The organism is Mesorhizobium sp. WSM4807 (genome assembly GCF_055811615.1).
In genome coordinates this window covers 55863-111831 of sequence record NZ_JBVVQY010000005.1, presented here as the reverse complement: position 1 = coordinate 111831, position 55969 = coordinate 55863, and the positions used below count along the sequence as shown (strand labels likewise).

Annotated in this window: 56 protein-coding genes, 1 tRNA gene, 2 pseudogenes and 1 riboswitch (2 of these 60 only partly in view); of the genes and pseudogenes, 33 read left to right on the top strand and 26 right to left on the bottom strand. The window is 61.2% G+C overall.

Features of this window, described 5'->3' with window-relative positions:
• From AC0L3N_RS08335 to AC0L3N_RS08305, 7 genes are all read right to left on the bottom strand, one after another.
• Positions 1-122 carry the 5' end (the start) of a TadE/TadG family type IV pilus assembly protein gene (locus tag AC0L3N_RS08335; RefSeq protein WP_473546971.1) on the bottom strand. It extends 514 nt beyond the left edge of the window, so the window shows 122 of its 636 coding nt (coding positions 1-122); its start codon is at positions 120-122; the stop codon falls past the left edge of the window.
• A gap of 2 nt (positions 123-124) precedes the next feature.
• Positions 125-649 carry a TadE/TadG family type IV pilus assembly protein gene (locus AC0L3N_RS08330; RefSeq protein ID WP_473546969.1) on the bottom strand — a complete coding sequence of 175 codons (525 nt, stop codon included), beginning with the start codon at positions 647-649 and terminating at the stop codon, positions 125-127.
• 5 nt (positions 650-654) lie between these two features.
• Positions 655-2187, bottom strand: coding sequence for a TadE/TadG family type IV pilus assembly protein (locus AC0L3N_RS08325; protein ID WP_473546967.1), 1533 nt, complete (start codon positions 2185-2187; stop codon positions 655-657).
• A 54-nt stretch (positions 2188-2241) separates the two neighbouring features.
• A complete protein-coding gene (locus tag AC0L3N_RS08320; RefSeq protein WP_246805075.1) occupies positions 2242-2511 on the bottom strand; it encodes a hypothetical protein in 270 nt (89 codons plus the stop codon).
• Positions 2512-2515: 4 nt separating this feature from the next.
• Entirely contained in the window at positions 2516-3961 is a 1446-nt protein-coding gene (locus AC0L3N_RS08315) for a type II and III secretion system protein family protein (RefSeq protein ID WP_473546965.1), read from the bottom strand.
• 44 nt (positions 3962-4005) lie between these two features.
• Positions 4006-5046, bottom strand: coding sequence for a Flp pilus assembly protein CpaB (cpaB, locus tag AC0L3N_RS08310; RefSeq protein ID WP_473546963.1), 1041 nt, complete (start codon positions 5044-5046; stop codon positions 4006-4008).
• Positions 5047-5138: 92 nt separating this feature from the next.
• Positions 5139-5351, bottom strand: a complete 213-nt coding sequence (locus AC0L3N_RS08305; RefSeq protein ID WP_473546961.1) for a Flp family type IVb pilin — start codon at positions 5349-5351, stop codon at positions 5139-5141.
• 525 nt (positions 5352-5876) lie between these two features.
• Between AC0L3N_RS08305 and AC0L3N_RS08300 the strand changes: the two genes are divergently transcribed.
• From AC0L3N_RS08300 to AC0L3N_RS08275, 6 genes and pseudogenes are all read left to right on the top strand, one after another.
• A complete protein-coding gene (locus AC0L3N_RS08300; RefSeq protein ID WP_473546959.1) occupies positions 5877-7268 on the top strand; it encodes a CpaF family protein in 1392 nt (463 codons plus the stop codon).
• Positions 7268-8239 carry a type II secretion system F family protein gene (locus AC0L3N_RS08295; protein WP_473546957.1) on the top strand — a complete coding sequence of 324 codons (972 nt, stop codon included), beginning with the start codon at positions 7268-7270 and terminating at the stop codon, positions 8237-8239. The genes AC0L3N_RS08300 and AC0L3N_RS08295 overlap by 1 nt, the downstream gene beginning before the upstream one ends.
• 78 nt (positions 8240-8317) lie before the next feature.
• A complete protein-coding gene (locus tag AC0L3N_RS08290; protein ID WP_473546955.1) occupies positions 8318-9208 on the top strand; it encodes a type II secretion system F family protein in 891 nt (296 codons plus the stop codon).
• 58 nt (positions 9209-9266) lie between these two features.
• Positions 9267-9809 (top strand): tetratricopeptide repeat protein, encoded by a 543-nt coding sequence (locus AC0L3N_RS08285; RefSeq protein WP_473546953.1) that lies wholly within the window; start codon positions 9267-9269, stop codon positions 9807-9809.
• 9 nt (positions 9810-9818) lie between these two features.
• The gene (locus AC0L3N_RS08280; protein WP_473546951.1) at positions 9819-10343 is read left to right on the top strand and encodes a prepilin peptidase; all 525 of its coding nucleotides are present in this window, start codon (positions 9819-9821) and stop codon (positions 10341-10343) included.
• Positions 10344-10944: 601 nt separating this feature from the next.
• A pseudogene (locus tag AC0L3N_RS08275) lies at positions 10945-11265 on the top strand (ATP-dependent DNA ligase); the annotation flags it as partial.
• 581 nt (positions 11266-11846) lie between these two features.
• On the opposite strand, the pseudogene AC0L3N_RS08270 reads toward AC0L3N_RS08275, so the two are convergent.
• Positions 11847-12719, bottom strand: a pseudogene (locus tag AC0L3N_RS08270) (ISAs1 family transposase); the annotation flags it as partial.
• A gap of 297 nt (positions 12720-13016) precedes the next feature.
• On the opposite strand from AC0L3N_RS08270, the gene AC0L3N_RS08265 reads away from it, so the two are divergent.
• From AC0L3N_RS08265 to AC0L3N_RS08245, 5 genes are all read left to right on the top strand, one after another.
• On the top strand, positions 13017-14003 hold the full coding sequence (locus AC0L3N_RS08265; protein WP_473546949.1) for a phosphatase PAP2 family protein: 987 nt from the start codon (positions 13017-13019) through the stop codon (positions 14001-14003).
• 432 nt (positions 14004-14435) lie between these two features.
• Positions 14436-15395: a glycosyltransferase family 2 protein gene (locus tag AC0L3N_RS08260; RefSeq protein WP_473546947.1), complete on the top strand. Its 960-nt coding sequence runs from the start codon at positions 14436-14438 to the stop codon at positions 15393-15395.
• Positions 15395-17083 (top strand): ArnT family glycosyltransferase, encoded by a 1689-nt coding sequence (locus tag AC0L3N_RS08255; RefSeq protein WP_473546945.1) that lies wholly within the window; start codon positions 15395-15397, stop codon positions 17081-17083. The genes AC0L3N_RS08260 and AC0L3N_RS08255 overlap by 1 nt, the downstream gene beginning before the upstream one ends.
• A gap of 17 nt (positions 17084-17100) precedes the next feature.
• Positions 17101-18318 (top strand): glycosyltransferase, encoded by a 1218-nt coding sequence (locus AC0L3N_RS08250; RefSeq protein ID WP_473546943.1) that lies wholly within the window; start codon positions 17101-17103, stop codon positions 18316-18318.
• Between the two features lie 8 nt (positions 18319-18326).
• The gene (locus AC0L3N_RS08245) at positions 18327-19058 is read left to right on the top strand and encodes a class I SAM-dependent methyltransferase (RefSeq protein WP_473546941.1); all 732 of its coding nucleotides are present in this window, start codon (positions 18327-18329) and stop codon (positions 19056-19058) included.
• On the opposite strand, the gene AC0L3N_RS08240 is transcribed toward AC0L3N_RS08245, so the two are convergent.
• Positions 19055-19972, bottom strand: coding sequence for a hypothetical protein (locus AC0L3N_RS08240; RefSeq protein ID WP_473546939.1), 918 nt, complete (start codon positions 19970-19972; stop codon positions 19055-19057). The two genes, AC0L3N_RS08245 and AC0L3N_RS08240, sit on opposite strands and share 4 nt — an antisense overlap.
• Positions 19969-20814 carry an FkbM family methyltransferase gene (locus AC0L3N_RS08235; protein WP_473546937.1) on the bottom strand — a complete coding sequence of 282 codons (846 nt, stop codon included), beginning with the start codon at positions 20812-20814 and terminating at the stop codon, positions 19969-19971. The genes AC0L3N_RS08240 and AC0L3N_RS08235 overlap by 4 nt, the downstream gene beginning before the upstream one ends.
• Positions 20815-21293: 479 nt before the next feature.
• Here AC0L3N_RS08235 and AC0L3N_RS08230 point away from each other — a divergent pair, with 479 nt between their 5' ends.
• Complete coding sequence (locus AC0L3N_RS08230; RefSeq protein WP_473547269.1) at positions 21294-22277, top strand: SMI1/KNR4 family protein; 984 nt, start codon at positions 21294-21296, stop codon at positions 22275-22277.
• 150 nt (positions 22278-22427) lie between these two features.
• Here the strand turns inward: AC0L3N_RS08230 and AC0L3N_RS08225 are convergent, their stop codons facing one another.
• Positions 22428-22658 carry a hypothetical protein gene (locus tag AC0L3N_RS08225; protein ID WP_473546935.1) on the bottom strand — a complete coding sequence of 77 codons (231 nt, stop codon included), beginning with the start codon at positions 22656-22658 and terminating at the stop codon, positions 22428-22430.
• 124 nt (positions 22659-22782) lie between these two features.
• Here AC0L3N_RS08225 and AC0L3N_RS08220 point away from each other — a divergent pair, with 124 nt between their 5' ends.
• On the top strand, positions 22783-23541 hold the full coding sequence (locus AC0L3N_RS08220; protein ID WP_473546933.1) for an outer membrane protein: 759 nt from the start codon (positions 22783-22785) through the stop codon (positions 23539-23541).
• A gap of 504 nt (positions 23542-24045) precedes the next feature.
• On the top strand, positions 24046-24435 hold the full coding sequence (locus tag AC0L3N_RS08215; RefSeq protein WP_473546931.1) for a hypothetical protein: 390 nt from the start codon (positions 24046-24048) through the stop codon (positions 24433-24435).
• Positions 24436-24642: 207 nt separating this feature from the next.
• On the opposite strand, the gene AC0L3N_RS08210 is transcribed toward AC0L3N_RS08215, so the two are convergent.
• Positions 24643-24719 (bottom strand) — tRNA-Arg (locus AC0L3N_RS08210).
• Between the two features lie 149 nt (positions 24720-24868).
• Here AC0L3N_RS08210 and AC0L3N_RS08205 point away from each other — a divergent pair.
• Positions 24869-25162 (top strand): hypothetical protein, encoded by a 294-nt coding sequence (locus tag AC0L3N_RS08205; RefSeq protein ID WP_473546929.1) that lies wholly within the window; start codon positions 24869-24871, stop codon positions 25160-25162.
• A 336-nt stretch (positions 25163-25498) separates the two neighbouring features.
• Here the strand turns inward: AC0L3N_RS08205 and AC0L3N_RS08200 are convergent, their stop codons facing one another.
• Positions 25499-26662, bottom strand: coding sequence for a M20 aminoacylase family protein (locus tag AC0L3N_RS08200; RefSeq protein WP_473546927.1), 1164 nt, complete (start codon positions 26660-26662; stop codon positions 25499-25501).
• 230 nt (positions 26663-26892) lie between these two features.
• Between AC0L3N_RS08200 and AC0L3N_RS08195 the strand changes: the two genes are divergently transcribed.
• Both AC0L3N_RS08195 and AC0L3N_RS08190 read left to right on the top strand, forming a co-directional pair.
• On the top strand, positions 26893-28056 hold the full coding sequence (locus AC0L3N_RS08195) for a D-alanyl-D-alanine carboxypeptidase family protein (RefSeq protein WP_473546926.1): 1164 nt from the start codon (positions 26893-26895) through the stop codon (positions 28054-28056).
• 4 nt (positions 28057-28060) lie between these two features.
• Complete coding sequence (locus AC0L3N_RS08190; protein ID WP_473546924.1) at positions 28061-29167, top strand: CobW family GTP-binding protein; 1107 nt, start codon at positions 28061-28063, stop codon at positions 29165-29167.
• 155 nt (positions 29168-29322) lie between these two features.
• On the opposite strand, the gene AC0L3N_RS08185 is transcribed toward AC0L3N_RS08190, so the two are convergent.
• From AC0L3N_RS08185 to AC0L3N_RS08165, 5 genes are all read right to left on the bottom strand, one after another.
• Positions 29323-29598, bottom strand: a complete 276-nt coding sequence (locus AC0L3N_RS08185; RefSeq protein ID WP_473546922.1) for a sulfurtransferase TusA family protein — start codon at positions 29596-29598, stop codon at positions 29323-29325.
• Positions 29599-29603: 5 nt separating this feature from the next.
• Positions 29604-30899, bottom strand: a complete 1296-nt coding sequence (locus tag AC0L3N_RS08180; protein ID WP_473546920.1) for a L,D-transpeptidase family protein — start codon at positions 30897-30899, stop codon at positions 29604-29606.
• A gap of 293 nt (positions 30900-31192) precedes the next feature.
• Positions 31193-32143, bottom strand: coding sequence for an acetyl-CoA carboxylase carboxyltransferase subunit alpha (locus AC0L3N_RS08175; protein WP_473546918.1), 951 nt, complete (start codon positions 32141-32143; stop codon positions 31193-31195).
• A 98-nt stretch (positions 32144-32241) separates the two neighbouring features.
• On the bottom strand, positions 32242-33159 hold the full coding sequence (locus AC0L3N_RS08170; protein ID WP_473546916.1) for a site-specific tyrosine recombinase XerD: 918 nt from the start codon (positions 33157-33159) through the stop codon (positions 32242-32244).
• Between the two features lie 38 nt (positions 33160-33197).
• Positions 33198-33350 carry a histidine kinase gene (locus AC0L3N_RS08165; RefSeq protein ID WP_473546914.1) on the bottom strand — a complete coding sequence of 51 codons (153 nt, stop codon included), beginning with the start codon at positions 33348-33350 and terminating at the stop codon, positions 33198-33200.
• A 275-nt stretch (positions 33351-33625) separates the two neighbouring features.
• Here AC0L3N_RS08165 and AC0L3N_RS08160 point away from each other — a divergent pair, with 275 nt between their 5' ends.
• The 4 genes from AC0L3N_RS08160 to AC0L3N_RS08145 all read left to right on the top strand — a co-directional run bounded on the left by AC0L3N_RS08160 (position 33626) and on the right by AC0L3N_RS08145 (position 37279).
• On the top strand, positions 33626-34231 hold the full coding sequence (locus AC0L3N_RS08160) for a shikimate kinase (protein ID WP_123148606.1): 606 nt from the start codon (positions 33626-33628) through the stop codon (positions 34229-34231).
• Positions 34228-35391: a 3-dehydroquinate synthase gene (gene aroB / locus AC0L3N_RS08155; protein ID WP_473546913.1), complete on the top strand. Its 1164-nt coding sequence runs from the start codon at positions 34228-34230 to the stop codon at positions 35389-35391. Before AC0L3N_RS08160 ends, aroB begins: the two co-directional genes overlap by 4 nt.
• On the top strand, positions 35388-36281 hold the full coding sequence (locus AC0L3N_RS08150; RefSeq protein ID WP_473546911.1) for an HlyC/CorC family transporter: 894 nt from the start codon (positions 35388-35390) through the stop codon (positions 36279-36281). Before aroB ends, AC0L3N_RS08150 begins: the two co-directional genes overlap by 4 nt.
• Positions 36282-36475: 194 nt before the next feature.
• On the top strand, positions 36476-37279 hold the full coding sequence (locus tag AC0L3N_RS08145; protein ID WP_473546909.1) for an alpha/beta hydrolase: 804 nt from the start codon (positions 36476-36478) through the stop codon (positions 37277-37279).
• Between the two features lie 129 nt (positions 37280-37408).
• Here the strand turns inward: AC0L3N_RS08145 and AC0L3N_RS08140 are convergent, their stop codons facing one another.
• Positions 37409-37711: a BolA family protein gene (locus tag AC0L3N_RS08140; RefSeq protein ID WP_473546907.1), complete on the bottom strand. Its 303-nt coding sequence runs from the start codon at positions 37709-37711 to the stop codon at positions 37409-37411.
• A gap of 192 nt (positions 37712-37903) precedes the next feature.
• Between AC0L3N_RS08140 and AC0L3N_RS08135 the strand changes: the two genes are divergently transcribed.
• The 4 genes from AC0L3N_RS08135 to AC0L3N_RS08120 all read left to right on the top strand — a co-directional run bounded on the left by AC0L3N_RS08135 (position 37904) and on the right by AC0L3N_RS08120 (position 42617).
• Entirely contained in the window at positions 37904-38533 is a 630-nt protein-coding gene (locus tag AC0L3N_RS08135; protein ID WP_473546905.1) for a J domain-containing protein, read from the top strand.
• Between the two features lie 123 nt (positions 38534-38656).
• Positions 38657-39643, top strand: coding sequence for a cobaltochelatase subunit CobS (cobS, locus tag AC0L3N_RS08130; protein WP_258121816.1), 987 nt, complete (start codon positions 38657-38659; stop codon positions 39641-39643).
• 47 nt (positions 39644-39690) lie between these two features.
• The gene (gene cobT / locus AC0L3N_RS08125) at positions 39691-41589 is read left to right on the top strand and encodes a cobaltochelatase subunit CobT (protein WP_123148610.1); all 1899 of its coding nucleotides are present in this window, start codon (positions 39691-39693) and stop codon (positions 41587-41589) included.
• A complete protein-coding gene (locus AC0L3N_RS08120) occupies positions 41586-42617 on the top strand; it encodes an esterase-like activity of phytase family protein (RefSeq protein WP_123148611.1) in 1032 nt (343 codons plus the stop codon). Before cobT ends, AC0L3N_RS08120 begins: the two co-directional genes overlap by 4 nt.
• Before the next feature lie 33 nt (positions 42618-42650).
• Here the strand turns inward: AC0L3N_RS08120 and AC0L3N_RS08115 are convergent, their stop codons facing one another.
• From AC0L3N_RS08115 to rpmB, 3 genes are all read right to left on the bottom strand, one after another.
• The gene (locus AC0L3N_RS08115; protein ID WP_473546903.1) at positions 42651-43352 is read right to left on the bottom strand and encodes a polyamine aminopropyltransferase; all 702 of its coding nucleotides are present in this window, start codon (positions 43350-43352) and stop codon (positions 42651-42653) included.
• 83 nt (positions 43353-43435) lie between these two features.
• The gene (locus AC0L3N_RS08110; protein WP_473546901.1) at positions 43436-44116 is read right to left on the bottom strand and encodes a queuosine precursor transporter; all 681 of its coding nucleotides are present in this window, start codon (positions 44114-44116) and stop codon (positions 43436-43438) included.
• A gap of 81 nt (positions 44117-44197) precedes the next feature.
• The gene (gene rpmB / locus AC0L3N_RS08105; protein ID WP_023797188.1) at positions 44198-44494 is read right to left on the bottom strand and encodes a 50S ribosomal protein L28; all 297 of its coding nucleotides are present in this window, start codon (positions 44492-44494) and stop codon (positions 44198-44200) included.
• A 257-nt stretch (positions 44495-44751) separates the two neighbouring features.
• Here rpmB and AC0L3N_RS08100 point away from each other — a divergent pair, with 257 nt between their 5' ends.
• Genes AC0L3N_RS08100 through AC0L3N_RS08090 form a run of 3 tightly spaced genes read left to right on the top strand, consistent with a single transcriptional unit; the run spans position 44752 to position 47124 of the window.
• Entirely contained in the window at positions 44752-45540 is a 789-nt protein-coding gene (locus AC0L3N_RS08100; RefSeq protein WP_123148615.1) for a DUF3108 domain-containing protein, read from the top strand.
• A 28-nt stretch (positions 45541-45568) separates the two neighbouring features.
• On the top strand, positions 45569-46456 hold the full coding sequence (gene yddG / locus AC0L3N_RS08095) for an aromatic amino acid exporter YddG (RefSeq protein ID WP_123148616.1): 888 nt from the start codon (positions 45569-45571) through the stop codon (positions 46454-46456).
• Positions 46453-47124, top strand: coding sequence for a lysoplasmalogenase family protein (locus AC0L3N_RS08090; RefSeq protein WP_123148617.1), 672 nt, complete (start codon positions 46453-46455; stop codon positions 47122-47124). The genes yddG and AC0L3N_RS08090 overlap by 4 nt, the downstream gene beginning before the upstream one ends.
• Here AC0L3N_RS08090 and AC0L3N_RS08085 read toward each other — a convergent pair.
• Both AC0L3N_RS08085 and gloB read right to left on the bottom strand, forming a co-directional pair.
• The gene (locus tag AC0L3N_RS08085) at positions 47099-47539 is read right to left on the bottom strand and encodes a cupin domain-containing protein (RefSeq protein WP_473546899.1); all 441 of its coding nucleotides are present in this window, start codon (positions 47537-47539) and stop codon (positions 47099-47101) included. The genes AC0L3N_RS08090 and AC0L3N_RS08085 overlap by 26 nt on opposite strands.
• 22 nt (positions 47540-47561) lie before the next feature.
• A complete protein-coding gene (gloB, locus tag AC0L3N_RS08080; protein WP_473546897.1) occupies positions 47562-48329 on the bottom strand; it encodes a hydroxyacylglutathione hydrolase in 768 nt (255 codons plus the stop codon).
• Between the two features lie 218 nt (positions 48330-48547).
• On the opposite strand from gloB, the gene AC0L3N_RS08075 reads away from it, so the two are divergent.
• The 3 genes from AC0L3N_RS08075 to AC0L3N_RS08065 all read left to right on the top strand — a co-directional run bounded on the left by AC0L3N_RS08075 (position 48548) and on the right by AC0L3N_RS08065 (position 52276).
• Positions 48548-49324 (top strand): class I SAM-dependent methyltransferase, encoded by a 777-nt coding sequence (locus AC0L3N_RS08075; RefSeq protein ID WP_473547267.1) that lies wholly within the window; start codon positions 48548-48550, stop codon positions 49322-49324.
• Positions 49325-49438: 114 nt separating this feature from the next.
• On the top strand, positions 49439-51265 hold the full coding sequence (locus tag AC0L3N_RS08070) for an ABC transporter ATP-binding protein/permease (RefSeq protein WP_473546895.1): 1827 nt from the start codon (positions 49439-49441) through the stop codon (positions 51263-51265).
• A gap of 210 nt (positions 51266-51475) precedes the next feature.
• Entirely contained in the window at positions 51476-52276 is an 801-nt protein-coding gene (locus tag AC0L3N_RS08065; protein ID WP_425294106.1) for a DUF1194 domain-containing protein, read from the top strand.
• Between the two features lie 79 nt (positions 52277-52355).
• On the opposite strand, the gene metW is transcribed toward AC0L3N_RS08065, so the two are convergent.
• Both metW and metX read right to left on the bottom strand, forming a co-directional pair.
• The gene (gene metW / locus AC0L3N_RS08060; RefSeq protein ID WP_023797197.1) at positions 52356-52970 is read right to left on the bottom strand and encodes a methionine biosynthesis protein MetW; all 615 of its coding nucleotides are present in this window, start codon (positions 52968-52970) and stop codon (positions 52356-52358) included.
• A gap of 169 nt (positions 52971-53139) precedes the next feature.
• Positions 53140-54309 (bottom strand): homoserine O-acetyltransferase MetX, encoded by a 1170-nt coding sequence (gene metX, locus AC0L3N_RS08055; protein ID WP_095493438.1) that lies wholly within the window; start codon positions 54307-54309, stop codon positions 53140-53142.
• Positions 54310-54429: 120 nt separating this feature from the next.
• A riboswitch (SAM riboswitch) is annotated at positions 54430-54507 on the bottom strand.
• A 156-nt stretch (positions 54508-54663) separates the two neighbouring features.
• On the opposite strand from metX, the gene hisC reads away from it, so the two are divergent.
• Together hisC and AC0L3N_RS08045 are read left to right on the top strand one after the other, a co-directional pair.
• Positions 54664-55773, top strand: a complete 1110-nt coding sequence (gene hisC / locus AC0L3N_RS08050; protein WP_473546893.1) for a histidinol-phosphate transaminase — start codon at positions 54664-54666, stop codon at positions 55771-55773.
• 6 nt (positions 55774-55779) lie between these two features.
• Positions 55780-55969, top strand: partial view of a prephenate/arogenate dehydrogenase family protein gene (locus AC0L3N_RS08045; RefSeq protein WP_473488113.1) — the 5' end (the start) only. Its footprint extends 746 nt past the window's final position; only the first 190 of its 936 coding nucleotides appear in the window; the start codon lies at positions 55780-55782; its stop codon lies off the right edge, out of view.

Here is a 55969-nt window from a genome sequence, read left to right as displayed (position 1 = left end):
CACTGATAGAGGGCGTAACCGAAATCGACGAAGCCGAGAGTGAGCGCAAACATAAGCGTCATTACGATGGCCATCTCCACCATCGCCGCGCCGTCTTCCGATCTTGCGAAACGCCTGATCATGATCAGAACCGGATCAACCGCTCCTCGTGAAAGCCGCTGAGCGTGATCGGGCCGATGCCGAGCAGCGACAGCATTCCGATGTCGTTGTAGTCCAACGTGCCTGCGGCCCGGACGATGCAGACCTGCGAGGTGGTGGAGCGATATAGGGTGACACCTGCGACCACGGCGTCATGGCACGACCCTGAGGCGGCAATGGTCACGGTAACGTTTGCCTTCGGCCAGCCGGCGATGCGCGCATTCCCAGTCCCCGCAGCATTGCCGAACACCGCGATGTTTATGGCAGTATCGGCGCAATTGATCGTCAGCCCGGCCTTGGTGTACAATTGACTGTTGCAGCGAGCGGCAAAGCGCGCGCCGTCCGAAAGCCCGGCCTCCATCAGCAGCTTTTTGTGGATCAGATTGCCGAATTCGAACACGCCCGCCGTGAGGGGTACCATGAGCGGTAGTATCAGCGCCGTCTCGACAAGCGCTGTGCCGCGATGGTCGCGTCGAAATCTGTCGAGGTAACGGAACAGGGTTCTGATCATCGCCATCACCGATAAAGCTGAGCTTCGTCGCGAAGGAAATTGTCGAGCGTACCCTGGCCGGCACCGCCGGTTACGTCGACCAGTTCGACCATCACCGACGCATCTTCCGATGCTGACGGTACGGGTTCAGTGAGGAAGAAACTGCCGAAGGCTTCGACCGGCAGATTGGTGCTGTGGCCCGACAGGCCGTTGCCCGCAGCTTCGAGAGCATTGCAGTTCAGGATAGCACCATAAATCAACCGACGATCGACTGTCGTGACAGGCGGTTGGCAAGCTGCCGGCGGCGTTCCGGTCTCTCCACCGGTCGACGCGGTGCCCACCAACCCTGCCGATATCTCGTAACGGTAGACCTCATAGCGTGTCGGCTTGGTCGTGTCCCACGACGCTGGATAGGCAGCGGACCCGAAATTGGTGCTCCAATAGCCGGAGAAATCCCAATTTCCGTCGCCCATCCTGCCGCCCAGATACGGGGTAGTCGCGTCGCGCGGAAGGCCCATCGTTCCAGCTTCGGTGAAGGAAAGTTTGTTCATGGAAGGGCATTGATTAGTGCTGCCGGTGGTCTGTATCGCCCCTTTTCGGACATTGTCGGCGGGACCGTACTCTGGGCTGTTGAAGTGGTTGCCGCTGGCTCCAATCCCGAAACGAACGTTGAAGGCGTCTTGCACCGGGCCGGCATTCTGACCGGTCTTCGTCGTTACGTTCGCGGAATTGTAGCAGCCGATTGGCGTCGATGTTGCGATCGTCTGAGCCAGTGCTTGGGCACCATTTCCCACGTTTGGCGGAGGCTCGAGGAAGCCGAAGTTGCCCGGGCCGGCCGCAGCGCCATTTCCAACCTTCCTCAGTTCGATCAGCCGGCGACGCACGGCCGGATCGGAAATGGCCTGCTCAAGCGTATAACCCCCGGCATTGTTTGTCCCGTTCACCATCTCATAGGGGTTGCACATGAAGACCGGTGTAAAATCGCACACGCCGGAGGTGAACCCCGCGACAGCGACGGCACCTATGGTCCAAGAGTTGCTGGTGCCGGATGATAGAATCGAGGCGGGAAAGATCGCGGCGAACCCTTGGGGAACGACCGTCACCTGGATGAACCGCGTTTCCGCCTCTCCGACAGCCTGGTTGGCATCTGCACGATAGGTGGCCAGATTGGCGTTTGTAATCCTGGTCCCGTCGCTGGCGGGGATCGCTTTGAGGAAGCACCAGGAAATGTTCCCAGCATTGTTGCAGGGTTGTGAGCCTCCTGGCTGGTCGGAGGTCAGGATGAACCTGCCTGCCGTGGAGAAATTGCTTTCGTTGTCTATGAGCATCGCCATGGCGCGTTCGGCTCGTGCCCAGGAACCGCTGCTTCCGTCCAGTTCCGCCGCCGCGGCTAGCGCAAAGCTGTCGGCCCCCTTCTGCAAATCATTGTGTAAGTTGTTGACCCGGCTCATGTCGATCGCCAGCAGGGAAAAGCCGATGATTGCCGGCAGCATGATGCTGACCAGTATCAGCGCTACTCCCCTTTGATCGTGCCAGAACGCGCGAACAATCCGCAGCATGGCCCTTGCTCCCCTGACGCCAGTCGCTTTGCCTGACGCTGAACCCGCACCCTTCTATTCAACCCCGGTGTTGCCGACGTTGACCGTGATGGCCGGCGGAGGCGGTGGCGGTGGTGGAAATTTGTAACTCTGGGCAACAGCGGCAGCGCGCGCGCCGTCGCCTTCGATCGCCGTGTTCCTCGACGCCGGATTGAGCGGATCGACCGTCTGCAGCAGCGAATTGTATTTCTGCGTGTCGCCGGCAGCCAGTGTCACCGTTTCGTAATTGTTCAGGTAGTCGGCGGCGCAGCCCGTCAGCCCGCCGGCGCACAAAAGAAGAATCAAGGCGCTATTTCTTGACATAAATCATTTTGTCCTTGGATTTCAGGTCGAGCATGTGGCCATAGGGGCCGACCACGCCTTCGCCCAGTTCATATTTGCGAACCATATCCTTGGTCACTTCGAGTTGACCGAGAATGAAGAGCTCCGGGTCGTTGGCCGGCCGTGTCTTGTCGAACGGCGTCGCCAGCTGCTCGCCCGGCTTTACCGGCCGCACGATACGCGGCGTGACGATCACGACCAGTTCGGTCTCTTCCTTCTGGTTGCTCGAATTCCGGAACAGCGTCCCGACGATCGGCACCTGGCCGAGCCACGGCACCTGCCGCTGGATCTTGGTGTTCTTGCTGGACAAAAGCCCGCCGACCGCGAAGCTCTGGCCGTCGCGCAACTCGACGACGGTAGACAGCTTGCGGTTGGTGAAGATCGGGTCGCCGGCGGTGGTAAAACCGGTGAGGTCGCTGACCTCCGGCGCCAGCCTGATGTTGATCTTGTCGTTGTTGAGCACGACCGGCGTGAACAGCAGATTGACACCGAACTGCTTGTATTCGACCGAGATCTCGCCATCACCCTCGTCGGTGCGGATAGGCACTTCGCCGCCGGCATTGAAGCTGGCGACCTCACCGGAAAGAGTGGTGAGATTGGGTTCGGCAAGCGTGCGCACCACCCCCTTGGCCTCGAGAGCCTCGATGATCAGGTCGACCTTGATGTTGCTGTCGATGACGCGGGTGATCAGCGCCGCGAATGGGTTGGTGTTCGAAAGAAGGCCGGTAAGCAGATTGCCCGGCCCCAGCACCACACCGTCCTCGTCGACGGCGGCTATGCCCGTTGCGGTGCGGGTCGTGCCGCTGCCGTTGGTGCTCCTGATTGAGACGCCAAGATCGCGGCCGGCGTTGCGCTTGGCCTCCAGCACCCGCACTTCGAGGTTAACCTGCTGGCTGTCGTCGACGGTCACGGCGTTTATGATCGCATCGGGGCCATATTGCTGGGCAACCTCCATGATCGCCGCCAGCGTGGCGCCGTCCTTGACATGGCCGCCAAGCCTGACCTTGCCGTTGATCGAACCGATATCGATGCGCGAATTGGGCGCCACTTGCCGGATCGCCTGCGCCATGTCGCTCACGTCGACGCCGACTTCGATCTGGATCACGCCAAGCGAGCGCTTGTCTTCGGAAAAGAGGTTGACGGTGGTGGTGCCGGCGCTCTTGCCGATGACATAGAGCGTCCGGTCGGTCATTGGCTGGGCGTCGGCGATCTTCTCGTCGCCGACGACGATGTCGCCCAGCGTGGCGTTCACCTGGATCGTTACCGACTGCGACATGGGCAGGAAAATACGGTGGACGCTGGGGTTCGATACATCGATCCTGCGGTCGGCTGCATGAGCAGCAAGGTCGATCGGCAGCAGCATGACCGAACAGGCCAGCGCGGCAGCCGCCAGTGGTCCCCGTAACATACGCATCTAGACTACCCCCTCTTGCCGAATCGTTCGGCAATACCCTAGCGTTATTTTTGTCGCGGCACGTCGTAAGATTCGAGTTTCACACCCCTGAACACGCCGATTGTCGCACGCGCCGGCGGTTCCGGCTGCACATATTTGATCACTTCCTTAACCACTTCTTGCACCTGGGGTGCTGCGGCCACTGCCGGAACAGGTTTTGCGCTGCTCAACAGGTCGAGCCTGCTTCCCACCCGCTCCACTGCCTGAGCCAATCCATTGATTTTTTCGTCCGCGCGCTTGCGCTCGGCCGCGGCCTCAGCCTCGGCTATTGCCTGCTTGGCGAGTTCGGCCTGCCTGGCGGCGACATCGGCGGGCGTGTCGCCCGTAAGGTCTGACAGCGTCACGCGTTCGGTCGTCTCGCCGCTGCTGGCGGCGGCCTGGCGAAGCGCCAGTGAGAGCTGGCCGGCGCCGGCGGCAAGTGTAAGCTTCTGGGCGTCCCTGGTGCTGGCTTCAAGTGTGACGGACTTCACCACCGTCGGGCTTTCCTTGCTTTCGTCGGCGACCTGGTCGACGGCGAGCACCTTCATGCTCTGCAGCAGCACGTCGACAAAACTCTTGTCCGGGCCTTCATTGCTGCGCACTGTGCGCGTCAGCAGCACGTCGACGCGGTCGCCGGGGAAGACGAACCCGGCTACTCCAAGCACGTCGTTGACGCGAATAGAAACGGCCTTCATGCCTTCGCCGAGCACTGCAGAAAGCGTGGCGCGCTGGCCGGGGCCGGTGATCTTGGTCGCTAAAAGAGGCTCGTTCGTGCCGATCGCTTGCAGCGCCTGTCTTGTGCCGTCGCCGGCCAGCGCTTCTTTGGTCGTCTTGAAGGCGCCGGCTGGTACCGCGCCCGCCGGCCATGCGATCTCGCGCAATTTGTCGGCGGTCAAAGTATCGCCGAACTTCAGCGCCACCGCCGCCACCACGACCGTGTCGCGCGGAATATCCTTCGCCTGTGCCATGTTGCTGCGCTGGCTGGCCAGCCAGATATTGACGAGAACCACCGCTAGCACGCCGAACACACCGGCGAGTACGATCATGATAAGTGTATTGGCGCGCATAGACCCAAGCCCCAAACCCCAAGAGCGGGAATTCGCCCGCCGCGATGGATTCAGGCCCGGATCGAATAAATCCGGGCCTGAAGATCAAGCGATTAGCTTCCGGTGCCGCTTCCGCAGCTACCAAGGCCGCTGGACTGCAGATCGGCGCAGAGATCGGTAAATCGGCCGTTCACCCACAGTCCGATGCCGACGATGATGAGAATCGCGGCGCCGGCGATAATGCCGACCAGGATGGAATATTCGACCATGGCAGCGCCGTTTTCGTCGTCGCGGAACTGCCGGGCCATCGTCATGAGCTTCTTCATGATAATTTCTCCCTTTGGAGGTTTGAACCCGACGAGACAGAGCCAAGGATGAACCCCATACCCAAGCATCCCCCGTCATCTCGATCTAAGTCCCGACGAAAACCAGAGTCAAACGGGATTAAGGATTGCTTAACTTTCCTATACATGATTTGGCAAGAATATTGCCGATCTGAGGCAGACCAAAACATTGATTCGGCTCATTTTTCAACCCTCTTAACCATTCGTTCACAATTTGGCCGCGGGTATGGCGGAAGTGGGGCAGCATTAGCGGTAGTGCATATTCCTTTATATCTTAAGGGCTTGCGTGGGTTCCATGGCGCCTTTGTGACGAAAAAGCTTCTGGCATTGAAAGGCGGGTGCTCGTGTTCCATTAGGACAGCGCCGCTGACCAACTAGACGTCGCGTTTTCTTATCCTTGATTTTAACTATGTCTGAAGTATTAAGTTGCATGGTGCGGCTGGCGCTTGTGCCAAGCGTGGTTAACGCTTAGTTTCGCGGTGGGGCATTTACACGGGGAGAAGCGTCATGCTGGGGCGATTCATCAAGGGATCAAGCGAGCCGCGGGTCGAGCCAACGCTCCATCCAATAGCGGCGGTGTCGCCTGTCGTCCCTACGCTTTCCGCAGCCTCCGATCTAGCGCCGCATGGCGACGATTTCCTGACACTCAAAGTCGATCTCCATCGTCACCTGATCGACCGCTTCAACCTCGCCGTCCTCGAAACAGCGTCCAAGGGCGAGATCCTCAACGAGATCCGACCGATCGTGCGCGAATTCGTCCGTAGTCGAAACGTGCCGTTGAACGCCCGCGAACTCGATCAACTGACCAGCGACACGGCCGACGAGATGCTTGGGCTCGGGCCGATCGAACCGCTGCTCAAGGATGACTCGATTGCTGACATCCTGATCAACACCCACAACCGTGTTTTCATCGAGCGGCGCGGCGTGATCGAGGAGACATCGATCCGTTTCCGCGACGAGGCGCATCTGCTGCGTGTCATCAACAAGATCGTCTCGGCGATCGGCCGCCGCGTCGATGAATCCGCGCCGATGGTCGACGCGCGGCTGGAAGATGGGTCGCGCGTCAACATCGCGGTACGGCCGATCTCGGTGGATGGCCCGCTGGTGTCTATCCGCAAATTCTCCAAAAACCCCTATTCGCTCGAACGCCTGATGGCGTTCAATTCGATTCGCCAGCCGATGATCGACCTGATGCGCATTGCCGTGCAGGCACGCAAGTCGATCCTGGTTTCAGGCGGCACCGGCAGCGGCAAGACGACCTTGCTCAACGCCTTGTCGAGCTACATCCCGGCCAAGGAGCGCCTGATCACCATCGAGGACGCGGCGGAACTGCAGTTGCAGCAGCCACATGTCGGCCGGCTGGAGACGCGTCCGCCCAATGTCGAGGGCAAGGGCGAGATTCGTCAGCGCGAACTGCTCAAGAATGCGTTGCGCATGCGGCCGGACCGCATCATCGTCGGCGAGGTGCGCGGCGAGGAGGCCTTCGATATGCTGCAAGCCATGAACACCGGCCACGAAGGCTCGATGACCACCATCCATGCCAACACGCCGCGCGATGCGATATCACGGCTCGAGCAAATGGTCGGCATGGCCGGCATGCCGATGACCCATGAGTCCATTCGGGCGCAGATCGCGTCGGCCATCGACATCATCGTGCAGACACAGCGCCTTTCAGACGGTGGGAGGCGGGTTGTTTCCATCTCGGAGCTCACCGGTATGGAAGGCAATGTCGTCCAACTCCAGGAAATTTATCATTTCGTTCGCCGGGATTCGACTGCCGAAGGTAAGATCATCGGAGAATTTCGCGCCACCGGCGTCCGTCCGCGCTTTGCTCAGGAGGCGGCGACGCTCGGCCACCACTTCGCCAAGGATGCCTTCAATCCGCAGGTGCCGCTCTGATGCCGACCGGCCAGACGTTGCTTTACTTTATCTATGTACTTGCAGCCGCGTCGATGATCCTTGCCGCCGAATCCCTCTATGTGTCGTACGCGGCGCGGCGCGTTCGAGCCGGTACGATCAACCGTCGTCTCGCGCGCCTGGCGGAGGAGGCACCTGCAGAAAAGACCCTTCAAGGCTTGCTCCGCGAACGCGGGCTGACGGATTCGGGCGATTACATCTTTGGCATGGTCGCTTTGAACCGGCTTTACACACAATCCGGCATTACCGGCAATCCGCTGGCTTTCGCGGCAATGTTCCTTCTTGGCGGGCTGGTGCTCGGACTGGTGCTGCCGTTGCTTTTTGGCTTCTCCACTGTCGTGGCGCTGATCGCTTTCCTGCTGGTGGGATTTGCGCTGCCGCTTCTCGTCCTTCGGCGCGCACGCAATAAGCGTATCCTGAAATTCGCTGCTCAGCTTCCCGATGCGCTCGACATGATCGTGCGTTCGCTGCGTGCCGGTCACCCGACTACGGTCGCTATCGCCCTTGTCGCCCGTGAAATGCCTGACCCGCTCGGCACCGAATTCGGCATTGTTTCCGACGAAATCACCTTTGGTCTCAGCATTGAACAGGCAGTGCGGAAACTGTCGCAACGTGTAGGGTTTGAAGGTCTCCATCTGCTTTCGGTATCGCTCTCGATCCAGGCCAAGACAGGCGGAAATCTCACTGAGATCCTGTCGAACCTCTCATCGGTGCTGCGCGAGAGGGAGAAATTGCGAATGAAAATCCGGGCGCTCTCGGCCGAAGGCCGGATGTCGGCATGGATCATTTCCTTGTTTCCGCTCGTCATGTTCGGTCTGCTTATGGTCATTGCACCGAGCTATTACGGCGACATATGGAACAGCCCACTCGTCATGCCCGTATTCCTGATCTTCGGACTGTGGGCGTTGCTGGGTGATTTCATCATGTACCGTATGGTCAACTTCGATTTCTGACGGGAGCGTGACATAGACCTTTTTTCGAACACTCAAGATTTGGGCCTTTTGGTCTCAATTGCCGTTTTCCTGGCGGCGATGGCGCTATTCCTGTTCGGAGCCCTTGTCTTCAGGCCTGCCCTTCAGACCCGCAAACTGGTGGCGCAAAGCTTGCGTTCCGAGGGGATTGCCGACCGCCGGTCCCTTGCTGGGCAGGAACAGCTTGCCCAGATTGCGGCACAGCGCCCGGTCGACGCCTATTTCCGATCGGTCGAAAAGGAGCGAAGCGAGCCGAATGCCCTTGAGGCAAAGCTCTTTCGCGCAGGATTCTATCAAGCAAGCGCGCCTCTGATGTATACGTTGTCGCGATTCGGCGCTGTCGCTGTCGGCTTTCTCGGATCATACACGGGGTTGGTTGCAGTGGTGCCGCCGCAAATCCCAGGGTTCCTGACCTTCGCAGCTGCTGCTTTGTTTGGTCTTGCTTGCCTCGTCATTCCGAGCGTCGCCCTCGATCGATTCGAGAATGCGCAGAAGGAAACTTATCGTCGCGGCTTTCCCGATTTCATGGACATGATGATCACCTGCGCCGACGCCGGCATGAGCCTGGAGGCCGCAGTTGAGCGTGTCACTCAGGAACTGGCCGGTACCCACAAATGGCTCGGCATCCAGCTAGCGATCATGAATCTGCAACTGCGCGCCGGCAAGCCGCTGCGCGAGGGTCTTCGAGATCTCTCCGATCGTCTTGGCCTGGAGGAGGCGCGAGCGCTGTCGATATTGTTTCGGCAGTCGGAAGAACTCGGCACCAGCCTGACGGATGCGTTACGCGTTTACAGCGATGAAATGCGCGGCAAGAGAATTCTTCGCGCTGAAGAGCGCGGCAACGCATTGCCGGTCAAAATGATGATCCCGTTGGGGGTCTGCGTCTTTCCGGTTGTCCTGATGATTGTGCTGTTACCGATTATTGTTCGCATGAGGGGTGTTTTCTTCTAAGCAGGTATATGCTTTGGTCGAAAATACAGAGTCGGAGAGAACTCTTTTGGGGGACGAAATGACAGGGCCAATGCGCCTCGCGGCCGTAGCCGGTTTGCTGCTTATCGTGCTTTCCGGCTGTCAGACGGCTGATAGCGGCGTCGTCCGCACCAACGAGCCCTCGAAAGGTGATGTGACAGCCTTTGGCGATGCCTTCGACGGGCTGAAGACGGTCAGCGACGTCGAGTACTATGCCTCGGACCAGGCTGTTGCCGAAGCCAAGAACCAGTTCCGTGCGGAAAACTACGGCAATGCCGGCGCCCTGTTCTACAAGGCGACGCGACTGGCGCCCAACGACGGTGGTGCCTGGATGGGCCTGGCCGCCTCTAGCGATCGCATCCGCCGTTTCGACCTCTCCGACCTGGCCTATCGCCAGGCCTTCCGGCTGGTCGGCGGGACGCCCGAATATTACAACAATGTCGGTTATTCCTATCTGCTGCGCGGCAAGCTGCAGGACGCGCGCAGCAATTTCCTCAAGGCTTACGAGCTGGCGCCCAACGATCCGACCGTGGCCAACAATCTGCGGCTCCTGTCGTCCAGCGTGAAGAATCTCGAGCGGTAAGGCGATAGCATGTTGCTCGCCGCATCGCTGCTGCTGAAGGGACTAGCCATTCCTTTGCTGGCAAGGATCGCCTGGCTCGACTTCACCACCCAGAAGATATCCAACCAGAATGTGCTGCTGCTGCTTTGCCTGGGGTTGGGCTCGCTGCAGCTCCTGTCGGTGCAATCCGGGTCGTGGTGGGACATGGGCCTGAGCGGGCTTGCCGGTCTTTTGCTGCTCGTTGCGCTCTTCCCGTTCTGGGCCCTGCGCAAGATCGGGGCCGGCGATGTCAAGCTGATGGCGGTCACGCCGTTGCTGATCGGCGGCAGCGGCCTCGTCGTATTTTCAGTGCTGCTGCTGGTTTTCGCGCTCGCCACAGCGATGGTCGTCAAAAATCCGCTCATGCTGCCGCAAGGCGTCTTTCGCCTGTATGTTCAGCACCTGGACCGCAAAGGCGTTGTGCCGTTCGGCGTGCCGATCTCGCTCGCAGCGATCTGCACGATAGCGTTTCAGATCTACGTCACCTTGATGCCCCATCCCGGTCCGGCGATCTGACCAGACAGGAATAGCCGCAACTGCTTGGACAACCTAAACGCCCCGGATGGCGATGGCGATGTTCGGCCCGGCCTAGCCGGCGAGCGACCGACGGTTATTCCGAACCGATTGGCGAGGCTAACGGCGCTTACCGCCATCCGGCCGCCTGAGCATCGGCCTCAGAACAAAACCAGCGCTCGCCCTTTCCAGCGGAGAGGTGACTTGCGCGGGGATTTTACGCGGTCTGAAGCTGGTCGGCAGAACTCGCGCCTGACATCGCTATCAACCGTCCAGCGGCGACCGCGGCCAAAACTATGAAGGCAGCAGTGACGGTAAGGAAGATCGAGGACGCGAGAACAGTCCCGTCCTGCACATAACAACTTGCGAATTCCATAACGCTCTTCCCCTTAAACCCACCTAATCCCGATCCAGCGGCCCAACACCCGCTCTGCCAATTAAGCATGATCTTGATTCAAGAGAAATACAAGTGATCGCTAATGTCCGGCACTTTCGGACCAGCGGAGTGCACTTGGCGCCGGTTGCGGGGTTGTTGGTTCGATCTCGTCTCACGTGGTTGCTACCGCGCGTTGATAGGGTCGACCCGACAGCCGCTGCGGAGTAGGATCTGCTGCACCTCAACGGCCACGATCTGCGCGACATGGCACTGGAGGATCGGCGGGAAATCCTGGCTGGCCTTATAGGGTCTGACAGCCGCATCCAGTTCAGTGAGACAATGCCGGGCGAGGCTAATGCGATCTATCATCTGATCGACGCGGCCGGCCTGGAAGGGATGATATCGAAGCGCCGAGACAGCAAATATCGCAGCGGCCCGACTACCAATTGGCTGAAAACAAAATCCTTCACCGAAAACGAGTTTGAACTTCTCGGCGTCGAACGCGAGAGAGGCAAGCCGGCTTTCGCCCTCATGGCCGAGCCCGGCACCCGCAAGCTGGAGCGGGTGAAGCGATTCGAACGCTCGACCCCAACCTTGGCAAGGTTGAGTACTGACATTCCTACTGGTTCCGGGAACACTCCCAAGCTTGCTAGCCCATTGAATTTACAAGCAATAAGCCATATCGAAATTCCTGCACCTTTCTTCCCGGTGGCGACATGGTGGCGACATGGCTTCCATAATTTGGCCCAAGGCGATTAAACTTGCCGAGCTACCCGGCGTAACACCCCACACGCTGCGACATACGCTTGGTTCCGCAGCGGTATCCACTGGTGAGACACTGGCGATGACGGGCGCAATCCTCGGACATAGCAACCATCGCTCTACTGCAATCTCTGCACATATTCAGCGCGATCCTGCGACCAAATCGGCCGACAGGGCTGTCGGTCCGATAGCGGCCGCGCTTTCGGGAAAGCCGTCTGCAAAGGTCGTCAAACTCCGTAGCCGACAGCAGGTCTCTGCCTGAGCCCTCCATAGCTCCGCAGTCGTTTCGCCACCCTCCATCAAGGTTTGGTTGCCAAAGTTGAACCACAAGTCGTCCTTGGTTTCGAGCAGAACCGCTTTGGATAGAAGCGGCTTTTGTCCTTCAGTCCCGTGCGCGAGCTGACGCGCACGATGGTTGTGGCGTCTGGCAGGCGCAGTTCACCGGGAAAGCGGCGCTGGCCTTCGAGCCAGCCAGTCTCGCGCGAGACGGTGACGGTGCGCTGCTCGATGCGGCCATGGCCCTTGTCGAGATCGACGAAGCTGTCGAGGCAATCGGCTGGAGCGTCGTCGAAATAGCGCTCGATCTCGGCTCTGAGCGTCGGCTGGTTGGCCTTGACGGCGAGCAGGTAGTCGGCGCCGGCATCCCTGATGGTGGTAGCAATGGCGGCATTGGTGGCGATGGCGTCGATCGAGACGAGCGTGCCCTTGAGGCCGTCATTTGCCGCCAGGCGCTCGACAAGCACCGGGATCGCGGTCGTCTCGTTGCTCTTGTCAGCGACGGCCTCCTGTCCGAGCACGAGACGGGCAGTGGTGGCGAAGGCCGAGACCAGATGCAGCGGCGCCTTGCCAGCGCCGCGATCGTGGCTGCGCCGTGACGTCTTGCCGTCGATGGCGACGAAGCCCGGCTTGTCGGGCCATGTCTGGCGCACCCATGAGGTGAAGGCGGCCGAGAACAGGCCGGGATCGACGCGGTTCATCAGCATGGTCAGCCAGCGCCCGCCTGGCACGCCGTGATGATAGGGCAAGTAGCGGCGCAGGAAGTCGAGACGCGCCGCGCCCCAGTCGGCAATCAGATCATAGTCGTCGCAGTCGCAGATCGTGCCGCAGACAACCAGAAGCAGGACTTCCGGCAGCGGATGCGCCACCCGCCACGGCTCGCGCGGGTCTTCGATTGAGGCGAAATGCTCCAGAAGCGCCTTCAGGCGCGGCTTGTCAAATCCTTCGAGGGTGGCAAGGGTCATGGCACGGCTCCGAATCATCGAAGCCCCATGGAATCAGATCAACCGCAATCCTAAAGTGCGTTAACCCGAGTTCGAAGCTACAGTTGCGTTTTGCGGTGACCGGTCGCATTATCCCGCCGGGGCGGGATTCCATTTGGATTTACTGAAGAAGCTCTTGATCATTGTGCTTGCTGGCGCCGGCGCCGCCGGAGCCGTAGCGCTCATTGAACGATTGGTTCTTGAGCCCCCAAGGCCCGCCGTGATGGGCGATCCGCCACCACTCCCAATCATCAAGGAAAAGCCGGTTCGAAAATGGAGATGGCGCCTGACATAGCCGCTAAACCGGCTCGAATGACTGCGTCGGTGAAGCTCGGGATATTCTGCCTGATCTATGCCGGCACCGCGGCGCTGCTGTTCCCGGAATCATTCCTGGCGGCTTTTGGTGAAACCCGTTTGCGGCTCTACTACCTGCTGATGCCACTGATGGTGTTTCTCGGCCTGGCCATCGCCGGCGTCATCAACCGGCCGCGATCGCCGCTCGGTTTCGTTCGAGACAAGTTGGCGGCGCGCGGCATCGGCGCTACGTCGACCATCCTGATCTTCATGGCCTGCGTCGCGGCGTACACCGCCTACAAGCACGACTTTTCCGGCCTGGTGACCTTCTTCGCCGATCCGCTATTCGCCCGCGTTGACGCTGCCATCCATTTCGGCGATCCTTGGCGCTGGGCCCGTTCGGTGCCGGTCCCGCCGGCGCTTGACCGGCTGCTCTACGTCCTCTATTCGCAGCTCTGGCTCGTACTCCTTGCCGGCATCGTGGTGTTCGCGGCGTGGCTGGAGAACGCCGCCGCCCGCCAACGCTATTTCCTGGCATTGACCACAACCGGGATCCTGCTGGGCGTCGCCGTCCGCCTGCTTGGCTCGTCGGCCGGGCCGATCTTCTACGACCGCATGTTCGGCGGCGATCGCTTCGCGGACCTCATCACAGCGTTGAAAGCAAGCAATGCCGGGCCCGATACGCTCCGGATTACCGACTACCTGTACTCTTCTTATACCGACAACGTGACCGTCGTCGGCAGCGGCATCTCGGCCATGCCGAGTTTCCACGTCGCCATCGTCACCTTGAACGCGCTGTTCCTATGGAGCCTCAACCGTTGGGTAGGCGCCATCGCATGGCTCTATGCCGCGGTAATCCTGTTCGGATCTGTCTATTCGGGCTGGCACTATGCCATTGACGGCTATGTATCGATCGCCGCGGTGCTGCTGATCTGGAGATGGGCAAGCCGCAGAACATATAACTGGCTATAATCCGCACAAATCCGCCCGGTCTAGAGCCTACAATTGTGCGAAATGGTTAAGGACGGGGATTCTACTTACGGTTTCATTGGCTTATGATGTGGGTGAACGGTCGCTTCACCGATCTCTGCGCGGACTTGGCTTCGGCGGTTGGCTCCTGCGGAAGCGGCGCCGGCAGCTGATACGGAACAAGCGCGCTCTTGTCACTTGAACCCGACGTCAACCCCACCGAACAGGGGGTGCTGGGTGTTCCCATCAGTGTCCGGGACCGTTGATCGGCGGGGCCAGTCTGAAGCGATTCGGGCGCCAATGGCAGGTCAAAGGTCAGCCTCAACGGATGCCTTTGTCGCCACCGGTTTTGTGGTTGGTTAACCAGAAGTATCCCCGCCGTGTTGTAAAATAAAGTACTTGGCTTATGATGGGATAGGGCGTGGGGAGACAATCTTGGCGTTGAAACTGGTTATCCAGATTCCCTGCTACAATGAGGCAGCGAGTCTTGGAGCAACTGTTACGGCGATACCGCGCGAGATCGACGGAATAGATAGCGTCGATATCCTCGTGATCGACGACGGCAGCACCGATGGGACTGCCGAAGTTGCGAGAAGCCTTAACGTGAATCATGTGGTTAGCCACCGGCGCAATCGGGGACTGGCGGCTGCGTTCCAGACAGGAATAGATGCCAGCCTTCGCGCGGGAGCTGGCATTATTGTCAATACTGACGCTGACAACCAGTATGACGCGTCGGACATAGAGCTGCTTATAGGGCCGATTCTACGCGGCGAGGCCGACATCGTCATTGGCGACCGCCAAGTCGGCACAAATCACCATTTCTCATCAGGCAAGCAGGCCCTGCAGCGCATTGGCACTGGCTTGGTCCGCCATTTGGCGGGGATCGACATTCCCGATGCAGTCAGCGGGTTTCGGGCCATGAGCCGCGAGGCGGCGATGCAGATCAATATCGTTTCGCGCTTTTCCTACACGACGGAAATGCTGATCCTGGCTGGCCAGAGGCGGATGGCAGTGGTGTCGGTGCCTGTCCGGACCAACGCGCCGATGCGCGAATCGCGGCTGTTCAAAAGCATACCTAACTTTATTTTCAATACCAGCATCACGATCGCGCGAGCCTATGCGCTTTACAATCCGCTGAATACATTTCTGCTCATCGGCAGCTTGATCTCTTTGATCGGAGCATTGCCAGTACTACGTTTTCTGTGGCTGTTTCTGGCCGGGAACAGTAGCGGCCACATCCAGTCGCTGGTGCTTGGGGGAGTGCTGATCATTATCGGCTTCATCACTTTGCTTTTCGGGATTGTCGCCGATCTCATCGGGCGCAACCGGCAAATGCTCGAAATGGCTCTTTTCAAGCTACGGAAAATCGAAGAGCGACTGGATCGAGTCGAGTGATGACGAGTCTGGCCGGCTTTCTTGACGCGAAGCCTGAAAGTCCTGTCGGGGTTGGCCGACGGACAATTCTTTTCCTTTTCGGCACAATCGCCGCGCTTCAACTGGCGACGGCACTCTTTCGCGAAGTGAACTGGGATGAATTCCATTTCCTGTCGCTGGTGTTCGAGTACAGGCGGGCTTCGCTTAGCCTTGCCCTGCAGACATTTCACGTCCATCTATTTTCATGGCTGGTGCTGCTGCCGACCGACGAGATAGGTATGGTCGTTGTGGCGCGTTGCCTGATGTGGCTTCTCCACCTGGCGACGCTCTGGTTCCTTTTGAAAACAACTGAGAGCCTCCTTTCCGCCCGCGGGGCTTTGTGGGCGACGTTACTTTACGCCACACTGGTCTTCGTAATGCGGCACGGGACGAGCTTCCGCGCCGACCCCATCATCACCGCACTTCTCATGGGTGCACTCTTCGGACTGACTCGCGACCGCCTCCCCCTCGGAGTGCTGACCCTTTCTGCGCTGGCAGTGACGCTTGCGGGATTGATCTCGATAAAATCGGTCTTCTATGTTCCTATCATCATAATGGTCGCAGTGCTGCGGCTGGTACGCACCCCCGACAAGATGTTGCTCCGCAACATGGTCATCGCGCTCTCCATAGCTGTCGTGGCATTCGCAGGTTTGTTTCTTTGGCACGCAGCGAGCTTGGCGCAGAGCGGGCCTCCGGCCAGAAACACCCTAACCGACGCCTACAACAAGCAACTCGTTGACAACGATCTTTTCCACGGGGCCCGATTTCTGCTGTACTCGCTGGTTTGGAGCGCGCCGCAATGGTCTGTGATCGGCGCTGGAATAGGCTTGGCTATAGCGCGTGTGGTCAAGACTCGAAGTGTGGAAAGGCTCCACGCGTTGACTATACTGAGCTTCATTTCGCCGCTGTTGCTCATTGCCTTCTATCGAAACAGCTTCCCCTATTTCTATGTGTTCATGATGGCACCAGTAGCGTTGGTCGGGGCGTTGACCGCAGACGCGCTACGCCCACTGTCGAAAATTGCAGGGACGCTTCCCGCGATATTCGTTGCCTTGGCGGCAGTCCAGGCGGCTCCAGAATTTCAGCGAGACCAATCGGCCCAGCAGTCGCTGATTTCTGCAGTGCATCAGATCTTTCCGGAACCAGTGCCATATATTGCTCAAGCAGGCGTTATCGTGCGTTATCCCAATGTGGGATTTCTGATGAGTACCTGGGGAATTGGACAGTATCGCAATCGTGGAGAACCGGTGCTCCTACATGCGATTAATGAAAAAAAACCGCTCTTCGTCATCGTCTCCGGCCCGGCGCTCTCAGCCGCCCTGGAGCCCGACACCAACGCTGCAAGGCCGGGCGAGGAATTGCTACCAGCGGACATAGAGGCGTTGAGGGAGAACTATGTCCGGCATTGGGGTCCAATTTGGATCGCGGGAAAGCAACTGCCTGCGACGAGCGGCATGGAAGCTGCATTCGCACTTACCATTCCGGGACCATATACAATCACGGCGGATGCTCCGGTCCAGATTGACCAGCAGCTAGTCCATCCGGGCGATGTTGTCGAACTCGCTGTCGGCATGCACACCTATCGAGGAGGAATGGCCGCGTTACGCCATGGACGAAACCCGCCAGTTCCCGCGCGTGGGCCGCCAACGTTGGTCTTCACCGGATTCTGAACGGAGGATCTCCTAGCTTGCGCGTCCTGATCTCTACGTCAACTTTCCCCCGCTTTCATGGCGATAACGTCACTCCCTTCATGGCCGATCTGGTTTTCGCACTCGCCTCCAGAGGAATAGAATTGGACGTGTTGGCCCCGCATTCTCCTGGCAGCAAGAAGATCGAGGGCTTCGGCAACGGCGTTACCGTTCATCGCTTTCGCTATGCCTGGCCTGAAAAGGCGGAGAACATCTTCTATGGCGCGGGAGCCCTCGAAAACCTCAAGTCAAAGCCGTTAAAGGCGATGAAGCTACCATTCGTCGCGGTCGCGCAAGCCGCTGCTACCTATTGTCTCGCCAGATCGCGTCGTTATGATCTGATCCATGCACATTGGGTGATCCCGCAAGGTATCACGGCATTACCTTCCTGCCTCGGTCGAACGGCCCTCGTCGTCACTGCGCATGGCAGCGATGTCCTCGGTTTGCAGGGACGCCTGCCGATGTGGGCGAAACAGCTTGTCGTGCGACACGCCTCATTCCTGACAGCTAATTCTGTCGCGACGGCGAATGCCCTTCACGCGCTGAGCGCTGACCCAGGTCGCGTCGAGATCGTTCCGATCGGAGCGTCTCTACGGCCTGCCGAGACGACGATCCCTGCCGGGAGAGATGGATTCGCCGATGAAGCAAGCCCACTCCTGCTTTTCGTCGGAAGATTGATCGACTGCAAAGGAGCAGACGATGCGGTCGCGGCTCTCGCGTTGCTGCAAAACCGTCTACCGCGCGCAAGACTCGTTGTCGTGGGCGACGGTCCGGAACGGCAAGCGCTGGAGGCAAAGGCGGCGTCTCTCGGGATCAGCGACTGCATACTGTTTACCGGCTGGCTGCAGCCGGCGAACGTTATCTATTGGATGCGCAGGGGCGATGTGCTGATCATTCCTTCCCGCCGTGCGGTGGATGGAACAATGGAAGCACAGGGCGTCGTGCCGCTCGAAGCAATGCTTCACAATCTGCCTGTGATTGCTTCGCGATGCGGTGGTCTTGTCGATATCATACGACATGAGGAGACGGGGCTTCTGGTTGCCGAGCGATCGCCAGGAGAAATCTCGGACGCGGTGGAGACGATCGTCACAAACAAGGATTTCGCGACACGCCTCTCTGCCCGTGCCAAGGAATGGGTTTTATCGGAGGGTACGATGGCCAGGACGGCCGAACGGTTCCACGAGATTTATCAGCGGGTTTTATCGGTCGGAGGGTGAAACCATCAATGCCCTCGCCAAAAAATGACTTTGGGCAAACGAATGGAAAAACGCCGGAGCTGATTATGACATTGCGGGCATGGGCAAGAAGGAGTTGGCTAGCGGGGCCGCTGATTCGGCGCGCATATTTTGCGCTGGCCACGCTGAAATTTCGGAATTCTGCTGATTACTGGGAAAGGCGCTATGATGGCGGCGGCACATCAGGTGCCGGTTCAGTCAACCATCTGGCGCGGTTCAAAGCCGATTTTCTCAACCGCTTTGTAGCAAATCACGAAATTCGCTCGGTGGTCGAGTTCGGCTGTGGCGATGGAACGCAACTGACCCTGGCGGAATATCCCAACTATCTAGGGCTCGATACTGCACCTTCAGCTGTCGCATTATGTCGGAAGCGGTTTGCAGGTGATCCAACGAAACAATTCGAACTTGTCGATCACGATCCCGGTCGGCGCGATCTGGCACTGTCACTGGATGTAGTATATCATTTAGTGGAGGATGAAGTGTTCGAGACCTACATGCACCACCTGTTCTCTGCCTCCGATCGGTTTGTTATTTTGTATTCCAGCAATTCAGCCGAATCGACCCCGGAACCGCACATCAGGCATCGCGTATTTACCGACTGGATCGAGGCCAATCGACCGGAATGGAAACTTTATTCGGTGATGCCGAACGCTTATCAGCTCAATCCGCGCGATCCCGACAATACATCCTTTGCCGATTTCTACGTATACAGCCGATCCTAGCCAGACGGCCGCCTCAATCGCCTCGTTCCTACAATGAAAATTGCGAGCAAAAGTAAGCCGAGCACTACGGCGATCCGGTTAGTCCCAGCAATCACGAAGCCTGCGGCGGAATCGATATTGGCAAGAGGCGACAGCAACGCAGTTATCGCCTCAGTGACGCCCAAGCCTGCCGGAATGAAAGATGTGACTGTTCCGATGATCGAGGCGATTGAAAAGGTTGAAGCCTGATCAAAGCCGAGGCCGATCCCGAGCGCCTTTGCCGCCAGACAGAGCCGGATGGCTTCGAGGACCAGTCCGGCAAATTTGACCATCAACGCCGAAGCAATCAGTCTCCAGCCGGTGCGGAGGCGCGCAAAGAAGACGATGCTGCCCCCAATGAACAGCGACCCGCATGTGACAAAGCCCGCGCCAATTTTGACATGGCCGAGCGCAAGAAGGAAAAAACCCGAATAGCCGAACGCAGATCCAAACCACAAGGCCATGAAGATGACAATCAGGCTGCCTCCGAGTTTCAGCCCGATCCCGTAGACTCGCAGCGCCGTAGCACGCGACAGCAGGCCGGCCGGCAAAAAAAGCATGTTGGCGGCACTCGAAAAAACGCCTATTTCGAACGCGCTTGCCCAGGCAATGTTCTTCCCCCCCATTGCCGCCATGATCTGGAGTTCGACCGCGTTGAGTCCCGCTGTAGCAGGGACTGCGATCAAGACGAGGAAGACGAATGGAGTTGCGTTGAGCCGTTCGATCAGGCCGGGCATGCTGTGCAGGGCCAACAGCAGCCCTCCCGCAAAGATCGATATCGCCACTATGAGTCCGAGATTTCGAATGAACGCACGGTGGGAGGAACCCCAGTTGAAAATCCGGGCGCCTAGCATGGTGAGCCCGGACCCCACCAACCTTGCTTTGACCGAATTCAAGAGCAGTCGCCCCGCACCGCCACGACATGATGACTGCGCGCATGTTCGGATGGGGACCGGTCCGTGAGTCGGGTCAGCCGATAACCGGCTTCCATCAGTGCCTTCGTGGCGCGCCTCACCCCCTCCGGCGCGAAATCATGCATCTCGCAAATCACAACTGGATATGTTTCCAGCGTCTTTGCGGCACCCTGCAGAGCATCGGCCTCGCCTCCTTCAATATCTATTTTTATCACATCGGGGCGTGGATAACCTTCGGCTACGAGGCTGTCGATCGATCTGACCTGTACGCTTACGGGATCAACGGCTTTCTCCCCGGATTCGATCAACCTCCCCGACATCGCACCGCCCCTAACGTCGAAAATCCTTGTTTCGTCCGTAGCGCCTATCGCGAATTCGTGGAGCGATACATTCGGGACGCCGTTTTCCAAGGTCCGGCGGAAATACTTTAGGTTGATTTCACCGGGCTCGAACGCAAGCACCCGGCCCGCTGGCCCCACAATCTTAGATGCTATCAGCGAATGCAGACCGATATTGGCGCCAATATCGTAGAAAACCGCCCCGGATTCCAGATAGTGATGGAGCAGGGCAGTGACTTCTGGCTCGTGATTTTTCGGGTTGGTTGAGTTCCAGTGCAGCATCGGGTTGAAGAAGAGGTCATACCCGTTTGGCAGCTTGACCTGATCGATGCTTCCCTTGGACGCCCGCTGCAGAACCCTGCCGAAGCCGAGCCTATCCAGCAAAAAGCGCCTGCCAGCGTGGGGAACTATATTGCCGAGAACGTTTATCAGATGAAATGCATGCTTGATAGTATTCATTGATGCCCTCTGGAAAAACATGCTCATGCCTTGGCGTTATCAAATTAGGCAACGTTATCTTCATTTTAGTGGAAGCTGAGACAAAAGTCACCTTTATAGGTGGCCAGGACATCAAGACCTGTGTCGGGCGTTTATCGCGGCGACGACGGCAATTGTTAGCTGATCGCACGTTGTCCGGGTCGCTATCGCCGGCCAATGAGGGAAGGAGCATTTTTCAACACGGGCCAAATAGGGCTATCTGGCCGCTGATTGTACCGGCCGTCTGCCTCGCAATGGTGGTGACTGAAAATGTATGTGCGTGACCTCATCGGCAGGAAGTCAGAAAAATCTGCTGCGATCTAGAAGCAAGGTAACGTGGGAAGGATACCTCTCCCGTGCCGCAAATCCGGACCGCCCCCCCGATGCGTCTGTCGCGATCATCGCTCGGTCGGCGCAATATCTCCTCGCGCGCCGGGTTGCGCTAACTGCTTATACCAAATCAGAGAAGGGGCTATGAGTCGCTATTGGTGATCTCTGGTATAAGTGTCTGCTATGAAGGTAATCATGGACAACCGTTATCCGCCAGACTCGGACTTCGTCTGAATGGCGGCAAACGAATTCGGGCCGAGACCTGCGATGCCTTCAGGGCTTGTGTGGCGGCGCCGATCAATCGCGCCGGAATGTCCGTGATGGATCGGAGCAGGCGCAATGTGCTGATCGGTGCGGCTATCTTCGGAGCCCTGAGCCTTGCGGGGCTGCTTCCTACCATGTGCGCCAGGCGGCAAATCAGGACAAAATCCCCCATGGCCGAAACCAGCCGTCCCAAACGGCCGCCGGGACAGGCGAAGCCGTTGCTGGAGGAAGATATCGCGCCGGTGCTTGCGCGCCTCGATGCCTGGTATGCTGCCCATCTGCCGCCAGACAAATATGTGTTCAATCCGCCGGCCACGGACGCGCAACTGGATGCGTTCGAGCGCCTGATCGGCCTCAAGATGCCGCGCGCCTATCGCGACCTATACCGATGGCACGACGGCGAAAACGACGACCGTCGGGGCCATATCTACGGGCATCCGCTGCTGCCGCTGCATCAGGCAGGGGCGCAATGGAAAGCCTGGGTCGATGTGCTCGCCGATTTCGGCGGCAATCGCTATGAAATTCCCGGAGGGGCGTGGCCTGAACACGCGGTTGACCCGGCCTATATCAATCCGCGCTGGATACCGCTGACCCATGATGGCTCAGGCAATCATATCGGTCTCGATTTCGATCCCTGGCCCAGCGGTCGCGTCGGCCAGGTCATCCTCTTTGGGCGCGACGAAGACGTGAAGGCGGTGCTTGCGGAATCCCTTGGCAAGTTCCTCGAGTGGATCGCCGGCCTGCTGGAAAGCGGCAATTTCAGATTGGAAGCGGCGGAAGAGCCAGTGCTGCGCCGGTTCCGATTGAAAGCCCCCCCATCAAACGACTTCCACGAAGGCGCACGAAGCCTTCTGGGCGCACCTGGCCCCTTCCTATGACGGCACGTATTTCGGTGACGCACTGCGAAGCGGGATAGGCATGGCATCGTGGCTCTGCAGGGTTGCAACTTGGTATTAGCCCTTGCCAGTGAGATCGAGACGAGGAATATAATCCTTCGTTGCGGCGACCACGAACCGAGATCGCAATTCTCACAGGGCGATGTGGCGCTCCAAAAACTTAAAATCGGTGGCTTCGGCTCTAGGCGTGCCGTTGGCGTTCATCGGGTTAAGCCGGTTGACCGTCTCAATAATGGCCTTCGCAAGCGCTTCGCCCTCCTGGACCGGCTCAGGACCGGCCTTCCCATGTAGCCAGTGGCTACGTTTTCGGTGCGGAGCTTCATTGACCTGCAACGTTGACGATGCCGGTTTTGTTGCCCGCACCGTGTATTTCTGGAACCTAATATAACCGGAAAGATTGAATCGCGGTCTGTGTATTCATCAAAGGCGCGCGCAGGCTGTTGTCTTTTTGCCACTGAATAGACCTATTGCGGTCTGGTCTGTTTCGATGACTGGACCGAAAACTCAAAATAGCATACCGAGCGAGTATCTCTTTATTCCTCTTCTTATCAAGGATGGTTTTATGTACCGACTGCTTCTCGCTTCAACCGTCCTGCTCTCCATGGGAAGTGTCGCACTTGCTGCTGACGCTGTGTATTCCGATCCGGTCGTGGAAACGCCGGTTTCGGCCTACAACTGGTCGGGCTTCTACGTCGGCGCGCATGCAGGATACGCTTGGGGCGATTATACGCTGTTCAGCGATTTTGGCGGCGGCCCAAATGTAGATGTCGACGGTTTCGTGGGCGGTGCAACTATTGGCTACAACTGGCAGTGGGACTATTTGGTCCTTGGCATTGAAGCTGACATCTCGAATGGCCCCGATGGAACCACTTCCCAAGGTACTGCAGGACCATTTTGGAGTTGTAATTCAGGCGATTGCAACGCCGAGATTGAGTACTTCGGCACGGTTCGCGGACGTCTCGGTGTCGCATTCGACCGCTGGCTTGTCTACGGCACGGCAGGCTACGCTTACGGAGAAGTCGAAGGGGGCATCGAGAACTCCGACCAACAGGGCGGCGGATCGGCCGACGGATGGGCCGCTGGCCTCGGGACGGAAATCGGCTGGACGGAACACTGGTCGACGAAGGCTGAATATCTGCATGTTGATCTGGGCGATATCCCATTCGGCACAGGGGTTGGGACCGAGAATTTCGAAGGAGATGGCGACTTCGACGTATTTCGTTTGGGCGTCAATTACAGGTTCTGAGCGCAACCAGCTTCAGGGGCCCGGCCTAGCGCCGGGCTATTCGTTCTCGAAGTTTAATAACTGAACAGCTGGGCCCGTATCCTCCTGGGCCTCGACCTTGGCGTTTTCCTTTTGCGTCATGTTGTCGGCCAATGCTCCGATCAGCCCGCGTCCTCCTCCGGGGACGGAGGCGCGGGCAATCGGAGGCTATCGGTTCCCCGCGCCGTCGGCAGTGCCTTCGTCAGCGTCAATCGCGAGATGCGCGAGCGGCTTGGAAACATGTCCAGGAACATGCCGGGCCACCGCCCAAGGACATGGCAAAGCGGCCGGCAACGCAGTGGGTCAAGCCGGGCATCAAAGCCCGCGTAAAGCATTTAAGGGGCGAGGAAGACCTTCGGCACGCCTCGCTTCAGGACTTCTGGGACGAAAGCTAGCGCGCTCTTCTGCCACTCGGCGCCGTCTGGTTGAGCATTCATGAGATTTGAGGTCTATTAAGGGCGCCTTACGTTGAAGGCGGGGAGTCTGATGCACAACGTCTACAATGACATCGACGCCTATGACGACATCCAATCGTTGATCAACAGAGAACCGATTTGGTGGGATAGATACGGCGTGCCGCGCTATGTCCCTTTCCGTCCAGGCGGGTCCAGCAGAGAATGCGTCCTCGTATTGGCTCGGGCTCGCGGTGGTCCCGAATACCTACAACTGATATGCGGCTACACCGAGCAATTCGAAAGAGCCGAACAAATAATCCGACGCCAGTTTCTTCCGATGGGAGAACCACCAGCAGGTCTGCACGCCAAGAACGGCGATGTGAGCGCAGAGGGAATTAAAGTGCTGGAATATTGGCGGCGCGAAACACCGTTGCAGCAGTGGCAGCGGTTACCGGAATTTGAAATCGACCTGATCGATTGAGGCAGCCCCGGAGGTGCGCAAGGCAGGCGCTTGCTAGGACCATTGAGATCAGGAATCCTCCCCGTTGCGGCGAGCCCTTCGACGGAGATCGCCATGCGCCAAAAGACCCTCGCCGACACTCTGGCCGCCCGCACGGGGGCGACGGAAGCAACGTCTACTACGACAGCGGTTTCGGCAGCGCGGTCCAGAATGGACCCCGTGACTGAGTGGTGATCCCGACAGGAATCGAACCTGTGACCTACAGATTAGGAATCTGCCGCTCTATCCTACTGAGCTACGGGACCACGCGGCCCGACACATAACCGCTTCGGACCGTTTCGCCAAGAGGCAGGCTCGATGCAATCGGTCGGTTGCGAGTGGATCGCAAAGATGCGCTGCGGATAGCGGAACTTCGGATCACCGCCGCGCTTTAGTGTGCCGAAGGAGATGCCGCATGGGTGCTACGAAAGAGTTCTTTGAAACCTGGCTCCAGGAGAACGTCGGCGACCTGCCCGCTGAAAGCGAGGTGAGCGTGGCGGTCCTGGCTCAGCAATTCGAACAGGATGCCGACGCGGCCGGCTATGGTCACGAGGTGCGCGAAGACGAGATCGGCGATATTGAAGAGGCTATTGCGGAAGCCCTGAGCAAGGCCAGGGCAGGCGCAGAGCCGCAGGCTGCGGCCGAAGAGAGCGATCCGGCGTCCGTCATGGAGGCGCTGGAGGTCGACGACCCGAAGAGCGGACCATAGCGGTCCAGGCGCCACCGATTGATCTTCGCATAGATTCGTCGCGGCGGTTGCGGCCCCCTCTACATGGCAGGGCTATCGCATATTGGTAAGTACCCCCTCACCCGGATTGCCAACCGAATTGCGAAGGGCAATTCGGGACAATCCGACCTCTCCCCAAGCGGAGAGGAGCCAGCGCTGACGCTTCTCTCTTCTCCCCGGCGGGGAGAAGGTGGCCGCCCACGGGTCTTGCCTCCGGCAAGCCCGAGGACAGGCTCCGCGGCCGGACGAGGGGGCGGTTCTCATATGCGATTGCCCTACCCTATATGGGGGCAAGCCCGAGAGTAGGCTTTGTACGCATCAGGCGGCCAGCGCCGTCTCCGCGAGCTTCACCCAATAGCTCATGCCGTGCGGGATGACCTCGTCGTTGAAGTCGTAAGCCGGATTGTGGAGACCGGCGGTGTCGCCATTGCCGATGAAGATGAAGGCGCCGGGCCGCGCCTCCAGCATATAGGAGAAATCCTCGCCGCCCATCACCGGCTGGATGGCGCGGTGCACCTGAGCCTCGCCGGCGACATCAGCGGCGACGTCGCTGGCAAAGGCCGTCTCCTCCGGATGGTTGAAGGTGACGGGATAATTTGCGTTGTAGTCGACCTCGATCGTTGCGCCGAAGGCCGCGCCCACGCCCTCGCAGATGGCGCGCACACGCTGCTCAGCCTTCCTGGCGACCTCCTTCTTCAGCGTGCGCACGGTGCCGGCGATCTCGGCGCTCTCGGGAATGACGTTGTAGGCGTCGCCGGCGTGGAATTTCGTCACCGACACCACGACAGCCTCGACCGGATCGGTGCTGCGCGAGGCGATCGTCTGCAGCGCGCCGACGAGCTGGCTGGTGATGACGATCGGGTCGATCGTGCCGTGCGGCATCGCCGCATGCCCGCCCCGGCCCTTGACGGTGATGGTGAATTCGGCGGTCGCCGCCATGATCGGGCCCGGCTTGATGGCGAATTGCCCGACCGGCAGGCCCGGCATGTTGTGCATGCCGAACACCTTGGAGATGCCGAAGCGCTCCATCATGCCGTCCTTGACCATCTCGTTGCCGCCACCGCCGCCTTCTTCGGCCGGCTGGAAGATCACTGCAACGGAACCGGCGAAATTGCGCGTCTCGGCAAGATATTTGGCAGCACCGAGCAGCATCGCGGTGTGGCCGTCATGGCCGCAGGCGTGCATCTTGCCCGGAATGGTCGAGGCGTAGGGTTTTCCGGTGATCTCGTTGAGCGGCAGCGCATCCATGTCGGCGCGCAGGCCGATGCTCGTGCCTTCGCCCAGGCGGCCGCGGATGATGCCGACGACGCCGGTCTTGCCGAGGCCGGTCACCACGTCGTCGCAACCGAAGGCCTGCAGCTTGTCGGTGACGAAGGCGGCGGTCTTGAAGACGTCGAAATTCAGCTCTGGCGTCTGGTGCAGATGGCGGCGCCAGCCGGCGACCTCGTCTTGCATTTCGGCGGCGCGGTTCAGGATCGGCATGATGGTTCCATCTCGCTGTTGGAGCAGACGGGCTCTGCCTGCTGCTTTGCAAATTGTGCCTGCTGTTTTACAATTGTCATTCAGGCACTTTGCCATCTTGACGTCACATAGGCTAAATAGCACCGCAAGATTGCGATCCGGATAGGGGCCGGATCACCATGCTGGCGATCGCGTAACAAATCTTACGGAGCCAGAGGCGACTGCGGCAAGAGGCGATTTCGGATTCCACCATGCGGTACAGGCATTTCCTCAAACTATTGCTGGTGGGCGCCGTGGCGCTTCCGGTGCTGGCCGGACCGGCTCTCGCCAATCCGACGATCGTGTTCGACCTGGTGAATGGCAAGATCCTCCAGCACCAGGAGGCTTTCAAGCGCTGGTATCCTGCCTCGCTGACCAAGCTGATGACCGCCTATGTGGCATTTCGTGCGATTGCCGCGGGCGAGGTCCAGCTCGATTCGCCGATCAAGGTCACGAAGCGTTCCGCCGGCGAGCCGCCGAGCAAGATGGGCTTCAAGCCGGGCTCGGTCATGCGGCTCGACAACGCGCTGAAGATGATGCTGGTCAAGTCAGCCAACGATGTCGCCATGGCCGTCGGCGAGAACATCGGCGGTTCGCAGGCCGCTTTCGCCGAACGCATGAACACCGAGGCGCGCCGGCTCGGCATGACCGGAACGCATTTCGTCAACCCGAACGGGCTGTTTTCGCCGGACCAGTATACGACGGCGCGCGACCTCGGCTTGCTGGTGATGGCGATCCGCACGGAATTCCCGCAATATGCGCCATGGTTCTCGATCGAGGGCCTGGCCGTCGGCAAGAAGCAGATCGCGAACTACAATCTTCTGATCGGCCGCTATCCCGGCGCCGACGGCATGAAGACCGGTTTCGTCTGTCCCTCGGGCTTCAACATGATCGGCTCGGCAACACGCGACGGGCGCACGCTGGTGGCGGTGGTGCTTGGCGAGAAGTCGGCCGTCACCCGCGCCGAGACCGTCGCCAGGCTGCTCGACCACGGCTTTGCCACGCCGACACCGGGCTGGTTGACGGTGGCGGCGCTGCCTTCCTATGGCGACACCACATCGGTCAACGACCTGAATGACGAGATTTGCAGGAAGAAGCCGGCTAAGGAGCAGTCGGAAGCTGTCCCCGTCGGCGATAAGAATGCGCCAAAATCTCCTTATCGGAAAAAGCTCGACCATGTGCCGACATTGGTCGCCGTCGGCCTTGGCGGCGCCACCGGGCCGAAGCCGAAGGCGATGCTCGATGCATCGGGCCGGGAATATGCAGACGTGCCGCTGCCGAACTGGCGGCCCGACCTGCCGCCGCCGCCCGGCGCCGAGCCGGCGGTGATCGGTTCCGCCACCGCGGCCCGGGAGCCCGCCAAGGCCTTGAACTAGCCTGATGAGCAGCGGCTTTCCCATCGCCGTCTCGGTGCTGACCGGTTTTCTCGGCGCCGGCAAGACGACGCTGCTCAACCGGCTGCTCAGGGATCCCGCGCTTGCCGACACCGCGGTCATCATCAACGAGTTCGGCGAGGTGGCGATCGATCATCTCCTGGTCGAACAGGCCTCTGACGGCATAATCCAGCTTTCCGACGGCTGTCTCTGCTGCACGGTGCGCGGCGAACTGGTCGACACGCTGGCCGATCTCGTCGACCGGCTGCAGACCGGCCGCATCGCCCGGCTTGCCCGCGTCGTCATCGAAACCACCGGCCTCGCCGATCCGGCGCCGGTGCTGCAGTCGATCATGGCGCATCCGGCGCTGGTCCATGCCTTCCGGCTCGACGGCGTCATCACGCTGGTCGACGCGGTCAACGGCAATGCGACGCTCGACCGCCATGTCGAGGCGGTGAAGCAGGTGGCGGTCGCCGACCGCATCGTGCTGACGAAAGCCGATCTGGCCACCGATCCGCGCGACGTCGAGGCCCTGCGGGCCCGGCTGCGGCAGATCAATCCGGGTGCCGAGCTGCTCGATGCGGGTGACAGAAGGACCGATGTAGCGGCGCTGTTCGATTGCGGCCTCTACAACCCAGCCACCAAGTCCGCCGATGTGCGGCGCTGGCTGGGCGAAGAAGCCGCCCATCATGAGCACCACCATGGCGACCATGACCACGGCGACCATGACCACGATCATCGGCACGATTCCCGCGTGCGCGCCTACTCGCTGGTTCATGACGGGCCGGTGCCGTTTTCGGCGATCGAGATGTTCCTCGACCTGTTGCGATCGGCGCATGGCGAGCGCCTGCTGCGCATGAAGGGCATCATCGAATTGCTGGAAGACCCATCGCGGCCGCTGGTCGTCCACGGCGTACAGAAGGTCCTGCATCCGCCGGCGCGGCTGCCGTCCTGGCCGGACGGTCAACGCGGCACAAGGCTGGTGCTGATCACGCTCGACATGCCGGAAGATTACGTCCGCCGGCTGTTTGCCGCCTTCACCAACCGGCCATCGATCGACACACCGGACCGCGCAGCGCTGGAAAACAACCCGCTGGTTATCGCCGGGCGGTGAAGCTGCCAATCTCCCCCTTGAGGGGGAGATGGCCGGTAGGCCAGAGGGGGTCGGCGCGACCGGACGCGGCCTCCTGCGGCAGATCAAGGTTGGCGCTTCACGCGCGGCGACCCCCTCTGTCGCCTTCGGCGACATCTCCCCCTCGAGGGGGGAGATTATCCCGCTCCGCGCTCGACGAGGAAGCGATGGCCGCCTGAGATCGCTGCCGTTTCGATCAATCGATGACCGCCCTCGGCGCAGAAGGCGGGAATGTCGATGACGGCGAGGGGGTCAGTGGTTTCGAGCCACAGGCGGCTGCCCGGCTGCATCGTGGCCAACCGCTTTTTTGCCTTGAGCACCGGCAACGGGCAGTTCAGCCCTTTGAGGTCGTAGACGGCGGCGGGGCTGGTTGAGGGCCTGTCTTCCTGGCCCCCATCTTCTTGTTCAAGCATGAACCTCAGCCGCCGAACATGCCGAGCAGCCTCTTCTTCAACCTTGTCGCCGTGCTTTCGGCGTCCGCAGCCTGCGTTTCGACTGCCGGGGCGGCCTGCGATGGCGCGACGGTGGCGGTGACGACGACAGGCGTTTCTGCGGCGGCCTTGGCAGCTTCCTTCTCGGCCAGAGCCTGAGCCTTGGCCGCCTCTTTCTCGGCCTTGGCTGCTTCTATCGCCGCAAGCCTTTGCTCCTCGGCCTTCTGCTTGGCGGCTTTCTCGGCGTCGAGCGCGGCCATCTTGCGGCCCGCCGGCGAATCGATGCGGCCCATGCGCGCCGTCTCGGTCACCGAGCCGTCGGCGTTGAACGACGGCGGGTCGATCGGCACGCGTTCGCCACGGGCGCGTTTCTTCGACCATTCGGAGACGATGCTGGCTTCCTTGATGCCGGCGATGGTCGGCTTGGGCGCCGGCACGCTGGCCTTGACCGCGCCGTTGAAAGCCGCTTCGTAGGTGCTCTGATAGGCGTTGAAGGCGCTCTTCAGCGAATCCGGCTGCGTCGTCGCGGGGCAGGCGCCGGCCGGATCGAACGTCGCGCCGTCGGCCGCGACCTGGTTGAAGACATAGCGCTTCTCGCAGACATCGACCTTCGGCGGCACTTTGGTGATCTCGAAATTATCGTAGCCGACCTTCAGCATCTTCCAGAATTCGTAGTTCGGGTCTTTGCGATAACGCGCCATGTTGGCGGCGGTCATGCGGAACGGAAAAGCCTGGATCTGGAACTCGGTCTGCCCGCCCTGGAAGGCATCGCGGCCGAAGGCGTAGATCTGCTCGATCTGTGCGTCGGTCATCGAATAGCAGCCCGACGACGAGCAGGCGCCATGGACCATCAGATGGGAACCGGTGCGGCCATTGGCGCGATCGTAGACGTTGGGATAGCCGATGTTGAAGGCAAGGTGATAGCTCGACCGCGGATTCATCTGCGCCGGACGGACCGTATAGAAGCCCTCCGGCGCCTGGCGGTCGCCTTCGGTGTATTTGGGACCCAGCTTGCCCGACCATTTGCAGATGTCGTAGCTGGCGACCAGGTCATAGCGGCCGTTGGTCTTGGCCTTCCAGATTTCGAGCTTGCCCTCTTCCTTGAAGATGCGGGCCATCACCGGCGAGGTGCGGGTCATGCCCTTGGCCTTCATGCTGGCCAGGATCTTGTCGGGCAGCGGCTTGTTGGCCTGGGGGGCAAAATCCTTCATCGAAGAATCGGTGCAGCCGGCGACGCCTAACGCGGCAATCACAAGTCCGGTGCGGGCAAGCTTGGCAAACATGGCTATGTCTTTTCTTTCGGCCGCAGGCATCAGCGCCGTCAGGCCCAACCCTAATCCCGTTAACCTTGAAAATTCCTTACCGCAAGCGCCGGGCCTTACGGCATCTGATTGAAACGAGTGCAGCGGCATTTTTGTGGCGGATACGCTCAATCTCGCCACATTGCAGCGCCGAAACAGTCTGGCGGTCCGTCCGATAGAAATCGGACGGCCTGAATCTTCTTGTTTGACCATGATCTTTTCCGAAAACCGGTACCCACTTTTTGCTACGCTGACCTTCGGTTTGGGATCATGGTCTAGAGGTTTCGCCCCATAGCCAGGTATTTCTCGCGGCGCTCCTCGCGAAAATCGGTGTTGGCGCCGGAGAATTCCTTCATTGTTTTGGCGATGAGATCGCCGGTGGCGGCAATCACCGTCTCCGGGCCACGATGGGCGCCGCCGAGCGGTTCGGGAATGATGGCGTCGATGATCTTCAGCTCCAGCAGATCCTGGGCGGTGATCTTCATATTGGTCGCCGCATCCTTCGAGCGGGTGGTGTCGCGCCACAGGATCGAGGCGGCGCCCTCCGGCGAGATCACCGAATAGATGGCGTGTTCGAGCATGTAGACGCGGTTGGCGGTGGCGATCGCGATGGCGCCGCCCGAGCCGCCTTCGCCGATGACCACCGAAATCGACGGCACCTTCAGGCCGAGACAGGCCGAGGTCGAGCGGGCGATGGCTTCCGCCTGGCCGCGCTCCTCGGCATTGACGCCGGGATAGGCGCCAGCCGTGTCGACGAGAGTCAGCAACGGGATATTGAAGCGGTCGGCGAGTTCCATCAGCCGCACCGCCTTGCGGTAGCCCTCCGGCCGCACCGAGCCGAAATTATGCCTCAGCCGGCTGGCCGTGTCCGAACCCTTTTCCTGGCCGATGATCGCGACCGGCTCGCCGCGGAAGCGGGCGAAGCCCCCGACGATCGCCTGGTCCTCGCCGAAATTGCGGTCGCCGGCAAGCGGCGTGAAATCGTTGAACAGGCCCTTGATGTAGTCGACGCAATGCGGCCTGTCCGGATGGCGCGCCACCTGCACCTTCTGCCACGGGGTCAGCGCCCTATAAGTGTCGCGCAATGCGTCGCGCACGCGTTTCTCGAGACGGCTGATCTCATCGCCGACATCGACCGCCTCGCCATTCTCGGCGAGCTTCTTCAGCTCGAGGATTTTGCCTTCGAGATCGGCGACCGGCTTTTCGAAATCGAGGTAATTGTACATTCTTGGCGGACCGATAAGCCGGGAGGCAATGACTGACGGAACCTGGGAAATGGAGGCTCCGGGCGGTGGAACGTCGCCCTCACATAGCGATATGACGTCTAGTCGGCAAGCGGATGATGATCGTTGACCAGCCGCACCAGCCGCTCCTCCAGCACATGCGTGTAAATCTGTGTCGTTGAAATATCGGCATGGCCAAGCAACTGCTGCACGGCCCTGAGATCGGCGCCGTTCTGCAGCAGATGGCTGGCGAAGGCATGGCGCAGCACATGCGGCGATATTTTCGCCGAGGCGATGCCGGCGCGCGCGGCAAGGCCCTTCAGGTCGCGGGCGAAGACCTGCCTGGAGAGATAGCCGCTGTCGCTTGCTGCCGGGAAAAGGAACGGGCTATCTGCGAAAGCCGGCACCGTGGCCCGGGCAGCGAGCCAGGTCCGCATGGCCATGCGCGCCTTTGCCGACAGCGGCACCATGCGTTCCTTGTCACCCTTGCCGCGCACCATGAAGAAACGATCGTCGCGCTGCGCCACCGTCACCGGCAGGCCGACCAGTTCGGAGACGCGCAGGCCGGTGGCGTAGAGCACCTCGACCAGCGCATGCAGGCGCAACGCCGCCAGCCTGTCGCCATCGTTCAGCGAGGCGTCAGCTGCTTCTTGCGCCGCACGGTCGAGCAGCCGGCCGGTGTCGGCCTCGCTCATCGTCTTCGGCAGCGGCCGGCCTTTCTTCGGACTGTCCAGGGTTCCGGTCGGGTCGTCGCGGCGCAGGCCTTCAGCATAGAGGAACTTGAAGAACTGGCGGATCGCCGACAGTTTGCGTGCCTGCGAGGTGGCGGCAAAACCGCGTGCGGCGATCTCGTCGAGATAGCCGCGGATATCGGCGGCGGCGGCACCCGCGAGCCCGCCGCCGATCTCGGCCGAAGCGTCTTCGAGGTCGCGGCGATAGCTGGAAAGCGTGTTTTCGGCAGCGCCGCGCTCGGCACTCATCATTTCCAGAAAGGCTTCGATGCGGGCCGCGCTGTTCATTTCTCGGGTCAGTTTTTCTTGATTCAGTTCTTCTTGATTCAGTCTTTCTGGGGATTCAGCTTTTCGGGAGGAATGCGTACGCTCATTTCGGCCTTTCTCGGCTCGACGAACATCGCCAGAGCGAACATCGCGCCGTAGACAATGCCGGCCAGAATCGTGAGCGTCACGACAAAGCGAAACAGTGTCGGCATCAATTTTCGCCCGTCTGCTTGTTCTGCGTTTCCAAACCCTGTGCCCTTATGAGACGCCAATCCGGCCAATTCAAGGGCGAAGCTCGGATGACGCGCGGCCGCGCCACGCTTGACGCAATCAGGCTTTTGATGTCGATACGCCGGCAAAGAGGGCCTAAGCAGGCATTCATGGGCTGGCCCATGAATGCCTGCTTGGATTCTTTGGCTTGTCGCAGGTTCTTGTCGCAAACCGTGGGGACACTTTTGCTGAACCTGCTTAGAAACATCATGGTGTCATGAACGCGCTACCAGCAAATCCTCCTGATGAGAGCCATGCCGCGCTGCTCGGCCGCCTAGGCAACCGCTCCATCGTCTTTGTCGGCCTGATGGGCGCCGGCAAGACGGCGATCGGCCGCAAGGTGGCGGCGATACTGGGACTGCCTTTCATCGACAGCGATCAGGAGATTGAAAGCGTGTCGCGCATGAGCGTGCCGGAATTGTTCGAACGCTATGGCGAGACCGAGTTCCGGGCGCTGGAGCAGCGCGTCATCCTGCGCGTGCTGGAACACGGGCCTCAGGTGCTGTCGACGGGCGGCGGCGCCTTCATGAGCGCGCAGACGCGGGAGGCCATTGCCGGCCATGGCGTGTCGGTATGGCTGAAGGCCGAGATCGACCTCTTGATGGACCGCGTTTCCAAGAAGCAGAACCGGCCGCTCCTGAAAAGCGCCGATCCCCGCGCCGTGATCGAGCGGTTGATGGCCGAGCGCTATCCGGTCTACGCAGCCGCAAATGTCACCGTGCCGACCCGCGACGATCGCAAGGAGGTCATTGCGGCCGAGGTGGTGAACGCGCTTTGCGGGTATTTCGGCGTTGCAGCCGCGACAGGCGAGGTGCGCTCGTGAGCAGCAATGCGACAGTCACCGTCGAAGTCGGGCTTGGCGATCGTGCCTATGACATATTGATCGGCTCCGGCCTGCTTTTGCGCGCCGGCAGCGAGATTTCGCGCCGCCTGCCCGGCACGCGCGCCGCCGTGGTCACCGACGTCAACGTCGCCGCCGCCCACCTCGATACGTTAAAGGCCGGCCTCGAAAAGGGCGGCATCCAGCCTGCCGTCATCACGCTGCCGGCTGGGGAAAAAACCAAGAGTTTTGCTCATCTCGAGGAGGTGGTGGACGGCGTGCTGGCAGCCAGGCTTGAGCGCGGCGATGTCGTCATCGCGCTCGGCGGCGGTGTCATCGGCGATCTGGCCGGCTTCGCCGCCGGCATCGTGCGCCGCGGCATGAATTTCGTGCAGATCCCGACTTCGCTGCTGGCGCAGGTCGACTCTTCCGTCGGCGGCAAGACCGGCATCAACAGTGCGCGCGGCAAGAACCTCGTCGGCGTCTTCCACCAGCCGAAACTGGTGATGGCCGATACCGAAGTGCTCGACACGCTGCCGATCCGGGAATTTCGCGCCGGTTACGCCGAACTCGCCAAATACGGGCTCATCGACCGCCCCGAGTTCTTCGCCTGGCTGGAGCAAAACTGGGGCAAAGTGTTTGCCGGCGGCCCGGAGCGAGCCGAGGCCATCGCCGAAGCCTGCCGCGCCAAGGCCGATGTCGTCGCCCGCGACGAGTTCGAGACCGGCGACCGCGCGCTGCTCAATCTCGGCCACACGTTCGGCCATGCGCTCGAGGCCACCACCCGATATGACAGCGCCCGGCTCGTCCACGGCGAGGGAGTCTCCATCGGCATGGCGCTGGCTTATCGCTTTTCGTCACGCCTCAATCTGGCAAGTCCCGACGACGCGGCGCGCGTCGAGGCGCATCTTCGCGCCGTTGGCCTGCCTTGGCGCATGGCCGATATTCCGGGTGAACTGCCTGATGCCGAGGCGCTGCTTGCCTTCATCACCCAGGACAAGAAGGTGTCGCGCGGCGCGCTGACCTTCATCCTGACGCGCGGCATCGGCCAGGCCTTCATCGCCAAGGATGTGCCGGCGTCGGAAGTGCTGTCGTTTCTGAGGGAGAACCATCCGGGTCAGCCAAAAGGCAGCCCGGGTCAGCAGAAAGGCAGCCCGGGATGAACGAGGGCGGCTGGATCGTCGCTGGCGTCCTTGCCGGGCTCGGCCTGCTCGCCTTCGCCTTTCGCGCGCGCCTGCTCGCCGCCTTCGGCTATCAATTGCAGCGCATCGAGCCGCAGCATTCGAACCATGATGAAGCGCGCGGCGCCGTCGACGATTTTCGGCGCGACGGCCAGGTGGTGCGCGAGGATCGCGCCCGCATCGGTCGCCTGTCCGATCTCGATGAGCTCGAAGTGTCCGATGTCATGGTCCATCGCACCAACATGCGGTCGGTCAATGCCGACAATCCGCCGGAAGCGGTGGTGCGCGAGATCCTGCAGAGCCCGCATACCCGCCTGCCCTTGTGGAAGGGCTCGCTCGACAACATCGTCGGCGTGCTGCATGCCAAGGACCTGCTGCGCGCGCTGAACGATGTCGGCAACGACTTTTCCCAGATCGACGTGATGAAGATCGCGACAAAACCGTGGTTCGTGCCCGACACCACGACGCTGCAGGAACAACTCAACGCCTTTCTGCGGCGCAAGGCGCATTTCGCCATCGTCGTCGACGAGTATGGCGAGGTCGAGGGGCTGGTGACGCTTGAGGACATCATCGAGGAGATCGTCGGCGAAATCGCCGACGAGCACGATATCGACATGCAGGGCGTCAAGCAGGAAGCCGACGGCTCCGTCGTCGTCGACGGCACTGTGTCGATCCGCGACCTGAACCGGGCCCTCGACTGGGACCTGCCGGACGAAGAAGCCACCACCATTGCCGGTCTCGTCATCCACGAGACGCAATTGATTCCGGACGAGAAGCAGGCTTTCACCTTTCACGGCAAGCGCTTCGTCGTCATGAAGCGCGACAAGAACCGGATCGCAAGGCTGAGGATCAGGCCGGCCGGCGACATTTAAAGCGCGTGGCGTCTGAAAAGATTCACGCAACGCGCTTTAAATTCTTGTTTTTATGCATGTCGTTGTCCCAAAACCGCTGCGCACTTTTGGGCGACATGCATTAGTTCCGGTAGGTTCTGTCCCGGCTAACCAATCCTTGACTGGACGCTCGCCGCGCCGGCGTGCACTTTCGACTGGGCTGTCTGGAGATGACGGTGATCGATCGGCGAACCCTGCTTTTGATGTCGATGGCTTTGTTGCCGGCCGGCGCTGCGGCGGCATCGCGCCGGCGCTCGCCGTCTCCGCAAACCTTCGACTACGGACCCGCCAGGCTCGACATCTACTCGCTTGATGGCGCAAGCTCCCTGCCTGTGGTCCTTTTCATCCATGGCGGTGCCTGGCGGGCCGGCAATCGCACCAACGTCAACGTCAAGCCGGCCTTCCTGCTCGACAACGGCTTCTGCTTCGTCTCCATCGACTACCGGATGCTGCCTAAGGCCGATGTCGCCACCCAGGCCGACGATGTCGAGCAGGCATATCGCTACGTGCGCGCCAACATCGCCAGATACGGCGGCGATCCGAACCGGATAGCGGTCATGGGGCATTCGGCCGGCTGCCATCTCGCTGCACTGACCGGGCTGCGCGGCGGTCTGCCCGGCGTCGCAGCGCTGGTCCTGAACGATACCAGGGCCTATGACCTGGAGGCGCTTGCGAGGAGCGGCGGCATGACACCGGCCTATGCCCGGGCCTTTCCCGATCCGGCGCAGTGGCGCGCACTGTCGCCTGCCACCCATGTCGGGAGCCGCAAACATCCGCCGACCGTCATCGCTTATTCGCCCGCAGCGGGTCGTGCGGCAGCCTCACGGGCCTTCGCCGAGCGCCTGCGGGCGACCGGAACGGAGGTGACACTGTTCGACGGCAGCGCCTATTCGCACATGTCGATCAATCGCGATTTCGGCGACGAAGGCGACGCCTTGACCCATGCGGTGATGATTTTCCTGAAGGCGGCGCTCGGATAGAGCGGTTCATCGTTTCACGGAAACGCCGAACCGCTCTATCTCTTTGTTTTTGCGCAATTCCCTAGGGAAAGCGCTATGCGCTTTTCCCGGGAAAACCGTTTCACACTTTTCCTGGAATTGCTCTAATGCCTACCACCTGGTCTTTTCGTCCGGCGCGGCCGGCTCGATCGCCAGCGCATGGACACCAGCCTTCAGTTCGTCGGCCAGCAATGCGTTGACCGCGCGGTGGCGCTCGATGCGGCTCATGCCGGCAAAGGCTGAGGAGACGATGCGGACGCGGAAATGCGTCTCGCCGGTGCCGTCATAGGTGCCGTGATGATCGGCGTCCTGATGGTGATGGCCGGCATGCAGATGGCTTTCGTTGATGATGACCAGCCGCTCCGGCGAGAACGCCTTCTTCAACTTGCCTTCCATCGTCGACTGTATGGACATTCGTACTTCCCTTCACCACATATGGCCGGCGCATGACCCCGAAAATCGGTGCCCTTTGCGCGTCCAGAAGGACGCGCGGTGCCGCCGCCGCGACAAAATTCGCCGATCGCCCGCTTTATGCCGCGATTCAGCGGTTAGGGCGATCATCGCGAAAATGTCAATTCTTGTTTCGCACCGGCGAACAGCCCATAAATGGGTGAGATGAAACCGTATCCCAAATATTTCGAGAAAATCCGCATCCGCCCGGAGAAGGATGCGGAGCTGAAGTCGCGCTCGCCGATCTGCCAGTGGGACGGTTGCAAGGAGGCCGGCACCCATCGCGCGCCGGTCGGACGCATGAAGGAGGGCGAATATTTTCAGTTCTGCTTCGATCATGTGCGCGAGTACAACAAGGGCTTCAATTATTTCTCCGGTGTCCCCGATACCGAGATCGCCCGTTTTCAGAAGGAAGCGATGACCGGCCACCGGCCGACATGGAAGATGGGCGTCAACGGCGCCTCGACGCGCTCCTCGCCCGATTTCGCCCAGCAGCGTTCCGGCCGCGCCGGCTACTACAACCGCATGCGCGATCCGTTCGACCTGTTCAAAGGTCCGAAGGATCCGCGCGAAGCCCGCGAGCGCAAGGCCAAGCCGCTTGAGGCCAAGGCGCTTGAAACGCTTGGCCTTGATACAAAGGCGACTGGCACGGACATCAAGGCGCGTTATAAGGAACTGGTGAAACGCCACCATCCGGATGCGAATGGCGGCGACAGAGGTTCGGAAGACCGGTTCCGCGATGTGCTCCAGGCCTATCGCGTGCTCAAGCAGGCAGGATTGTGCTGAGCGACCTTACGGTTCGTGTCGTTTTCAAACTTTCATAAGGTTGGAAAAGGCTTTAAGACCGCCCCCGGACAAAATCGATTGCCGGCGAAATCAGGCGTTTCGCCCGTGGAGATGTTGATAAAGATGAACAAGGTCGATCGCGACATCGCCAACCTGCCCGACACCACCGTGCCGGTGAAGGAGAAATTTGGCTTCGAGTCCAAGATGGTGGTGCCGGCCTATTCGGTGACGAGCGAGCATGTGCCCGACATCGATCCGGACTACCTGTTCGACAAGAACACGACGATGGCGATCCTCGCCGGCTTTGCCTATAACCGCCGCGTCATGGTGTCGGGCTATCACGGCACCGGCAAGTCGACGCATATCGAGCAGGTCGCCGCCCGCCTCAACTGGCCTATGGTGCGCGTCAATCTCGACAGTCATGTCAGCCGCATCGACCTCGTCGGCAAAGACGCAATCGTCGTCAAGGAAGGGCTGCAGATCACCGAATTCCGCGACGGCATCCTGCCCTGGGCCTACCAGCACAATGTCGCGCTGTGCTTCGACGAGTACGATGCCGGCCGTCCGGACGTGATGTTCGTCATCCAGCGCGTGCTGGAATCGTCCGGCCGGCTGACGCTGCTCGACCAAAGCCGGGTCATCCGCCCGCATCCGGCGTTCCGGCTGTTCTCGACCGCCAACACCGTCGGTCTCGGCGATACCACTGGCCTTTATCACGGCACCCAGCAGATCAACCAGGCGCAGATGGACCGCTGGTCGATCGTCACCACGCTGAACTATCTGCCGCACGACAATGAGGTGAACATCGTGCTGGCCAAGGCCAAGCACTATCGCGACGGCAAGGGCAAGGAGATCGTCAACAAGATGGTGCGTGTCGCCGACATGACGCGTTCGGCCTTCATCAATGGCGACCTGTCGACTGTCATGAGCCCGCGTACGGTCATCACCTGGGCCGAGAATGCCGAGATCTTCGGCGATATCGGCATGGCGTTCCGGCTGACCTTCCTCAACAAATGCGACGAACTGGAACGCTCGCTGGTCGCCGAGTTCTACCAGCGCGCCTTCGGCCAGGATCTGCCGGAATCCGCGGCGAATGTGGTGCTGGGGTAAGCATGGCTCGATTCCGATTTTCGGGGTCATGCTCCAAGGAATGATCGATGGCGGGTCCGGGCGACAACACGCGCAACAAGTCGAAGACGGGTTCTGAAGCCGACAGCTTCAAGCGCGCCGTCACCGTCTGCATGCGCGCGATCGCCGGCGACAAGGACCTCGAAGTCGGTTTCGCCAAGGATCGGCCGGCGCTCGCCGGCAGCCGCGCCCGTCTGCCCGAACTGCCGAAAAAAGCGTCCAAGGCCGACATCGCCATCACCCGCGGGCTCGGCGATTCCATGGCGTTGAAGCGCGCCTGCCACGACACGCGCATCCACACCAGGCTGGCGCCGGAGGGCAAGCAGGCCCGCGCCATCTACGATGCGGTCGAGCAGGCCCGCGTCGAGGCGATCGGCTCCCGCGCCATGCAAGGTGTGGCCGACAATATCGGCTCGATGCTCGAGGACAAATACGCCAGGGCCAACCTCATCGACGTCAAGGACAAGGCCGATGCGCCGATCGAGGAAGCGCTGGCCCTGATGGTCCGCGAAAAGCTGACCGGCCGCGCCGTGCCGAAGAGCGGCGAGCGGCTGGTCGACCTCTGGCGCCCGTGGGTCGAGGAGAAGGCAAGCGCCGATCTCGACGGGCTGTCGGCAAAGCTCGACGACCAGCAGGCGTTCGCCCGCGTCGTGCGCGAGATGCTGGCTTCCATGGAGATGGCCGAGGAACTCAGTGACGACCAGGAGACCGAAGACTCCGAAGACAATGACGAAAACCAGCCGCAAGGCGAGGAACAGAGCGAGGAGGGCGGCGAGGACGATTCCGGCTCCGAGCAGTCGCAGTCCGACGATACCGAGGCGTCGTCCGACGACGAGCAATCGGCCGAGACGGAGGCATCCGATGCCACCGCCGACGACCTGTCCGACGATGACGACGCCGATGCCGAGACACCCGGCGAGGCGCGCCGCAACGACAATCCCTTCACCAACCTGTCGAAGGAGATCGACTACAAGGTCTTCACCACCGCCTTCGACGAGACGGTGGGTGCGGAGGACCTGTGCGAAGAGGAAGAACTGGATCGGCTGCGCGCCTTCCTCGACAAGCAGCTTGCCAACCTGTCGGGCGTCGTCGGCCGGCTGGCCAACCGGCTGCAGCGCCGGCTGATGGCGCAGCAGAACCGGTCCTGGGATTTCGACCTCGAAGAGGGTTATCTCGATCCGGCGCGGCTGGTGCGCGTCGTCATCGACCCGATGCAGCCGCTGTCCTTCAAGCAGGAACGTGACACCAAATTCCGCGACACGGTGGTGACGCTGGTGCTCGACAATTCGGGCTCGATGCGCGGCCGGCCGATCACGGTCGCCGCCACCTGCGCCGACATTCTGGCGCGCACGCTGGAACGCTGCGGCGTCTCGGTCGAGATCCTCGGCTTCACCACCCGCGCCTGGAAGGGCGGGCAGGCGCGCGAGAAATGGCTGAAGGAAGGCAAGCCGCCAAATCCTGGGCGGCTCAACGATCTGCGCCACATCATCTACAAATCCGCCGACCATCCGTGGCGGCGGGCGCGGCGCAATCTCGGCCTGATGATGCGCGAGGGCCTGCTCAAGGAAAACATCGACGGCGAGGCGCTGCTGTGGGCGCACAACCGCCTGATCGCCCGGCCGGAGCAGCGCAAGATCCTGATGATGATCTCAGACGGCGCACCGGTCGACGATTCGACGCTGTCGGTCAATCCGGGCAACTATCTCGAACGGCATCTGCGCGCGGTGATCGAACTGATCGAGACGCGCTCGCCGGTCGAGCTTTTGGCCATCGGCATCGGCCACGACGTTACCCGCTATTACAGGCGCGCCGTCACCATCGTCGATGCCGAGGAACTGGCCGGCGCCATGACCGAGCAACTGGCCTCGCTGTTTGGCGAGGAAAGTACGCGGGACACGCGGCGCGGCGGCATGCGGCGCGCCGGATGATTTTTTCGCGGGGCGGCTTTCGGCAGACGCTTTTCGCCGCCACAGCGCTGTTCGTTGCCGGCATCGCCTTGTCGCCTTGCATCGCCGCCGGCACCGCTTCGGTCGAGCCGATCGAAATCTCGGCACGGCCGATAGACCGGTTTCACATCGGCCGTGACGAGAAGCGGTTCGGCCCGCTTGAATTCGTCGGCGGGCTGGAAATGACCTCGCCGTCACGCGATTTCGGCGCGCTGTCGGCGTTTCGCTTCCTCAAGCCCGGCAGTGATTTGATCGGCGTCGCCGACACCGGTTTCTGGTTCTTCGGCACGGTTACCCATGATGCCGACAAGCGCCCGTCCGGCATCCGGAATTTCCGTATGCAGCAAATGGCCGACGAGGCGGGCCATGTGATCGATGAGAAATGGCAGGTCGACGCGGAAGGGCTTGCGGTCAAGGACGGCATTGCCACAGTCGGCTTCGAGCGCGATCATCGCATTGCACAGTTCAAGATCGAACCGGGCGACATGAAGCCGCCGTTCAGGCAGCTCGACTTCCTGGTTCCTGCCTGGGAGCTCCGACGGAATCGCGGCTTGGAGACCATCACCCACGCCAATCCTCACGGGCAGCACGAAGGCGGGCTGGTCGTGGTCTCGGAAAAGAGCCTCGACAAATCAGGCAACATCTATGCGGCTGTTATCGAAGGGCCGCACAAAGGCGTTTTCACCGTTAAGCGCAACGGCGATTTCGATATCACCGACGGCGCCTTCCTGCCGGACGGCGACCTCTTGCTTTTGGAGCGCAGCTATTCGATGGCCCGCGGCGTCAAGATCCGGCTGCGGCGCATCTATGGCGAGAGCGTCGAGAAGGGCGCCGTTGCCGACGGGCCGGTGCTGATGGAAGCCGACATGAGCTACCAGATCGACAACATGGAAGGGCTAGACGTCTGGACCCGCGACGACGGCGCGCTGATGGTGTCGCTGATCTCCGACGACAACCACTCGATGCTGCAACGCAATCTCTACCTGGAATTTGTGCTGCACGAGGATTGAGAGGCGGTCGGCAAGGGACGGCCGATAACAAGTCTACAGCTTCGCGCCGGTTGCCGCAGGCCGGGGTCCGTTGGTCGCGATCCAGATAACGTGGCGGGGGCCGCGCTTGCCGTTGGCGCGGACTTTGACTTCCTCGACCGCGAAGCCCGCCTGCTTGAGCCTGCGGGTAAAACCGCTGTCGGGTCCCTGCGACCAGACCGCCAGCACGCCGCCGGGCGTGAGCGCTGCTCTTGCGCTGATCAGCCCGGCTATACTGTAGAGAGCATCGTTGGCTTGGTGGACGATCCCTTCCGGACCGTTGTCGACGTCGAGCAGGATGGCATCCCAGGCCGAGCCTTCCGATCGTATGAGCTGCCCTACATCCATTTCGCGAACAGTCACGCGTGGATCGTCGAGACAGCCACCGAACACCGAGGCCATCGGGCCGCGCGCCCACGCCACGACGGCTGGTACCAATTCGGCGACAACGATACGGGCATCGGCGCCAAGCCCGGCGAGAGCGGCACGCAGCGTGAAACCCATGCCCAGCCCGCCAATCAGGATTTTCGGCTGGCTACGGCCGGCAATCCTTTGGCAGGACAGCCGGGCCAGCGCTTCCTCGGAGCCGCTGAGGCGGCTGTTCATCAGCTCGTTCGAGCCGAGCATGATCGAGAATTCGGCACCGCGTTGTTTTAGGCGAAGCTCATGTCCGCCGTCCGCCGTTTTCGCGGTACCGAGCTGGACCCATGGGATCATGCTCGAGAACCTGTAAGCATGATCTTTTCCGAACCGAAGGTCAGCGATAGCAAAAACCGGTTCCCACCTTCAGGGATCATGCTCTATGCCGCCAGTGCCGGCTGGCTCCAGCGGGCGGCAAGCAGCCGGTAGGGGATCAGCGCCACCACGGCGATGATCAGCTTCACGCCGAGGTCGCCGAGCGCCCATGACACCCAGCGCATGGTCTCGACCGGAAGCACGCCCATCAGCGGCGCGGTTTCGAGCGCGAAGCCATCGTTCGGGCCAGCGAAGGCGAAAGCCGCCGAAAAGGCGACGGTGAAGAACACGGCGGTGTCGAATACCGAGCCGACCAGCGTGCCGACGATCGGCGCCCGCCACCAGCTCTGCCGGCGCAGCTGGTTGAATACGGTCACGTCGAGCAATTGCGCGATCAGGAACGCGGTGCCGGAAGCCGCCGCAATGCGCACCAGCCGGTCGGCGGCCGTTTCGAACTCGATCAAGCCGTAGCGGAACAGCAGGGGCGGGATGACGACCGAGCAGATTACCGCCGCCGTGAAGCCGACAAACACGATCCGGCGCGCCACGGCCGGACCGTAGCGGCGGTTGGCAAGGTCGGTGACCAGGAAGGAGAACGGATAGGTGAAGGCGCCCCAGGTCAGAATGTCGGCCAGCGACAAGCCGCCGATCGCACCTTGCAGCGGGAACTGCACGAGGATGTTCGACGCCACCACGACAAGCGCCATGGCCGCAACAAAGGACAGATATCGGGAGACAAAACTCATTTTTTTATCCTGGGTAATGGAACCAGCGGGGTGTCATGCCGAGTTCGGACGACACTCCTTGGAAGGCGGTTGCCTGAAAAATTAAGCGGCCGGCTGTTCGGCAAGCTTCTTGGCGATCTGCTTCTTCAGCAGGCGCGCGCGCTGCGACAGCTCCTTGGCGTCGGCCTTGGCAAGGAACGCATCGAGGCCGCCGCGATGCTCGACCGAACGCAGCGCGTTGGCCGAAATGCGCAGGCGAACATTCTGGTTCAGCGCTTCCGAGATCAGCGTCACATTGACGAGATTGGGCAGGAAGCGACGCTTGCTCTTGTTGTTGGCGTGGCTCACATTGTTGCCGGACATGACTGCCTTGGCAGTGAGTTCGCAGGTGCGGGACATGGTTCTAAACCTTCAGTTCTCGGTCTGGCCAAACATTCGACCCGCGCCGGGTGGCGCGCAGTTTCGGTCAGGCGGCCTTATGGAAAAAGTTGGCGTTCCATAGTTGCATTTCGCCGATGCGTCAAGCTCCGGCTTGCGCGCGGGTGTGACGACGCCTTTCACATAAAGGCCGGAATTCAGCCTATAAGCGGTCGCACAAGGAGATACCAGGCCGGAGTTGTCCGCTTCCGCTGAAAAATCGAGGATCAATCCCCGCCATGCTTCGTTCGTCTCTTGCTCTCCTTGCCTCGCTTGCCGTGGCGCTGCCGACGGCAGCGTCTGCCGCCACGCCACAATCCTTCAAGGGCGAGTATACGGTATCGATCCACGGCTTCTCGGTGGCCAAGGCAAGCTTTTCCAGCAGTTACGAAGGCGACACCTATTCGATCGACGGCAGCGTCTCCAGCGCCGGCCTCGCCACAATATTCGACGACACGCGTGGCACGGTCTCGTCAAAGGGCACGATTTCGGGCAAGCAATTGCAGCCGCAAGCGTTCCGCGCCGACTACAAGTCGGGCGAGAAGGCGTCGATGATCGATATCCAGTTCGCCAATGGCACTGTTACCGCGACGAAGGTCGTGCCTGCGCCGAAGAAGCGCAATCCCAAGAATTGGATACCGCTGGGCGCCAGCCATCTCGCGTCGGTGCTTGATCCGATGGCCGCCACTGTCATCCATGCCGATAGTCTCGACAAGGTCTGCGGGCGCACGGTGAAACTCTATGATGGCGAGATGCGCGCCAATCTGACGCTGACCTACGATTCGAAAGGCTCGACCTCGGTGCGCGGCTACAAGGGCGATACCGTCACTTGCAGGCTGGGCTTTGAGCCGGTGGCGGGGTACCGCAAGAACCGCAAAGCTTTGAAGTACCTGAAGGATCGCAGCCGCATCATGGTGACGTTTGCGCCGGTCGGCCAAACTGGCGTATATGCGCCGATCCACGCCACGGTCAGCACGAAAATCGGCACTCTCACCGTCAGCGCGGAGCGGTTCGAAGCAACAGAATAGGCGCGATCGCGCGCCGCCGGAGACGGACATGGGGCGCGCAACACTGATCGGCTTCTCGGCGGTCGCCATGTGGGCGCTGCTGGCGCTGCTTACGGACGCTTCCGGCGCGGTGCCGCCGTTCCTGCTTTCGGCGATCACCTTCACGATCGGCACCAGCGTCGGGCTCGTCGCGCGGCTGTTCATGCCGGCCGCCGCCAGCCGGCAGAAGATACCGCCGCAAGTGTGGGTGATCGGCATTGCCGGCCTGTTCGGCTATCATTTCTTCTATTTTACCGCGCTGCGCAACGCACCAGCGGTGGAGGCGAGCCTCATCGCCTATCTGTGGCCGCTGCTGATCGTGCTCGGATCGGCGCTGATGCCGGGCGAGCGGCTGGCCTGGAACCATGTCGTCGGCGCACTGCTCGGTCTTGCCGGCACTGTCCTGATCGTCACCAAGGGTGGCGGGCTTGCCTTCGACGCACGCTATGCCTTCGGCTATGCGATGGCCGGCGTCTGCGCCGTGCTGTGGTCGTCCTATTCGCTGTTGTCGCGCCGCTTCCCGTCGGTGCCGACCAGCATCGTCACCTGGTTCTGTGCGGCTACGGCAGCGCTTTCGCTTGTCTGCCATCTCATGCTGGAAGAGACGGTGCTGCCTGTCGGCGCCGGCCAGTGGCTGGCCGTGCTCGGCCTCGGGCTGATGCCGGTGGGCGCGGCCTTCTACGCCTGGGACATCGGCGTCAAGCGCGGCAACATCCAGGTGCTGGGCGCGGCGAGCTATGCCGCGCCGCTGCTGTCGACGCTGGTGCTGATATCAGCCGGTTTCGCCGAACCGTCCCTGCGCGTCCTCGCCGCCTGCGTGCTGATCACCGGCGGGGCGGCTCTTGCGGCGAAATCGCTGTTCTTGCGCAAGCAGGCAACGCGCGAGGCAGGGGCATGACGCCGTTTCCCGGCGGCATCGACGCCAACGCCAATGCGACGCTGCTGTTTTCGCTGGCGGCGGCGGTAATCTACGCCTTCACCATCGACATGCCGCCGAAGCTTGCGCGTTCTGCGGTCAAGACACTGGCCGTGGCAATGCTTGCCGTGCTGGCATCGCTGCAGGGCGGTCCGTGGCTGCTCGTCGCTGCGCTGACGCTCAGTGCCATCGGCGACGCGTTCCTGTCACGCGAGGGTGAAAAGGCTTTTCTCGGCGGGCTGGCCAGTTTTCTCGTTGCGCATGGGCTTTACATCGCGCTGTACCTGCGCTTCGGCGACGGGGTCGGGCTGCTGTCGGCCGAGCCGTGGCGCGCGGCGATTGCCATGGCAATGGCCGTGTTCGCGCTCGCCATGCTTTTTGCGCTCTGGCGCCGTGTCGGCCCCGCCTTGCGCCTTCCGGTCAGCGTCTATATCGCGGCAATCCTCGCCATGGCGATTTCAGCCCTCACCCTGAGCAATTTCTGGATCATCGGCGGCGCCGCGCTGTTCATCGCGTCCGACGGGCTGCTCGCCTCGGAAAAGTTCCTGCTAAGCGCCATCTCGCCACACCGCGCCTGGATGCGCAACGCGGCCTGGATGCTGTATTACGCCGCCCAGCTGGCGATCACGATGGGTTTCCTGTTGGGCTAGGACTCCAACCCGATTCGGCCAGTTCGAAGGCGGCGAAATCGAAGCCCGGCGCCACGGTGCAGCCGAGCAGCGTCCACTCGCCTAGGCTGCGTGCCGATTGCCACCAGCCTGCCGGCACGACGATCTGCGGCCGCTCGCCCGCCGCCAAGGCCGCGCCGAGCACCTGCTCGATCACCGGCCCGTTTTCCCGATGCATCGACAGTGCCAACGGGGCGCCGGCATAGAAATGCCAGACCTCGGCCGCGTCCTTGACGCGGTGCCAGGCCGACACTTGCTCCTGCTCCAAAAGGAAATAGATCGCGGTCGAATGGCCGCGCGCGCCCTCCGCGCCATCGCGGAAGGTCTCGGCATACCAGCCGCCTTCCGGATGCGGTTTCAGGCCGAGCGTTGCGATGATTTCGGCGGAACTGGTCATGAATTCCAGCACGTCATGGTGTTCAGAAATTGTCCTTGCGCTTGCGAATTTCGGCAAACACTTCGGCGTCGGAGGCTTTCTCCATGCCGAGATGCCTGCGGATTGCCGGATCGTGCCAGCGCAGGAACGGATTCGTCGACAGTTCCTCGCCGATCGTGGTTGGCAGCGTCGGCTTGCCGTCGGCGCGCAGCGCCTCGATTTTCGCAGCGCGCTCCTTCAACGCCGAATTGGTCGGGTCGACGGTCAGCGCGAAGCGGGCGTTGGAGAGCGTGTATTCATGGCCGCAATAAACGACCGTCTCGGCCGGAAGCGCCGCGAGCTTTTTCAACGAATCGTACATCACCGGCGGCTCGCATTCGAACAGCCGGCCGCAGCCGAGCGCGAACAGCGTGTCGGCGGTGAACGCCACTTTCGATGCCGGCAGATGATAGGAGACATGGCCCGCCGTGTGGCCGGGCGTGGCGATCACGTCGATCCTCTCGTCGCCGAGGTGGATGACCGAACCCTGCTCGACGGTTTCGTCGATGCCGGGAATTTTTGCCTTTTCCGCTTCCGGTCCGACGATGCGCAGCTTGAAGAGCTCCTTCAGCGCCAGATTGGCCTCGACATGGTCGACATGGTGATGGGTGGTCAGGATCATCGTCGGCGTCCAGCCGGTACGCTCGATCGCGGCCAGGACCGGCGCCTCCTCCGGCGCGTCGATGATCGCGGTCTGGCCGCTTTTCGGGTCATGCACCAGCACACCGAAATTGTCGCTGCGGCACATGAACTGTTCGATTTCAACCGGCATGGCGTCTCTCCACTCGTGCGCCGTGCGTCCAGTTGGACGTACAAAGGACGCTCTAACACTTTTTATCTGCTTCATCGTGCTTTCCGAAATCGAAACCGATTTCGGGCTGATGCAGTAGTCGCCGCAGACATAGGGCGCTTGCCCGTGGATGTCATCCGCGTTTGTAGAACTTGGCGCCTTTGTTGAACTTGGACAGCATCGAAGATACCGTCCCGCGCATGCATTCCGATATCATCGACCTTCGCTCGTTCTATTCGACCACGCTCGGGCGATTGGCCGAACGCTCGATCACCATGGCGTTGTCCTCGATATGGGCTGTCGTGCCCAATGAGCGGCTGGTCGGCCTCGGTTACACCTTGCCGTGGCTGGAGCGGTTCGGCACCGACGCGGAGCGTGTCTTTGCCTTCATGCCGGCGACGCAGGGCGCGGTGGTCTGGCCGGCCACCGGGCCGACCGCGACCGCGCTGGTCTTCGATGAGGAATTGCCGCTGGTCGACGCCTCCATCGACCGCATGCTGCTCGTCCATTCACTCGAACATGCCGAGAACCCGCGCGAGACGCTGAACGAAATCTGGCGGGTGCTGTCGCCCGCCGGCCGCGTCGTCATCGTCGTGCCCAACCGGCGCGGTGTCTGGGCGCGGTTCGAGCATACGCCGTTCGGCAGTGGCCGGCCTTTCTCGCGCGGCCAGCTCACCGAATTGCTGCGCGAAGCGAATTTCACGCCCGCGGCCTGGTCCGATGCCCTGTTCTTCCCGCCATCGCGGCGACGCTTCATGATGCAGTTCCACAATGTGCTGGAGCGCGCCGGCCGCAGGTTCTGGCCGATCTTTTCCGGCGTCATCGTGGTCGAGGCGCAGAAGCGGCTCTATCAGGGCGTGCCGGTCGTCCAGCGTGCCTCTCGCCGCGTCTTCGTGCCGGTTTTCTCGCCGCATGGCGCCACAAGGCTCGGCCGGATATCGCCGACCGGGAATGCAAAATTGCCGGGCCGTCGATGACATGTTCGTGATCGGAATCGCGCTTTTTCTCACCTATCTGTCGAGGGCGGGTACCCGATTGAGTCGACTTGTTCATCGGTTTCAGCACCGCTTCCGAATTCAAGGACTTCACCAATGGCTGATTATCCGGATGTCGAAGGCAGCGCCAAGCCGGCTGCCGCGTCGATCGAGGCCAGCAGCCTGAGCGACCAATTGGCGACCATCAAGCTGGCGCTGGGGACCTCGCCGATCCGCAAACACCTGCTCTGGGCCTGCGTCGGCATAGTCGCTGTCATTGTGGCAACCTCGATCGGGCAGGTTCTGCTCAATCGCTGGAACGAGCCCTTCTACGATGCGCTGGCTCGGCGCGACATGCAGGGCTTCCTGCACCAGCTTCTGGTCTTTGCCGCCATCGCCGGCGGGCTCGTGGTGCTCAATGTCGGCCAGACCTGGCTCGACCAGATGATCCGGCTGAAGCTGCGCGAGGCGTTGACCCTCGATCTGATCGGTGAATGGATGCGGCCGGCGCGCGCCTTCCGGCTCGCCAACGCCGGCGCCATCGGCGTCAACCCTGACCAGCGCCTGCAGCAGGATGCCGGGCATCTCTCCGATCTTTCCACCGGTCTCGGCATAGGGCTATTGCAGTCGTTCATTCTGCTTGTTTCGTTCGTCGGCGTCCTATGGTCGCTGTCTTCGGGCTTCGTCTTCCATATCGGCGGCTATTCGCTGGCCATTCCGGGCTACATGGTGTGGGCCGCGATCCTCTATGCCGGCACGGCCTCCTGGCTGAGCTGGCTGGTCGGACGGCCGCTCATCCGCTTCAACAGTGACCGCTATATGCGTGAAGCGGAGCTGCGCTCCTCGGTGGTCCGCGTCAACGAGAATGTCGATGCCATCGCGCTTGCGCACGGCGAGGCCGACGCGAGACGACGGCTCGAGCTCGACCTCGGCACGGTGCTGGGCGCGATGCGGCGCATCTACAGCGCCCAGATCAATCTTTCCTGGGTGACCGATACCTATGGCTGGATCACTGTCGTCGCGCCGATCCTCGTCGCCTCGCCGGTCTATTTTGCCGGCGATATCAGCTTCGGCGGGCTGATGATGGCAGTCGGCGCCTTCAACCAGGTGCATGCCTCGTTACGTTGGTTCATCAACAATATCGGCGGTATCGCCGATTGGCGCGCCACGCTGATGCGCGTCGCCGATTTCCGCATCGCGCTCGTTGAAACGGATGTGCTGCACGATACCGAAGAACGCATCACGATCGGCGAAAACCCGAATGGCAGGTTGACATTCGAGAACCTCGAGATTGCGTCGCGGGATGGATGTACGAAGCTCGCCGAGCCCCATGTCGAAATCCGCGCCGGCGAGCGCGTCATGATCACCGGAGATCCGCGCGCCGGCAAGACGCTGTTCTTTCGCGCCATTGCCGGTCTGTGGCCGTGGGGAAGCGGGCGGATCGGCATGCCGGCCGGAGAGGTGCCCGCCTTCGTTCCCCGAAAACCCTATTTCCCGCTCGGCACGCTGCGCGAAGTGCTCGACCACGCCGATGCGGCGGTTAGCGACGCCGAGATCTCGGCGGTGCTTGCCGAGGTCGGTCTCGGGCGTCTGTCGTCCTCGCTCGACCGCTCGGCGCGCTGGGAGCGCGAATTGAGCGATGACGAGCAGCGCCTGCTTGCCTTTGCCCGGCTGGTCTTGCGGCAGCCGAAATGGGTGATCATCGACGAGGCCTTGGACACGTTCGACGGCGCGACGCTGAGGCGGGTGCTGTCGATGCTGGAGGCGCGTCTGGCCGACGCCGCAATCCTCAATATCGGCCGAGGCCAGCAGAACATTGAATTCTTTCCACGCTCATTGGCGATCGTGAAAGACATCGAGCGACCGGCTCTCAAGCCAGTCCGTGTCAGGGCCGGCGCGATCGAACCACCCCCGGCCGTCGCCGCAGCCTACCAAGAGACGTAGCCGGCTATACGCCGGCAAGCTTTATTTCGCCGTGATCGCAGCGAAAGATTGCCTGGTATCGTTCGAAAGCCTGCGGCGTTGGACCCATGCTTGACGCGCTTAAAGCGCGTCCCGGTGAAGAGATTCAAGAGATTCATGCGACACGCTTTAAGCCTCTGTTTCTATTCATGTCGTTACCCCAAAGCCGCTGCGCACTTTTGGGCGACATGCATTAGCCTGCTTGCCTGCCTTGCCTGCGCTCAGGCAGCACCACTGGCCGCGCCCGCCGATGCCATTGCAGTGGACGTCGAACTGGTGCTGGCGGTCGACATTTCGCACTCGATGGACGAAAAGGAATTCGCGCTGCAGCGCGCCGGCTATGTCGAGGCGCTGCGCCACCCCGACTTCATCAATGCGGTGCGTTCGGGCGTGACCGGCCGCATTGCGCTGGCCTATTTCGAATGGGCAGGCACCGTCCGCGACGATGCGGTCATTGCCTGGCAGGTCATCGACAATGCTGAGAGCGCTAACGCTTTCGCCGACAAGATCGAGGCGCGCCCGTTCAGGAGCTTTCGCGGCACCTCGATTTCCGGTGCGCTCGCCTTCGGCGCCAAGCTTTTGGATGGAGCCGCTTTCGACGCGACGCGCAGCGTCATCGACATTTCAGGCGATGGCCCCAACAATACCGGGATGCCCGTCACCACGACACGCGACGCCGCGGTGGCAAAGGACATCGTCGTCAACGGCCTGCCGATCCTGATCAGCCCGTCGCCCAGCTTTAGCCATCTCGACCGGTACTATGCCGAGTGCGTTACCGGCGGGCCAGGTTCCTTCGTGCTGCCGGTCTATGCCGCTTCCGAATTCGTGACCGCCATACGCCGCAAGCTGGTCCTGGAGGTCAGCGGTGTTGCCGGTCCCAGGGCCGCTCCCGCGACACTCCGGGTCGATGCGGCAACGCCGGTCGACTGTTTGCAAGGCGAGCGCGGCCGCCAGTTTTTCTCCGATCCGTATTTTCCGGAGCTTGATCGCTAGCTAGACTTGGTCGATGAATGGCGAACAGTCGCAGATGGTCTCCGGACTCTTGCCGGCCGCGCGCCATATGCGACGGCCGTTATCGCTTCAGCAGGAACACCGCTTGCTGGCCAAAGAAATTCCAGAACCACCAAGGCATCGACAGGCCGATTTTCTGGCCATTGGCGTCGAGCGCGGTTGCCTTTTCTACCGTTGCGCCGAGCTCTTCGCAGAGATTGACGAAGTCGCGGATGGTGCAGAAATGGATGTTGGGCGTGTCGTACCAGGAATAGGGCAGGTCCTTGGTCACCGGCATCCGCCCTTCGACGAACAGCGAAAGGCGCACCCGCCAGTGGCCGAAATTGGGGAAGGAGACGATGGCGTGCTTGCCGATCCTAAGCAACTCGTCGAGCACCAGCTTCGGGTTGCGGGTCGCCTGCAAGGTCTGCGACAGGACGACGAAATCAAAACCCTTGTCGGGATAGAATTTGAGGTCCTTGTCGGCGTCGCCCTGGATGACGGACAGGCCGCGCGCCACGCATTCGTTGACGCCGCGCTGCGACAGTTCCATCCCACGGCCGTCGACCTGCTTCGTCGCCTGCAGCAATTCGAGCAGCAGGCCATCACCGGAGCCGACGTCCAGCACCCGCGACTGGGGCGGGATGAGATCGGCGACAACTTCGAGGTCGACGCGCTGGGCGTGGTTGACACTCATGATCGTGGCTTTTGCTTGGCGCATGACCTTGATCCGAAAAGTCTGCAACTTTTCGGGGCCATGCGTTGCCTGGCACATGATCCCGGTCCGAAAAATCTGCAACTTTTCGGGGTCATGCGCTGATGCATGGCGAAAGATGCCGGTCCGGAAAGCCTGCAATCTTCAGGGATCATGCGCTGAGCCCCCTGGCGCGAGCCGCCGAGGCGATGAAGCCGTTGATGGCGGCAAACAGCTCCGGCTCGTCGAGCAGGAAGGCGTCGTGGCCGCGATCGGTCTCGATCTCGACGAAGGACACCGAGGCGCCGGCCGCGTTCAGCGCGTGAACGACCGAGCGGCTCTCCTCGGTCGGGAACAGCCAGTCGCTGGTGAAGGAGACCAGGCAGAAACGGGTTCTGGTGCCGGCAAAGGCGTCGGCCAGCCGGCCGCCATGATCGGCGGCGAGGTCGAAATAGTCCATCGCCCGGGTCATGTAGAGATAGGAGTTGGCGTCGAAGCGGTCGACGAAGGTCATGCCCTGATGGCGCAGATAGCTCTCAATCTGGAAGTCGGCGTCAAAACCGAAGGTGAGCGCTTCACGGTCCTGCAGGTTGCGGCCAAACTTCCGGTGCAGGGCCGCCTCCGACAGATAAGTGATGTGAGCGGCCATGCGCGCCACAGCCAGTCCCTTTTCCGGGCGCTTGCCTTGCTCGAAATATTTGCCGCCATGCCAGTCCGGATCGGCCATCACCGCTTGCCGGCCGACCTCATGGAAGGCGATGTTCTGCGAGGAATGGCGCGCGCCAGTGGCGATCGGCAGCGCCGAGAAAACGCGCTCCGGATAGCTCGACGCCCATTGCAGCACCTGCATGCCGCCCATCGAGCCGCCGAGCACCGAGAACAGTTTTTCGATGCCGAAATGATCGACCAGCATCAACTGCGCCCGCACCATGTCGCGTATGGTGATGATCGGCAGGTCGAGCCCGTAGGGCTTGCCGGTGGCTGGATTGGTCGAGGCGGGGCCGGTCGAGCCGAGGCAGCCGCCGATGACGTTTGAGCAGATGACGAAGAAGCGGCTGGTGTCGATGATCTTGCCGGGGCCAATCAGCACTTCCCACCAGCCCGGCTTGCCGGTCACTGGATTGGTGCTGGCGACATGCTGGTCGCCGGTCAGTGCATGGCAGACGAGGATGGCGTTGGAGCGGGCGTCGTTGAGGGTGCCGTAAGTCTTGTAGGCGATCTGGAACGGTGACAGCAGCGTGCCGGCATCGAGCTTGAGCGGCTTGTCGGCACCGAAACGCAACACCGGGCTCGACGGCTCGTCGGCCTCGTTGTTGGTTCTTTTAGTGCGCAGCGCGACCATCGCATCCTCTTACATTAACCCATCGCGCTTTCCGAAAGTCGATACCGATTTTCGGGTCGATGCGATTGTCCGGCCGGCTACGGACAACAAGAAAACCGACATCGCCTTCGCAAAGCCGGTTACAGGATGCAAACGGCCCTTTAGCGAGTTGTTTAACGTGGCTGCAAGCCGACCGGCCAAATCACCACGGGATTTCGCCTTTCTTCTAGGACCGGAGCGTCTCGGCGTCAACGGCCAGTCGTTCACCCATGCCAGTCGCTCACCCATGATCGCCGCCTCTCGACATTCCAGGCCACGGCTTGTATTTCCGCTGCGGCTTCCCGGGTGGAAGCGTTTTCGACGGATTTTTGCAATATGAACCAGGCATCGGATCGGGCACGTCCAACGCCCCGCGCGGGGATCATGGACATCGAAGCGTATGTGCCGGGCAAAAGCACGGCGCCGGCCGGCGTTGCCAAGGTCCACAAACTGTCGTCGAACGAGAACCCGCTTGGCCCCTCGCCGAAGGCGATAGAAGCCGCGCGCGACGTCGCGGCCAAACTCGACATATATCCCGACGGCACCGCCAGGCGCCTACGGGAGGCGATCGCCGAGGTGCATGGCCTCAACCCGGCGAACATCGTCTGTTCCAATGGTTCCGACGAGATTCTCGGCCTGCTTGCGCAGACCTATCTCGCGCCCGGCGATGAAGCTGTGATCACCGAACACGCCTTCATGGTCTACAAGATCTACATCCAGTCGGCAGGTGCTGTCCCGGTGTCGGTCAAGGAAACCAATGAGCGCGCCGACGTCGATGCGATCCTCGCTGCGGTGACGCCGCGTACCAGGATCATCTTCCTCGCCAATCCCAACAACCCGACCGGCACCTATTTGCCGTTCCAGGAGGTGCGCCGCCTGCATGCCAGCCTGCCTCGAAACGTGCTTCTGGTGCTGGATGCAGCCTATGCCGAATATGTCCGCCGCAATGATTATGAAGCCGGCGTCGAGCTGGTGGCTGGCGCGGAAAACGTGGTTATGACCCGCACCTTCTCCAAGCTCGGCCTCGGCGGTGCGCGGATCGGCTGGATGTACGCGCCGATGCATATCATCGACGCGATCAACCGCGTGCGAGGTCCCTTCAACGTCAACGCGACGGCGATTGAGGCCGGCATTGCCGCGATCCGCGACCGCACCCATGTCGAGCGCAGCGTGGCTCATAACGACACCTGGCTGCGATGGGTGAGCGAGGAGTTGACCAAGCTCGGACTGCGGGTGACGCCGAGCGTCGGCAATTTCGTCCTCATCCACTTTCCCGAGGACAAAAAACATTCGGCGGCAGCTGCGGACGATTACCTCTCCGCGCGCGGCTATATATTGCGGCGCGTTTCCGGCTACGGCTTCCCCAATGCACTGCGCATGAGCATCGGCACCGAAGAGGCCAATCGTGGCGTTGTCGCCGCCCTCGCGACATTTCTGAAAAGCTAGAAGACCATGACATCACCGATGTTCGAAAAGATCGCGCTGGTCGGCATCGGCCTGATCGGCTCGTCGCTGGCCCGCGTAATCCATCGCGAAGGCCTAGCCGGTCACGTCGCCATCTCGACGCGCAGCGAAACGACCCTGGCGCGGGCGCGGGAACTCGGCCTCGGCTCCTCCTACGCGATGGACGCGAAAGAGGCGG

Bases quoted from the DNA above. Each gene is read 5' to 3' on its own strand.
- AC0L3N_RS08330 (WP_473546969.1), bottom strand. From the start codon at position 649: ATGATCAGAACCCTGTTCCGTTACCTCGACAGATTTCGACGCGACCAT.
- AC0L3N_RS08325 (WP_473546967.1), bottom strand. From the start codon at position 2,187: ATGCTGCGGATTGTTCGCGCGTTCTGGCACGATCAAAGGGGAGTAGCG.
- AC0L3N_RS08315 (WP_473546965.1), bottom strand. From the start codon at position 3,961: ATGCGTATGTTACGGGGACCACTGGCGGCTGCCGCGCTGGCCTGTTCG.
- cpaB (WP_473546963.1), bottom strand. From the start codon at position 5,046: ATGCGCGCCAATACACTTATCATGATCGTACTCGCCGGTGTGTTCGGC.
- AC0L3N_RS08305 (WP_473546961.1), bottom strand. From the start codon at position 5,351: ATGAAGAAGCTCATGACGATGGCCCGGCAGTTCCGCGACGACGAAAAC.
- AC0L3N_RS08300 (WP_473546959.1), top strand. From the start codon at position 5,877: ATGCTGGGGCGATTCATCAAGGGATCAAGCGAGCCGCGGGTCGAGCCA.
- AC0L3N_RS08295 (WP_473546957.1), top strand. From the start codon at position 7,268: ATGCCGACCGGCCAGACGTTGCTTTACTTTATCTATGTACTTGCAGCC.
- AC0L3N_RS08290 (WP_473546955.1), top strand. From the start codon at position 8,318: ATGGCGCTATTCCTGTTCGGAGCCCTTGTCTTCAGGCCTGCCCTTCAG.
- AC0L3N_RS08285 (WP_473546953.1), top strand. From the start codon at position 9,267: ATGACAGGGCCAATGCGCCTCGCGGCCGTAGCCGGTTTGCTGCTTATC.
- AC0L3N_RS08280 (WP_473546951.1), top strand. From the start codon at position 9,819: ATGTTGCTCGCCGCATCGCTGCTGCTGAAGGGACTAGCCATTCCTTTG.
- AC0L3N_RS08265 (WP_473546949.1), top strand. From the start codon at position 13,017: ATGGCGCCTGACATAGCCGCTAAACCGGCTCGAATGACTGCGTCGGTG.
- AC0L3N_RS08255 (WP_473546945.1), top strand. From the start codon at position 15,395: ATGACGAGTCTGGCCGGCTTTCTTGACGCGAAGCCTGAAAGTCCTGTC.
- AC0L3N_RS08245 (WP_473546941.1), top strand. From the start codon at position 18,327: ATGCCCTCGCCAAAAAATGACTTTGGGCAAACGAATGGAAAAACGCCG.
- AC0L3N_RS08235 (WP_473546937.1), bottom strand. From the start codon at position 20,814: ATGAGCATGTTTTTCCAGAGGGCATCAATGAATACTATCAAGCATGCA.
- AC0L3N_RS08220 (WP_473546933.1), top strand. From the start codon at position 22,783: ATGACTGGACCGAAAACTCAAAATAGCATACCGAGCGAGTATCTCTTT.
- AC0L3N_RS08215 (WP_473546931.1), top strand. From the start codon at position 24,046: ATGCACAACGTCTACAATGACATCGACGCCTATGACGACATCCAATCG.
- AC0L3N_RS08205 (WP_473546929.1), top strand. From the start codon at position 24,869: ATGGGTGCTACGAAAGAGTTCTTTGAAACCTGGCTCCAGGAGAACGTC.
- AC0L3N_RS08200 (WP_473546927.1), bottom strand. From the start codon at position 26,662: ATGCCGATCCTGAACCGCGCCGCCGAAATGCAAGACGAGGTCGCCGGC.
- AC0L3N_RS08195 (WP_473546926.1), top strand. From the start codon at position 26,893: ATGCGGTACAGGCATTTCCTCAAACTATTGCTGGTGGGCGCCGTGGCG.
- AC0L3N_RS08190 (WP_473546924.1), top strand. From the start codon at position 28,061: ATGAGCAGCGGCTTTCCCATCGCCGTCTCGGTGCTGACCGGTTTTCTC.
- AC0L3N_RS08185 (WP_473546922.1), bottom strand. From the start codon at position 29,598: ATGCTTGAACAAGAAGATGGGGGCCAGGAAGACAGGCCCTCAACCAGC.
- AC0L3N_RS08180 (WP_473546920.1), bottom strand. From the start codon at position 30,899: ATGTTTGCCAAGCTTGCCCGCACCGGACTTGTGATTGCCGCGTTAGGC.
- AC0L3N_RS08175 (WP_473546918.1), bottom strand. From the start codon at position 32,143: ATGTACAATTACCTCGATTTCGAAAAGCCGGTCGCCGATCTCGAAGGC.
- AC0L3N_RS08170 (WP_473546916.1), bottom strand. From the start codon at position 33,159: ATGAACAGCGCGGCCCGCATCGAAGCCTTTCTGGAAATGATGAGTGCC.
- AC0L3N_RS08165 (WP_473546914.1), bottom strand. From the start codon at position 33,350: ATGCCGACACTGTTTCGCTTTGTCGTGACGCTCACGATTCTGGCCGGC.
- AC0L3N_RS08160 (WP_123148606.1), top strand. From the start codon at position 33,626: ATGAACGCGCTACCAGCAAATCCTCCTGATGAGAGCCATGCCGCGCTG.
- AC0L3N_RS08150 (WP_473546911.1), top strand. From the start codon at position 35,388: ATGAACGAGGGCGGCTGGATCGTCGCTGGCGTCCTTGCCGGGCTCGGC.
- AC0L3N_RS08140 (WP_473546907.1), bottom strand. From the start codon at position 37,711: ATGTCCATACAGTCGACGATGGAAGGCAAGTTGAAGAAGGCGTTCTCG.
- AC0L3N_RS08135 (WP_473546905.1), top strand. From the start codon at position 37,904: ATGGGTGAGATGAAACCGTATCCCAAATATTTCGAGAAAATCCGCATC.
- cobS (WP_258121816.1), top strand. From the start codon at position 38,657: ATGAACAAGGTCGATCGCGACATCGCCAACCTGCCCGACACCACCGTG.
- cobT (WP_123148610.1), top strand. From the start codon at position 39,691: ATGGCGGGTCCGGGCGACAACACGCGCAACAAGTCGAAGACGGGTTCT.
- AC0L3N_RS08120 (WP_123148611.1), top strand. From the start codon at position 41,586: ATGATTTTTTCGCGGGGCGGCTTTCGGCAGACGCTTTTCGCCGCCACA.
- AC0L3N_RS08115 (WP_473546903.1), bottom strand. From the start codon at position 43,352: ATGATCCCATGGGTCCAGCTCGGTACCGCGAAAACGGCGGACGGCGGA.
- AC0L3N_RS08110 (WP_473546901.1), bottom strand. From the start codon at position 44,116: ATGAGTTTTGTCTCCCGATATCTGTCCTTTGTTGCGGCCATGGCGCTT.
- rpmB (WP_023797188.1), bottom strand. From the start codon at position 44,494: ATGTCCCGCACCTGCGAACTCACTGCCAAGGCAGTCATGTCCGGCAAC.
- AC0L3N_RS08100 (WP_123148615.1), top strand. From the start codon at position 44,752: ATGCTTCGTTCGTCTCTTGCTCTCCTTGCCTCGCTTGCCGTGGCGCTG.
- yddG (WP_123148616.1), top strand. From the start codon at position 45,569: ATGGGGCGCGCAACACTGATCGGCTTCTCGGCGGTCGCCATGTGGGCG.
- AC0L3N_RS08090 (WP_123148617.1), top strand. From the start codon at position 46,453: ATGACGCCGTTTCCCGGCGGCATCGACGCCAACGCCAATGCGACGCTG.
- AC0L3N_RS08085 (WP_473546899.1), bottom strand. From the start codon at position 47,539: ATGACCAGTTCCGCCGAAATCATCGCAACGCTCGGCCTGAAACCGCAT.
- gloB (WP_473546897.1), bottom strand. From the start codon at position 48,329: ATGCCGGTTGAAATCGAACAGTTCATGTGCCGCAGCGACAATTTCGGT.
- AC0L3N_RS08075 (WP_473547267.1), top strand. From the start codon at position 48,548: ATGCATTCCGATATCATCGACCTTCGCTCGTTCTATTCGACCACGCTC.
- AC0L3N_RS08070 (WP_473546895.1), top strand. From the start codon at position 49,439: ATGGCTGATTATCCGGATGTCGAAGGCAGCGCCAAGCCGGCTGCCGCG.
- metW (WP_023797197.1), bottom strand. From the start codon at position 52,970: ATGAGTGTCAACCACGCCCAGCGCGTCGACCTCGAAGTTGTCGCCGAT.
- metX (WP_095493438.1), bottom strand. From the start codon at position 54,309: ATGGTCGCGCTGCGCACTAAAAGAACCAACAACGAGGCCGACGAGCCG.
- hisC (WP_473546893.1), top strand. From the start codon at position 54,664: ATGAACCAGGCATCGGATCGGGCACGTCCAACGCCCCGCGCGGGGATC.